This is a genomic window from Geodermatophilus sp. URMC 61, from assembly GCF_052931555.1.
The window spans coordinates 2,228,527-2,285,501 of record NZ_JBRFHZ010000002.1 but is presented as its reverse complement, the minus strand read 5'-3'; the positions used below and the strand labels follow the sequence as shown (position 1 = coordinate 2,285,501).

At 74.6% G+C, this 56,975-nt stretch carries 54 protein-coding genes (2 of these 54 only partly in view); 37 read left to right on the top strand and 17 right to left on the bottom strand.

Annotation, left to right across the window (positions count from 1 at the left end; translation table 11 throughout):
* Positions 1-1,133: the 5' portion of an AGE family epimerase/isomerase gene (locus ACU610_RS10535; RefSeq protein ID WP_446767660.1), read on the bottom strand. 130 nt of this gene lie to the left of the window's left edge; only the first 1,133 of its 1,263 coding nucleotides appear in the window; the start codon lies at positions 1,131-1,133; the stop codon falls past the left edge of the window.
* Positions 1,134-1,372: 239 nt separating this feature from the next.
* Here ACU610_RS10535 and ACU610_RS10530 point away from each other — a divergent pair, with 239 nt between their 5' ends.
* Genes ACU610_RS10530 through ACU610_RS10515 form a run of 4 tightly spaced genes read left to right on the top strand, consistent with a single transcriptional unit; the run spans position 1,373 to position 5,382 of the window.
* A complete protein-coding gene (locus tag ACU610_RS10530) occupies positions 1,373-2,494 on the top strand; it encodes a LacI family DNA-binding transcriptional regulator (RefSeq protein ID WP_446767659.1) in 1,122 nt (373 codons plus the stop codon).
* A 28-nt stretch (positions 2,495-2,522) separates the two neighbouring features.
* Positions 2,523-3,281: an ATP-binding cassette domain-containing protein gene (locus ACU610_RS10525; protein WP_446767658.1), complete on the top strand. Its 759-nt coding sequence runs from the start codon at positions 2,523-2,525 to the stop codon at positions 3,279-3,281.
* A complete protein-coding gene (locus ACU610_RS10520; RefSeq protein WP_446767657.1) occupies positions 3,278-4,384 on the top strand; it encodes an ABC transporter permease in 1,107 nt (368 codons plus the stop codon). Before ACU610_RS10525 ends, ACU610_RS10520 begins: the two co-directional genes overlap by 4 nt.
* Positions 4,381-5,382, top strand: a complete 1,002-nt coding sequence (locus tag ACU610_RS10515) for an ABC transporter substrate-binding protein (RefSeq protein WP_446767656.1) — start codon at positions 4,381-4,383, stop codon at positions 5,380-5,382. Before ACU610_RS10520 ends, ACU610_RS10515 begins: the two co-directional genes overlap by 4 nt.
* Positions 5,383-5,470: 88 nt before the next feature.
* On the opposite strand, the gene ACU610_RS10510 is transcribed toward ACU610_RS10515, so the two are convergent.
* Positions 5,471-6,169, bottom strand: coding sequence for a nucleoside/nucleotide kinase family protein (locus ACU610_RS10510; protein WP_446767655.1), 699 nt, complete (start codon positions 6,167-6,169; stop codon positions 5,471-5,473).
* 204 nt (positions 6,170-6,373) lie between these two features.
* On the opposite strand from ACU610_RS10510, the gene ACU610_RS10505 reads away from it, so the two are divergent.
* From ACU610_RS10505 to ACU610_RS10495, 3 genes are read left to right on the top strand one after another with little or no spacing between them, the layout of a single operon-like run.
* Complete coding sequence (locus ACU610_RS10505) at positions 6,374-7,102, top strand: SDR family oxidoreductase (RefSeq protein WP_446767654.1); 729 nt, start codon at positions 6,374-6,376, stop codon at positions 7,100-7,102.
* A 36-nt stretch (positions 7,103-7,138) separates the two neighbouring features.
* Positions 7,139-8,221: a LacI family DNA-binding transcriptional regulator gene (locus ACU610_RS10500; RefSeq protein WP_446767653.1), complete on the top strand. Its 1,083-nt coding sequence runs from the start codon at positions 7,139-7,141 to the stop codon at positions 8,219-8,221.
* Between the two features lie 49 nt (positions 8,222-8,270).
* Positions 8,271-9,773: a mannitol dehydrogenase family protein gene (locus ACU610_RS10495; RefSeq protein WP_446767652.1), complete on the top strand. Its 1,503-nt coding sequence runs from the start codon at positions 8,271-8,273 to the stop codon at positions 9,771-9,773.
* Positions 9,774-9,781: 8 nt separating this feature from the next.
* Here the strand turns inward: ACU610_RS10495 and ddaH are convergent, their stop codons facing one another.
* Genes ddaH through ACU610_RS10470 form a run of 5 tightly spaced genes read right to left on the bottom strand, consistent with a single transcriptional unit; the run spans position 9,782 to position 15,875 of the window.
* A complete protein-coding gene (gene ddaH, locus ACU610_RS10490; protein ID WP_446767651.1) occupies positions 9,782-10,546 on the bottom strand; it encodes a dimethylargininase in 765 nt (254 codons plus the stop codon).
* A 53-nt stretch (positions 10,547-10,599) separates the two neighbouring features.
* Positions 10,600-11,250, bottom strand: a complete 651-nt coding sequence (locus ACU610_RS10485) for a maleylpyruvate isomerase family mycothiol-dependent enzyme (RefSeq protein ID WP_446767650.1) — start codon at positions 11,248-11,250, stop codon at positions 10,600-10,602.
* Positions 11,251-11,287: 37 nt separating this feature from the next.
* Positions 11,288-12,277 carry an NAD-dependent epimerase/dehydratase family protein gene (locus ACU610_RS10480; protein ID WP_446767649.1) on the bottom strand — a complete coding sequence of 330 codons (990 nt, stop codon included), beginning with the start codon at positions 12,275-12,277 and terminating at the stop codon, positions 11,288-11,290.
* A complete protein-coding gene (locus tag ACU610_RS10475; RefSeq protein WP_446767648.1) occupies positions 12,274-14,853 on the bottom strand; it encodes an alpha/beta fold hydrolase in 2,580 nt (859 codons plus the stop codon). Before ACU610_RS10475 ends, ACU610_RS10480 begins: the two co-directional genes overlap by 4 nt.
* Positions 14,850-15,875 (bottom strand): 3-oxoacyl-ACP synthase III, encoded by a 1,026-nt coding sequence (locus tag ACU610_RS10470; protein ID WP_446767647.1) that lies wholly within the window; start codon positions 15,873-15,875, stop codon positions 14,850-14,852. Before ACU610_RS10470 ends, ACU610_RS10475 begins: the two co-directional genes overlap by 4 nt.
* 205 nt (positions 15,876-16,080) lie before the next feature.
* On the opposite strand from ACU610_RS10470, the gene fabG (ACU610_RS10465) reads away from it, so the two are divergent.
* The 3 genes from fabG (ACU610_RS10465) (at position 16,081) to ACU610_RS10455 (ending at position 18,828) form a co-directional block, all read left to right on the top strand.
* The gene (gene fabG, locus ACU610_RS10465) at positions 16,081-16,785 is read left to right on the top strand and encodes a 3-oxoacyl-[acyl-carrier-protein] reductase (protein ID WP_446767646.1); all 705 of its coding nucleotides are present in this window, start codon (positions 16,081-16,083) and stop codon (positions 16,783-16,785) included.
* Complete coding sequence (gene fabI / locus ACU610_RS10460; protein WP_446767645.1) at positions 16,785-17,558, top strand: enoyl-ACP reductase FabI; 774 nt, start codon at positions 16,785-16,787, stop codon at positions 17,556-17,558. Before fabG (ACU610_RS10465) ends, fabI begins: the two co-directional genes overlap by 1 nt.
* Before the next feature lie 106 nt (positions 17,559-17,664).
* Complete coding sequence (locus tag ACU610_RS10455; protein ID WP_446767644.1) at positions 17,665-18,828, top strand: ferrochelatase; 1,164 nt, start codon at positions 17,665-17,667, stop codon at positions 18,826-18,828.
* Between the two features lie 526 nt (positions 18,829-19,354).
* On the opposite strand, the gene ACU610_RS10450 is transcribed toward ACU610_RS10455, so the two are convergent.
* Entirely contained in the window at positions 19,355-20,092 is a 738-nt protein-coding gene (locus ACU610_RS10450) for a hypothetical protein (protein ID WP_446767643.1), read from the bottom strand.
* A 41-nt stretch (positions 20,093-20,133) separates the two neighbouring features.
* Here ACU610_RS10450 and ACU610_RS10445 point away from each other — a divergent pair, with 41 nt between their 5' ends.
* Complete coding sequence (locus ACU610_RS10445; RefSeq protein ID WP_446767642.1) at positions 20,134-20,622, top strand: NfeD family protein; 489 nt, start codon at positions 20,134-20,136, stop codon at positions 20,620-20,622.
* Between the two features lie 96 nt (positions 20,623-20,718).
* A complete protein-coding gene (locus ACU610_RS10440; RefSeq protein ID WP_446767641.1) occupies positions 20,719-21,921 on the top strand; it encodes an SPFH domain-containing protein in 1,203 nt (400 codons plus the stop codon).
* 120 nt (positions 21,922-22,041) lie between these two features.
* Here ACU610_RS10440 and ACU610_RS10435 read toward each other — a convergent pair whose 3' ends face one another.
* Positions 22,042-23,145 carry an RNA polymerase sigma factor SigF gene (locus tag ACU610_RS10435; RefSeq protein WP_446767640.1) on the bottom strand — a complete coding sequence of 368 codons (1,104 nt, stop codon included), beginning with the start codon at positions 23,143-23,145 and terminating at the stop codon, positions 22,042-22,044.
* On the bottom strand, positions 23,142-23,639 hold the full coding sequence (locus tag ACU610_RS10430) for an ATP-binding protein (RefSeq protein ID WP_446767639.1): 498 nt from the start codon (positions 23,637-23,639) through the stop codon (positions 23,142-23,144). Before ACU610_RS10430 ends, ACU610_RS10435 begins: the two co-directional genes overlap by 4 nt.
* Before the next feature lie 236 nt (positions 23,640-23,875).
* Here ACU610_RS10430 and ACU610_RS10425 point away from each other — a divergent pair, with 236 nt between their 5' ends.
* Both ACU610_RS10425 and ACU610_RS10420 read left to right on the top strand, forming a co-directional pair.
* Entirely contained in the window at positions 23,876-25,732 is a 1,857-nt protein-coding gene (locus ACU610_RS10425) for a SpoIIE family protein phosphatase (protein ID WP_446767638.1), read from the top strand.
* 57 nt (positions 25,733-25,789) lie between these two features.
* On the top strand, positions 25,790-26,809 hold the full coding sequence (locus tag ACU610_RS10420; protein WP_446767637.1) for a DNA topoisomerase IB: 1,020 nt from the start codon (positions 25,790-25,792) through the stop codon (positions 26,807-26,809).
* Between the two features lie 198 nt (positions 26,810-27,007).
* On the opposite strand, the gene ACU610_RS10415 is transcribed toward ACU610_RS10420, so the two are convergent.
* Together ACU610_RS10415 and ACU610_RS10410 are read right to left on the bottom strand one after the other, a co-directional pair.
* Positions 27,008-27,406: an STAS domain-containing protein gene (locus ACU610_RS10415; protein WP_446767636.1), complete on the bottom strand. Its 399-nt coding sequence runs from the start codon at positions 27,404-27,406 to the stop codon at positions 27,008-27,010.
* Between the two features lie 416 nt (positions 27,407-27,822).
* Entirely contained in the window at positions 27,823-28,356 is a 534-nt protein-coding gene (locus ACU610_RS10410; RefSeq protein ID WP_446767635.1) for a hypothetical protein, read from the bottom strand.
* Positions 28,357-28,544: 188 nt separating this feature from the next.
* On the opposite strand from ACU610_RS10410, the gene ACU610_RS10405 reads away from it, so the two are divergent.
* From ACU610_RS10405 to ACU610_RS10370, 8 genes are all read left to right on the top strand, one after another.
* The gene (locus ACU610_RS10405; protein WP_446767634.1) at positions 28,545-29,117 is read left to right on the top strand and encodes a DUF1360 domain-containing protein; all 573 of its coding nucleotides are present in this window, start codon (positions 28,545-28,547) and stop codon (positions 29,115-29,117) included.
* Positions 29,118-29,246: 129 nt separating this feature from the next.
* Positions 29,247-30,275 (top strand): non-homologous end joining protein Ku, encoded by a 1,029-nt coding sequence (gene ku, locus ACU610_RS10400; RefSeq protein ID WP_446767633.1) that lies wholly within the window; start codon positions 29,247-29,249, stop codon positions 30,273-30,275.
* Position 30,276: 1 nt separating this feature from the next.
* A complete protein-coding gene (gene ligD / locus ACU610_RS10395; protein WP_446767632.1) occupies positions 30,277-31,584 on the top strand; it encodes a non-homologous end-joining DNA ligase in 1,308 nt (435 codons plus the stop codon).
* Between the two features lie 102 nt (positions 31,585-31,686).
* Positions 31,687-32,607, top strand: a complete 921-nt coding sequence (gene ligD / locus ACU610_RS10390) for a non-homologous end-joining DNA ligase (RefSeq protein WP_446767631.1) — start codon at positions 31,687-31,689, stop codon at positions 32,605-32,607.
* Positions 32,608-32,638: 31 nt separating this feature from the next.
* The gene (gene purU / locus ACU610_RS10385; protein WP_446767630.1) at positions 32,639-33,532 is read left to right on the top strand and encodes a formyltetrahydrofolate deformylase; all 894 of its coding nucleotides are present in this window, start codon (positions 32,639-32,641) and stop codon (positions 33,530-33,532) included.
* A 178-nt stretch (positions 33,533-33,710) separates the two neighbouring features.
* The gene (locus ACU610_RS10380; RefSeq protein WP_446767629.1) at positions 33,711-34,184 is read left to right on the top strand and encodes a Fur family transcriptional regulator; all 474 of its coding nucleotides are present in this window, start codon (positions 33,711-33,713) and stop codon (positions 34,182-34,184) included.
* Positions 34,181-35,842: a catalase gene (locus ACU610_RS10375; protein WP_446767628.1), complete on the top strand. Its 1,662-nt coding sequence runs from the start codon at positions 34,181-34,183 to the stop codon at positions 35,840-35,842. The genes ACU610_RS10380 and ACU610_RS10375 overlap by 4 nt, the downstream gene beginning before the upstream one ends.
* 289 nt (positions 35,843-36,131) lie before the next feature.
* Complete coding sequence (locus ACU610_RS10370) at positions 36,132-37,451, top strand: MFS transporter (RefSeq protein ID WP_446767627.1); 1,320 nt, start codon at positions 36,132-36,134, stop codon at positions 37,449-37,451.
* A gap of 90 nt (positions 37,452-37,541) precedes the next feature.
* Here the strand turns inward: ACU610_RS10370 and ACU610_RS10365 are convergent, their stop codons facing one another.
* A complete protein-coding gene (locus tag ACU610_RS10365) occupies positions 37,542-38,492 on the bottom strand; it encodes a proteasome assembly chaperone family protein (RefSeq protein ID WP_446767626.1) in 951 nt (316 codons plus the stop codon).
* An 81-nt stretch (positions 38,493-38,573) separates the two neighbouring features.
* Positions 38,574-39,914 carry an AI-2E family transporter gene (locus ACU610_RS10360; protein ID WP_446767625.1) on the bottom strand — a complete coding sequence of 447 codons (1,341 nt, stop codon included), beginning with the start codon at positions 39,912-39,914 and terminating at the stop codon, positions 38,574-38,576.
* Between the two features lie 75 nt (positions 39,915-39,989).
* Between ACU610_RS10360 and ACU610_RS10355 the strand changes: the two genes are divergently transcribed.
* The 13 genes from ACU610_RS10355 (at position 39,990) to ACU610_RS10295 (ending at position 51,143) form a co-directional block, all read left to right on the top strand.
* Positions 39,990-40,457 (top strand): PPOX class F420-dependent oxidoreductase, encoded by a 468-nt coding sequence (locus tag ACU610_RS10355; protein WP_446767624.1) that lies wholly within the window; start codon positions 39,990-39,992, stop codon positions 40,455-40,457.
* 39 nt (positions 40,458-40,496) lie between these two features.
* Positions 40,497-41,060, top strand: a complete 564-nt coding sequence (locus ACU610_RS10350; RefSeq protein ID WP_446767623.1) for a hypothetical protein — start codon at positions 40,497-40,499, stop codon at positions 41,058-41,060.
* 92 nt (positions 41,061-41,152) lie between these two features.
* On the top strand, positions 41,153-41,698 hold the full coding sequence (locus ACU610_RS10345) for a hypothetical protein (protein WP_446767622.1): 546 nt from the start codon (positions 41,153-41,155) through the stop codon (positions 41,696-41,698).
* 49 nt (positions 41,699-41,747) lie between these two features.
* The gene (locus ACU610_RS10340; protein WP_446767621.1) at positions 41,748-42,497 is read left to right on the top strand and encodes a dienelactone hydrolase family protein; all 750 of its coding nucleotides are present in this window, start codon (positions 41,748-41,750) and stop codon (positions 42,495-42,497) included.
* A gap of 45 nt (positions 42,498-42,542) precedes the next feature.
* Positions 42,543-42,953, top strand: a complete 411-nt coding sequence (locus tag ACU610_RS10335) for an ankyrin repeat domain-containing protein (RefSeq protein ID WP_446767620.1) — start codon at positions 42,543-42,545, stop codon at positions 42,951-42,953.
* 141 nt (positions 42,954-43,094) lie between these two features.
* Positions 43,095-44,414 carry an AI-2E family transporter gene (locus tag ACU610_RS10330; RefSeq protein ID WP_446767619.1) on the top strand — a complete coding sequence of 440 codons (1,320 nt, stop codon included), beginning with the start codon at positions 43,095-43,097 and terminating at the stop codon, positions 44,412-44,414.
* Positions 44,415-44,502: 88 nt separating this feature from the next.
* Positions 44,503-44,766, top strand: a complete 264-nt coding sequence (locus tag ACU610_RS10325; protein ID WP_446767618.1) for a hypothetical protein — start codon at positions 44,503-44,505, stop codon at positions 44,764-44,766.
* Between the two features lie 86 nt (positions 44,767-44,852).
* Positions 44,853-45,257, top strand: coding sequence for an AAA family ATPase (locus ACU610_RS10320; RefSeq protein WP_446767617.1), 405 nt, complete (start codon positions 44,853-44,855; stop codon positions 45,255-45,257).
* A gap of 99 nt (positions 45,258-45,356) precedes the next feature.
* The gene (locus ACU610_RS10315) at positions 45,357-45,776 is read left to right on the top strand and encodes a DUF350 domain-containing protein (RefSeq protein ID WP_446767616.1); all 420 of its coding nucleotides are present in this window, start codon (positions 45,357-45,359) and stop codon (positions 45,774-45,776) included.
* 128 nt (positions 45,777-45,904) lie between these two features.
* Complete coding sequence (fabG, locus tag ACU610_RS10310) at positions 45,905-46,675, top strand: 3-oxoacyl-ACP reductase FabG (protein ID WP_446767615.1); 771 nt, start codon at positions 45,905-45,907, stop codon at positions 46,673-46,675.
* Positions 46,676-46,915: 240 nt separating this feature from the next.
* Entirely contained in the window at positions 46,916-47,536 is a 621-nt protein-coding gene (locus tag ACU610_RS10305) for a GDSL-type esterase/lipase family protein (RefSeq protein ID WP_446767614.1), read from the top strand.
* 377 nt (positions 47,537-47,913) lie between these two features.
* Positions 47,914-48,318: a CU044_2847 family protein gene (locus tag ACU610_RS10300; protein ID WP_446767613.1), complete on the top strand. Its 405-nt coding sequence runs from the start codon at positions 47,914-47,916 to the stop codon at positions 48,316-48,318.
* Positions 48,315-51,143, top strand: a complete 2,829-nt coding sequence (locus ACU610_RS10295) for a CHAT domain-containing protein (RefSeq protein WP_446767612.1) — start codon at positions 48,315-48,317, stop codon at positions 51,141-51,143. Before ACU610_RS10300 ends, ACU610_RS10295 begins: the two co-directional genes overlap by 4 nt.
* A gap of 220 nt (positions 51,144-51,363) precedes the next feature.
* On the opposite strand, the gene ACU610_RS10290 is transcribed toward ACU610_RS10295, so the two are convergent.
* The gene (locus tag ACU610_RS10290) at positions 51,364-53,187 is read right to left on the bottom strand and encodes a flavin-containing monooxygenase (protein ID WP_446767611.1); all 1,824 of its coding nucleotides are present in this window, start codon (positions 53,185-53,187) and stop codon (positions 51,364-51,366) included.
* Positions 53,188-53,318: 131 nt separating this feature from the next.
* Here ACU610_RS10290 and ACU610_RS10285 point away from each other — a divergent pair, with 131 nt between their 5' ends.
* Positions 53,319-54,587 carry a GAF domain-containing protein gene (locus tag ACU610_RS10285; protein WP_446767610.1) on the top strand — a complete coding sequence of 423 codons (1,269 nt, stop codon included), beginning with the start codon at positions 53,319-53,321 and terminating at the stop codon, positions 54,585-54,587.
* A gap of 53 nt (positions 54,588-54,640) precedes the next feature.
* Here ACU610_RS10285 and ACU610_RS10280 read toward each other — a convergent pair whose 3' ends face one another.
* Together ACU610_RS10280 and ACU610_RS10275 are read right to left on the bottom strand one after the other, a co-directional pair.
* Positions 54,641-55,042 (bottom strand): cupin domain-containing protein, encoded by a 402-nt coding sequence (locus ACU610_RS10280; RefSeq protein WP_446767609.1) that lies wholly within the window; start codon positions 55,040-55,042, stop codon positions 54,641-54,643.
* 181 nt (positions 55,043-55,223) lie between these two features.
* Positions 55,224-55,856 carry a TetR/AcrR family transcriptional regulator gene (locus tag ACU610_RS10275; protein WP_446767608.1) on the bottom strand — a complete coding sequence of 211 codons (633 nt, stop codon included), beginning with the start codon at positions 55,854-55,856 and terminating at the stop codon, positions 55,224-55,226.
* Positions 55,857-56,008: 152 nt separating this feature from the next.
* On the opposite strand from ACU610_RS10275, the gene ACU610_RS10270 reads away from it, so the two are divergent.
* Positions 56,009-56,975, top strand: partial view of an MFS transporter gene (locus ACU610_RS10270; protein WP_446767607.1) — the 5' portion only. Its footprint extends 365 nt past the window's final position; only the first 967 of its 1,332 coding nucleotides appear in the window; it begins with the start codon at positions 56,009-56,011; its stop codon lies off the right edge, out of view.

Below are 56,975 nucleotides of genomic sequence, written 5' to 3'. Positions count from 1 at the left end.
ACCGGCAGCTCGTGCACCCAGCTGCCCCGGTACCGGTCGGTGTAGCGCGCGACGGCCTCGTCCCAGAAGGTCCGGTACCAGCGCTCGTACTCCGCCTCGCCCGTGCGCCGGTGCAGCGCCGCGGCCGCACCGATCGCCTCGGTGAGCACCCAGTGCAGCCGGGAGGCGACCACCGGGCGGTCCTCCCAGTCGAGCGTGTAGACGAAGCCGGGCTGCCCGTCGGGGGCCCACCCCACCTCGACCGCCGCGGCGAACAGGCTGCGGGCGGCCTCCAGCAGCCAGTCGGGGACCTGCCGCCCGGCGTCCTGCAGGGCCGCCTCCAGGTGCAGCAGCAGGCGCGACCACTCGAGCCAGTGCCCGGGGGTGGAGCCGTACGGGCGGAACTTGTCGTTCTTGCGCTCCGCGTTGTAGTCCGGCAGCGCGCGCCACTCCGCGTCGAAGTGCTCGGGCAGGCGCCAGCCGTTCTCCCGCGTCGCCCGGTGGATCAGCCGCTCGGCGATGCTGAGCGCCCGTTCCAGCCAGCGGGTGTCTCCGGTCACCGCCGCCACGGTCAGGAAGGCCTCGGTCATGTGCATGTTGCTGTTGGCGCCGCGGTAGGGCTCCGGGGTCGTCCAGTCCCGGTCCCAGCTCTCCGCGCACCGGCCCTCGTCCGGCCGCCAGAAGTGCTGCTCGACGACCGCGAGGGCCTCCGCCAGCAGCTCGGCGGCGCCCGGCCGTCCCGCCGCGGTGGCGCTGGCGGCGGCGAGGACGACGAAGGCGTGGTCGTAGGCGGCCTTGCCGGTGCCCTCGGGCTCCCCCGCGGGGGTGAGCGCGGAGTACCAGCCCCCGTGCTCGACGTCCCGGAAGGGACCGGTCAGGGCGGCCAGGCCGTGGTCCACCAGTGGCCCGGCGCCGGGGCGGCCGCGCAGGGCGGCCAGGGCGAAGACGTGGGTCATCCGGGCCGTGATCCACAGGTGCGGGCCCTGGTCCGGGTCGGGCCGGCCGTGGTCGTCGAGCCAGCCGAACCCGGTCGGAGCCGCTCCCGCGCCCTCGGCGAAGTTGAGGAGCCTCTCGCCCTCGGCGTCCAGCCAGGCGCGGTGGGACGCCAGTCGGACCCAGGTGCCGGACACCTCGGTGGACCCGGTCGTCGTCATCGGACTCCTCTTCCGTCAGCGGCTCGTCGGGGCTGACCGGGGGTGGTCAGCGCAGGGACCCTAGCCCCCGGCAACCCAGGTGGCCGGCCGGCCGGATCGGCATTGACATCGTTGACACGGGCGAGTTTAGTGACGCGCGCCATGTCCGGTCGAGCCCTGGAGGGGGGCGCCGTGTCCGTCGGTCCCGGTCGCCGCCGTCCTCAGCGGCCGTCCGGCAGGGGTGTGCGGAGGGGCGCTGCGTGTCCAGGCCGGTGACGCTCCGCGACGTCGCCCGGGTGGCCGACGTCAGCCCGAAGACGGTCTCCCGGGTGGTCAACGGCGACGCACACGTGACCCCCAGCACCCGGGAGCGGGTGCAGCAGGCCATCGACGACCTGGGCTTCGAGCCGAACCTCGTCGCCAGGTCCCTGCGCGTGGGGCGGGCCGACGCCATCGGGCTGGTGGTCGAGAGCCTGGCCGACCCGTTCTTCGCGCGGCTCACCAGTGCCGTCGAGCAGGCGGCGCTCGAACGCGGCCTGGCGGTCATGATCTCCAGCGTCGGCGACCTGCCGGAGCGAGAGGCCGTGGTCGTCCGCAGCCTGCTCGTGCGCCAGGTCGCGGGCCTCATCGTCGTGCCCGTCGCACAGACCTCCGCGCATCTCGAGGAGTCGCGGCAGCGGACCCCGATCGTGTTCGTCGACCGCCGGCCGGACGGGATGGACGGCGACGCCGTCGTCGTCGACGACCTCGGCGCCGCGGAGACGGCCACGCGGCACCTGCTCGACCACGGCCACCGCCGGGTCGCCTTCCTCGGCAGTCAGACCCGGAACCCGACGACGCGCCTGCGGCTCGAGGGCTACCGCCGCGCGTTGGCCGCGCGGGGGCTGCCGGAGGACCCGGCCCTGGTGGCCCTGGGCGCCGGGACGGCGGGGGCCGCGCGCGAGGCCGCGGAGCAGCTCTTCGCCGGTCCGCAGCCGCCCACCGCCGTCTTCGCCTCGAACATGCGGTGCTCCCTGGGGCTCGTGCCCTTCCTGCACAGCAGCGGCCGGACCGACGTGGCCGTCGTCGGCTTCGACGACTTTCCCATGGCCGACTCCCTCGTGCCGGCGGTCACGGTCATCGACCACGAGCCCGAGGCCGTCGGCCGAGCCGCGGCGGAGCAGCTCTTCCGGCGGCTCGCCGAGCCCGACGCCCCCGCCGAGACCGTGGTGGTGCCGGTCCGCCTGGTGCAGCGCGGGTCCGGCGAGCTCCCCCCGCCGGCGGGCCCGCCGGGATCTCGCGCGGCGCACGAGGACGACCCGGGGCGCCGGCCGGACGCCCCGGCACAGCAGGAGCCAGACAGGGAGCGAGAGATGGCACAGGAAGGAAGGGGTCGGTCATGACGTCCCCGCAGAACCGGGAGGACGCCCCGTGACCGCGGCCCTGGAGGCCCGGGGCCTGCGCCGGGAGTTCGGACACGTGCGCGCCCTCGACGGCGCCGACTTCGACGTCGACCTGGGCGAGGTCGTCGCGCTCATCGGGGACAACGGCGCGGGCAAGAGCACGCTGGTCAAGGCGCTGTCGGGCTCCCTGGCGGTGGACTCCGGGGAGATCCTCAGCGACGGCCGGCCGGTCACGCTCGACTCCCCGGCGGCCGCGCGGTCGCTGGGCATCGAGACCGTCTACCAGGACCTCGCGCTGGCTCCGCACCTGGACCCGGTGCAGAACATGTACCTGGGCCGGGAGGTCATGAGGTCCGGCCTGCTGGGCCGGCTGGGCTTCATGGACCACGCCCAGATGCGGACGAGGACCCGCCAGGCGTTCGACGACCTCGGGGCGACGGTGCGCGACTTCAGCGCCCCGGTCGGGTCGATGTCCGGTGGCCAGCGCCAGCAGATCGCGGTGGCGCGCGCGGCCGCCTGGGCCAGCCGGGTGATCTTCCTGGACGAGCCGACGGCGGCGCTGGGTGTGGTGCAGACCCGCAACGTGCTCGACCTCATCCGGCGGGTGCGGGACCGCGGCATCGCCGTGGTCTTCATCAGCCACTCGATGCCGCACGTGATCGAGGTGGCCGACCGCATCCAGGTGCTGCGGCTGGGACGGCGGGTCGCGACCTACGACGCGAAGCAGACCTCGATGGAGGAGCTGGTCGGTGCCATGACCGGGGCGATCAGCCAGGACGCGGCGTGAGCGCGGCCACGGGTCAGCAGCAGGCCGCCGGGCCCGCCCCCGCGGACGAGGAGGCCCCGAAGACACCGCTGCAGCGGCTCCTGGGCGCGCAGGCCTTCCAGATCCTCGCCGTGCTGCTGGTGCTCATCGTGCTGTTCAGCATCGCGGAGCCGGACGCGTTCCTGTCGGTGAACAACTTCCGCAACATCGTCGTCAACGTCTCGATCCTGGCGATCATCGGCGTGGCGATGACGTTCGTGATCATCACCGGCGGCATCGACCTGTCCGTGGGCAGCGTCCTGGTCTTCAGCGGCGTGGTCGCGGCCAAGACGATGGAGGCCCTGGGTGGCCAGGGGGTCGGTGTCTCCCTCGTCGGCGCCCTGGTGGCCTGCGTGTCCGGCGTCCTGTGGGGACTGCTCAACGGCGTGCTCGTCGCCAAGGCCAAGGTGCCGCCGCTGATCGTCACGCTCGGCACCCTGGGCATGGCGCTCGGCGGCGCGCAGATCATCACCGGCGGGATCGACGTCCGCGGCGCGCCCACGGTGCTCACCGACACGATCGGCTTCGGGCGCCTGTTCGGGCAGATCCCGTACCTGTCGCTGATCTCCCTGGTGGTCGTGGTGCTCGGCGCCGTGCTGCTGCACCGGACCCGGTTCGGCCGCTACACCTACGCCGTCGGCTCCAACGACGAGGCCGCCCGGCGGGTCGGCGTCCGGGTGGACCGGCACCTGGTCCTCGTCTACACGCTGGCCGGCTTCTGCGCCGGGCTGGCGGGGATCCTCAACCTCGCCTTCTTCGCGTCGACCACGATCGCCGGCCAGTCCAACACCGCCCTGAACGTCATCGCGGGCGTCGTCATCGGCGGCACGAGCCTCTTCGGCGGCATCGGGACGATCGCCGGCACCGTCGTCGGCCTCTTCATCCCGGCCGTCCTGCAGAACGGCTTCGTGATCATGGGCGTCCAGCCCTTCTGGCAGCAGGTCGTCGTCGGGGCGTTCCTCATCGTCGCCGTCTACGTGGACCAGGTCCGGCGGGCCGCAGCGGCCCGCGGGGCCAGTGCCCGCAGATCGGTGGCCTCTCGGTTCTCCCGCCCAGCCCGGGCACGTCGAAAGGAAGCACAGTGAACAGAAGGACCACAGTCCGGATCTCCGCGGTCTCGGCGCTCGTGCTCGGCCTCGCCGCGTGTGGCGGGGACGACGGCGGCGGCTCGGCGTCCGGTGGGGGCGGCGGTGGCGGTGGCGGTGGCGGTGAGAGCTACGAGGTCGCGTTCGTCCAGGGCGTCGCGGGCGACGAGTTCTACATCACCATGGAGTGCGGCATCCGCGAGGCCGCCGAGGAGCTGGGCGTCGAGGTCACCGTCCAGGGCCCGCAGCAGTTCGACCCGGCCGTGCAGACCCCGATCGTCGACAGCGTCGTGGCCAGCCAGCCCGACGGCCTGCTCATCGCCCCCACGGACGTGAGCGGCATGTACCGGCCGATCCGGGCCGCTGCGGACGCCGGCATCACCGTCGGGCTCGTGGACACGACCCTCGAGGACCCGTCGATGGCGGTCACCCAGGTGGCCTCGGACAACGAGGGCGGCGGCGCGGCGGCCTTCGAGGCCATCAAGCAGGCCAACCCCGACGGCGGCACCGTCCTCGTCGTCGGCCACGAGCCGGGCATCAGCACCAACGAGGCCCGCATCAAGGGCTTCCTCGACGCGCTGGCCCAGGACCCCAAGTTCACGGCCCTGCCGACGCAGTACGCGCAGAACGACCCCGCCGAGGGGGCCCGGATCGTCACCTCGACGCTCCAGGCCACCCCGGACCTGATCGGCATCTTCGGCACGAACCTGTTCGCGGCCGAGGGTGCGGCGACCGGTCTGCGCCAGGCCGGTGCCGAGGAGCAGGTGACCGTCGTCGGCTTCGACGCCGGCCCGGCCCAGGTCGAGGCGCTGCAGTCGGGGACCGTGCAGGCCCTCGTCGCCCAGCAGCCCGCGGAGATCGGCCGTCAGGGTCTCGAGCAGGTCGTCGCCGCGCTCAACGGCGAGCAGCCGCAGGCCGAGATCCAGACCGGCTTCACGATCATCACGCAGGACAACCTCGACGAGAACCAGGACGCGGTGTACCGGTCCAGCTGCTGACCCACCGACCCACGGCGCCCCGCTCCCGGCCCGGGAGCGGGGCGCCGTGCGCGTTCCTGGGGTCCGTCGGGGACGGAGCAGGCGGGGCTCAGCCCGGCAGCTCCTCCTCGGCCGAGAGCTCGGGGACGTCGAGGTGCACCACGAGGTCGGCGTGCTCCCTGGAGGCCTCGACGACCTCTCCGTTGGGCACGTCGACGGTCTGCACCCAGTCCTCGGCGGCCCGGCGCTCGTGGCCGTGCGACAGGCGGCGACGGAGGAGTCGTCGTGCGCGCACCTCCGGCAGCACGTCGAGGTACCAGATCTCGTCCAGGCACGGCCGGACCGCGTCCCACCCGTGGCCCTGCACGAGCAGGTAGTTGCCCTCCGTGAGGACGAGAGGGGTGTCCGGGGGCACCGGGACGGCGCTGCCGATGGCCTCCTCGAGGTCGCGGTCGAAGACGGGGCCGTACACCGTGCGGTCGGGCGGCGTCCGCAGCCGCTGCAGCAGGGCGACGTAGCCGTCGACGTCGAAGGTGTCCGGTGCGCCCTTGCGGTCCCGGCGGCCCAGCCGCAGCAGCTCCTGGTTGGCGTAGTGGAAGCCGTCCATCCCCACCAGCGCGACCCGCTCGCCGAGTGCGGCGACCAGCGCCGCGCAGACGGTCGACTTGCCCGCCCCCGGTCCGCCGGTGATCCCGAGCAGCCGCCGCCCACCGGACGCCAGGGCCGCGGCCCGGTCCACCAACTGCTGCACCGTCTCACGGACGACGGGTGGCGCGCCCGCTCCGGCGGTGCCGGCTGCCTCCTGCACCGGCGACGTCCCCCTCCCTGGGTCGCACGTCCGTGGCGTCGCCACGGGCCCCGGCAGGGGCGCGACCCGGACAGCGTGACACCGGTGTCAAGGCGGCTGCATGACACCGATGACATCGACGTCGTCCCTGTGGTTGCATCGGTGCCGGCGCCGCTCCGCCCGGAGGGAGGCGACCGCATCGAACTCCAGGGGAGAAGCGCTGAGATGACCGACTTCGAGGGCCGCACCGTCCTGGTCACCGGAGCCAGTGGGGGCATCGGTGGGGCGACGGTCCGCCGCCTGGCCGCCGCGGGGGCCGACGTGATCGCCAGCGGTCGGTCCGTCGAGGCGCTCGAGCAGCTGTCGGCCGACACCGGGGCGCGCCCGCTGCCGTTCGACCTGACGTCGGAGGAGAGCATCCGGGCGGCGCTGGAGGGCCTGGACCTCTGGGGCGTGGTCAACTGCGGCGGCTTCGGCGGGGAGATCGCCACGCCGATGGACACCGACATCGCCGTCTTCGACAAGGTCATCAGCATCAACGCCCGCGGCGCGCTGCTCGTCACCAAGTACGCGTCCGCATCGATGATCCGGCTGGGTCGTGGTGGCGCCATCGTCAACGTGTCCAGCCAGGCGAGCCTCGTCGCCCTCAACGGGCACATCTCCTACGGCTCCTCCAAGGCGGCGCTGGACAACATCACCCGCGTCTCGGCCCTCGAGCTCGGCAGGTACGGGATCCGCGTCAACAGCGTGAACCCGACCGTGGTGATGACCGAGATGTCGGCGTTCTACTGGGGGCGCCCGGAGATCGAGGGGCCCTTCCTCGAGCAGATGCCGCTCGGCCGGTGGGCCACGGAGGACGAGATCGCCGCGCCGATCGTCTTCCTGCTCAGCGACGACGCCTCGATGATCAGCGGCGTCTCGCTGCCCGTCGACGGCGGCTACACGTGCCGCTGAGCGTCCTCGGCGTCCGCTGAGCCGACCGTGGCGACGATGCGGGACGTGGCCGCCCGGGCCGGGGTGAGCGCCAAGACCGTCTCCCGCGTGGTCAACAACGACCCCCACGTGCTGCCGGAGACGCGGACCAGGGTCACCGAGGCGCTGCGCGAGCTGCAGTACGTGCCGAACGCGCTGGCCCGCACCTTCCGTGCGGGTGGCGCGCCGGTCCTGGGCGTGGCGGTGCCGGACATCGCCGACCCCTTCTTCGCCCTCGTCGCCAAGGCGGTCGAGGACGTCGCGGCGGCGCACGACATGTCGGTCGTGGTGAGCAGCCTCGGCTACGACCCCGAGCGGGAGCGGGGAGCGCTGGAGTCGCTCCTGCGCCGGCCGCTCAGCGGGCTGGTCGTCGCGCCGACCTCGCCCGACCAGGGCCACCTCGGCCGGTGGACCTCGCGCCTGCCCGTCGTCTTCGTCGACCGCCCGCCGCGGGGCCTGGCGGCCGACACGATCACCGAGGACGACCACGAGGGCGCGCGGATGGCCACGGCGCACCTGGTCGCGCACGGCCACCGCGAGATCGCCTTCGTCGGGGACAGCCCGCAGGTGCCCACGACCGCTGCCCGCCTCGCGGGTCACCGGGCGGCGCTGGCGGAGGCCGGCCTCGTCGTGCGGGACGAGCTCGTCGCCTTCCGCGACTCCGACGACGCCGCGCCGGGGCGGGTGGTGCCGCGCCTCGCCAGGGCGTCCCCGCCGCCGACCGCCCTGCTCAGCGCCGACGCGCGCACGACGATGGCGCTGGTCCCGGAGCTGGCCGGGACCACCTGGGCCGTCGTCGCCTTCGGGGACTTCCCGATGGCCAACATGCTCTCGCCGGCGCTCACGGTGGTGGACCAGGACCCCGCCGCCCTGGGCCGGCTGGCCGCCGAGCGCGTCGTCGAGCGCCTCGGCGCACCGGAGGGCGCCCCGCCCCGGCGCACCGTCCTGTCCGTCCGGCTCGTCGAGCGCCAGTCGTGCCGGGCCGAGGCCCACGCGGCGGGCCTGTTCCCCTTCTCGGCGCCGGAGCTGGACACGAGCGTCTCCCGGTTCGAGCCGGCGGCGGGAACGGCCTCGCGTCCCGGCCGCCGCTCCTCCGCCTGACCCTCGTCCCCGGTCGCCGCACCACCGCACCCAGGAGGGAACACCGACCGTGACCGCCACACCGCTGCGGGAGACGACCCTGACCGCGCTGCCGGAACGGGTCCAGCGACCGGGCTACGACCGTGCCGCGGCCAGGAGCGGCGTCGTCCACCTGGGCGTCGGCGGCTTCCACCGCTCGCACCAGGCCGTCTACTTCGACCGGCTGCTCGCCCGAGGCCACGGGGACTGGGGCATCACCGGCGTCGGGGTCCTCGCCGCCGACCGCGTGCTCCACGAGGCGCTGCGTGCCCAGGACGGGCTCTACACCCTGGTGCTCAAGCACCCGACCGGGTCGATCGAGCCGGCCGTCGTGGGCTCGCTGCTGCGCCTGCTGCTGGTGGACGACGACCCGGAGACCGTCGTGGCCGCCATGGCGGCGCCGTCGACCCACCTGGTCACCATGACCATCACCGAGGGCGGCTACAGCACCGAGAAGTCCACCGGGCGGTTCCGGCCGGACGACGCCCTGCGCGCCGACCTCGCGGCCGAGCGTCCGCGCACCGCGTTCGGTCTGCTCACCGCGGCGCTGCGCCGGCGTCGCGACGCGGGGACGCCGCCCTTCACGGTGGTCTCCTGCGACAACGTCGAGCACAACGGAGCGCTCGCGCGACAGACCCTGGTCGAGTTCGCCCGCCTGCAGGACGCACGGACGGGGGACGACCTCGCCGGCTGGATCGCCGGGCACGTCGCGTTCCCCAGCTCCATGGTCGACCGGATCACGCCGGTCACGACCGACGACGACCGCTCCCGGCTGGCCGACGAGACCGGCATCGGGGACCGGTGGCCGGTCGTGGCCGAGCCCTACCTGCAGTGGGTGCTGGAGGACTCCTTCAGCGACACCCGGCCGCCCCTCGAGGAGGTGGGGGTCCAGCTGGTCGAGGACGTGCGCCCGTACGAGCTGGTGAAGCTGCGGCTGCTCAACGCCGGCCACCAGGTGATGTCCTACCTGGGCCACCTCGCCGGCCACCGCCGGGTCGACGAGGTCATGGCCGACCCGCTGTTCGTCGAGCTGGTCGACCGGTACGTGCGCGAGGAGGCCACCCCCACGCTGCCCCCGGTCCCCGGCACGGACCTCGCCGGCTACCGGCGCGTCCTCCTCGACCGCTTCGCCAACCCGGCGGTCAGCGACACCCTGGCCCGGAACTGCGCCGAGGGCTCCGAGCGCATCGCCACGTTCGTCCTCCCCGTGGTGCGCGACCAGCTGCGCCTCGGCGGACCGATCGACGTCGCGGCCCTGGCGGTGGCCGGCTGGGCCCGCTACGCCACGGGAGAGGACGAGGGGGGAGGGCGCATCGAGGTGGTGGACGCCCGCCTCGACCGGATGGCTCCGCTGCTGCGGCGCCGGCGGGAGAACCCTGCGGCCGTCCTGGAGCTCGGGGACGTCTTCGGGGACCTCGGCGACGACGAGCGCTTCCGGCGGGCGTACCTGCACGCGGCCGGGCTGCTGGACCGGTGGGGCGCCCGCGGTGCGGTCGCGCACGTCGTCGGTCCGTCGTCCGACCGCCCGCGCTGAGCCCGGGGTCAGCCGCGCAGGCGCACGGACAGGCAGGTCACGCAGCCCTCGAGCTTCTCGAACTCGGTCAGGTCCACGGCGACCACGCGCAGGCCGCGTTCCTCGAGCACGTGCCGGGTGGCCGGCGCGCTCGTGGACATCAGCACCGTGGCGCGGTCGAGCAGGACGACGTGCGAGCCCTCCGCCTCGGGGACGGCGAGGAACGCGGGCCAGACGGCGGGGTCGTCGACCAGGGGCTCGAACCCGACCACCGTGCCGTCCGGCAGCGCGGTGACGCCGGACTTCAGGTGCAGGACGCGGGTGACCGGGACGCCCACCACCTGCGCGCCCAGGGGAGCGAGCAGCGCGGCGAGCTGCGCCAGACCGGCCTCGTCGGTGCGCCCGCCGAGGCCGACCCAGACGGTGCCGTCGTGCTTCAGGACGTCGCCGCCGTCGAGCGTCCCGGGCGCCTCGATCCGGGCGATCCGGTAGCCGAGCGCCGCCAGGGTCTCCTCGGTGCCCGCGGTCTCGGGCCTGCGCTCGTCCGCGCCCGGTCGGGAGACGACCGCCAGGTCGCCGTAGACCACGACCGTGTCCTCCACGAACACCGCGTCGGGGCAGTCGTCGGCGGGCGGGACCTCGACCGTCTCCCAGCCCTCGGCCCGCAGCGCGTCGACGTAGCCCTGCCACTGGCGCAGCGCCAGCCCCCCGTCGACGGGTGTGCGGGGGACGTGGGTGACCAGGCCGTCGGCCAGCCGGGGGCCGGGATGGCGGACCAGGGCGCGCTTCTGCATGCGGGGGATCGTGGCAGGGCGGCGACGGGGCCGACCCCGCGCCGGGGCGGCCCTCAGCCCAGGCGCGCGTCCACGACCGCGACACCGGGTCCCTCCAGCGCGGCGAGGCCGGCCCGTCGTCCCGCCGCCACGAGCAGCAGGTCGACGTCGGGACCGCGCAGCTCGGCGCCGTCGCCGAGGGTCCACCCGGTGTCGGTCGACACCAGCCGCACCCCCGCCAGCCGCTGCGGGCCGCCCATGAACCGGTTCGGAGCGACGTAGGCCAGGCAGTCCGCCACGACGTCCGGAGGCGACACGTGACGCCGACCCAGGGGTCGCGCGATGTCCTGACCGTGCACGACCAGGTCCATGAGCGGGTCCCTCGGCGTGCTGCCGGGGAACCGCCGTGTGGATCCGGCGCTCTCGCGCAGCTGGGCGACCAGCTCCTCGGGGCGGTGGGCCGCCGACCGCTCCGCCGCGAGGTCGATCTCCATCCGGTCGAAGCTGCCCCGCGCGCGCACCGCCGCCCGCAGCAGCCGCGGCACGGTCAGCCGGGTCGTGACCGTGAGGTGGGCGACGACGTCGCGCACCGTCCAGGCCGCGCACAGCGACGGCGCCGCCCACTCGTCGGCGGTCAGGTCGGCGACGAGGTCGGCGACGCGGTGCCGCTCGGCGGCCACCGCCGCGTCGACCTCGGCACGGGACAGGCCGGTCGGGGTGCTCATGGGGGTCCCGACTCCGGCCGCCGCGTGAACTCGTCGGTCAGGACAGGACGGAGGAGGCGTCGTGTTCGAGGTACCAGGTGCGCAGACGGGCGAACCCCTCGTCGAGGCCCACGGCGGGCCGCCAGCCCAGAGCGGCCCGCGTCCGCCGCTGGTCGAACCAGTGGGCGGTCGCCAGCTGCTCGGCGAGGAAGCGGGTGAGCGGCGGGACCGACCGCCGGCGCGTTCCCGCCCAGACGGCCTCCGCGGCGGCGCCGGCGACCCAGGCCGCGCCGAACGGCACCCGGCCGCGCGGCCCCGGGACCCCGGCCGCCCGGCACAGCCGGTCGAGCACCTCGGCGACCGGGCGGGGCTCCCCGTTCGAGACGACCAGCGCCTCGCCGTGCACCGGTCCGCACGCGTCCACGGCCGCGATCAGGGCCGCTGCGGCGTTGTCGACGTAGGTGGTGTCGATGAGCGCCGCGCCCGACCCGATCACCGGCAGCCGCCCGGCCCGCGCCCGCTCGACGATGCGGCCGACGAGCTGGGTGTCGCCCGGGCCCCACACCAGGTGGGGGCGGACGGCCAGCACGGCCAGCGCGGGGGAGTCCGCGGCCAGCGCGTCGAGCTCGGCCACGGCCTTGGAGCGGGAGTAGCGGCCGCGGGCCCGCGCGGGGTCGGCGGGTCCGGCACCGACCCCGACGAGGGCCGTCCCGGCGTGTGCCACCGACGGGGACGAGACGTGCACCAGCCGGCCGACGCCCGCGGCCCGGCACGCGCCGAGGACGGCCCGGGTGCCCTGGATGTTGGCGTGCGCGTACTGGGCCCACGGACCGGTGACGTCGACCTTCGCGGCCAGGTGCAGCACGGCGTCTTGCCCGCGGACGGCCCGCGCGACGACGTCCGGGTCCGCGACGTCCCCCAGCACCTCCGCGCACGGCAGGCCGGCGGGACGACGCTGCAGCACCGTCACCTCGTCCCCACGCCGGAGCAGCCCGGTGGCCGTGGCCCGGCCGAGCATCCCGCTCGCCCCGGTGACCAGCACCCTCACGGTCGGCGGGGGGCTCGTGCGCCGGCCAGCGCCCGCGCGGCCCCGCGGGCGACCTCGCCCCGGTCCACCTTCGACTGGTGCCGCACGTCCACCGGCAGCCGGGAGGTGGTCAGCACCGCGGCCACGTCGACGCCCGCGGCCGCCCGGACGGCGTCGGCGAGCTCCGACCCGGCCAGGGTCGGTCGCGCCGGCCGGCCACCGAGCTGGGGCCGACGTCCGGACGGCACGACGACCACCACGACGACCTGTGCCCCGGCGGGTCCCACGCCGACGGCCGCGGCGGCCGACACGCCGTCGACCGCCTCCACCCGCTGCTCGATCCCGACGGGCGTCACCGGCCCGGCGGCCGTGGGGACCACGTGCTGGAGCCGCCCCTCGATCCAGAGCCGCCCCTGCGCGTCCAGGTGCCCGACGTCCCCGGTGCGGTGCCAGCCGGGGTTCCGGGACGTCGACCGCTCCAGCGCCCAGAGGGCGTCGTAGCGGTCCTTGACGTGCGCGGCCCGCACGCAGACCTCACCCGGGACGTCCGGGCGGTCGGTCGGCTCGCCGTCGGCCCGCCCGTCGGGGGACAGCGGGCTGACCCGCACGTCGACGCCGGGCAGGGGCCGGCCCACGCACACCCCGTCGCCCGTGCCGGCGTCCTCGATGCCGGCGAGCGAGACGTCGGTGACCGGCAGGACCTCGGTCATCCCGTACGGCGTGTGCGGGTCGGCCGAGGGGAGCACCGCCTGCAGCGACCGCAGCAGGGACGCCGGGACCGGCGCGCCGGCGGACATGAGCAGCCGGACCCGGGCCAGGGCCGTGCGCTGTCGCGGCGAGAGGTCCGCCGCCGTGGCCACCACGCGCCGCAGCGCCGCCGGGGAGGCGAAGACCACGGTCGCGTGGACGGCGGCCGCGGCGTCGCCCAGCGCCGCGGCGGTCAGCGAGCCCGGCGCCGTCACGTCGACGTCCGGCACCGCGGACCCGATGCCCAGCGCCGGCCCGAGGATCGCGAACGGCGCGAACGCCGCCACGAACCGGTCGTCGGCGGTGAGGCCGTAGGTGGACCGCACGAGCTCGAGCTGGGCGGCCGCCTGGCGGTGCGTGTAGACGACGCCCTTGGCCGGCCCGGTCGCCCCGGAGGTGAACAGGACGGCGCAGTCGCCGTCCAGCGGCGGTTCGGCGGGCGCCGGTGCCGACCGGCCGAGGGCCTCCAGGTCGGCGAGCGTGGCGGCGGCGCCCAGGCCGCGCAGCGCCGTCCGTCCCACGGGACCCACGGCGGTGCGGGCGCCGGGCAGACCCATGAGGCGGGCCGCGGCCAGACCGGCCCGGCTGCCGACGACGTGGTCGACCCCGGCGCTGCGCAACGCCCGGCGCATCCCGGCCAGCCCGAGGCCCTTGTCCGCGACGACGACCACGCCCCCGGCCCGCCACACCGCGTAGACGGTCGCGGTCAGGTCGGCCGAGGGCTCCACCAGCAGGGCGACGCGGGAGCCCGGGCGGACGCCGGACGCCGCGAACCCGGCGGCGAGGCGGGCCACCCGCCGGGACAGCTGCGACCAGCCGACCGTCGCGCCGCCGACCTCGACGACCGCGGGGGAGTCGTCGTCCGCCCGCTCGTCCAGGGCCGACCACAGCCGGCGGCCGGCCGCCGGGACCGCCGGCCGCGCGGGGGTGCGGACGTCGGTGTCGAGGTCGACCACCCACTGCGCCACGGCCTGGGCGTACTGCGGTGCGTCCTCCGGGAGCAGGTGGGAGGCGCCCTCGTACCGGTGCAGCCGGGCCTGCGGCAGGCGGCCGCGCAGGTCGGCCAGGTACCGCTCGCCGAACACCGGGTCGCGGGGGCCCCACAGCAGCAGCGCCGGGACGTCGAGCGTGCGGATGCCCCCGGCGATCGCCTCCTGCACCGGGCGGGACGGGTGTCCGGGGGAGAACGGGATGTCGGCGACGAAGTCACCGACCGACCGTCGCCGCGCCGGCGAGCGGTAGGGCTCCGCGAAGGCGCGCCGGACGTCGGCGGGCAGCGCCGGCCGGGACAGCGCCGTCGTGGCCCAGACGAACACCGGGGTGCCCACGGTGACCGCGGCGCGCACCCCCGGCGCGGACGCCAGCCGGATCAGGGCCGGCCCGAGGTCGCCCTCGGGCATGGCGACGGCCGTGTTGGCCAGGACGACGCCCTGCAGCTGGTCCCGGTGCTCGAGCGCCCAGCCCAGGGAGATGACCCCGCCCCAGTCGTGGCCGACCGTGACGACCGGGCCGGTGACGCCCAGGACCGCGGTGAGGTCGCCGAGGTCGGCCACCCGCTGGCGCAGGAACCGCGGTCGGTCCAGCCGGTCGGACCACCCCATGCCGAGCTGGTCGGGGGCGACGACCCGCCAGCCGGGTGGGGCGGCGGCCAGCAGCCGGCGCCACAGGTAGGACCAGGTGGGGTTGCCGTGGACGCACAGCAGCGTGCCGACCGGCTCGCGGACGGCGTTGTCGAGGACGTGCCAGCAGTGCTCGGCGCCGTCGGCGTCGGGAACGGTGACGAGCCGGGACCAGGCCGGGTCCAGTCCCGGGAGCGCCGGCAGGGCGGGCGTCGGGTCGGCCGCCCTCACCAGGCGATCTCGAGGCAGGAGGCGTTGAGGCCCGAGCCGATCCCCATGAGCAGCACGCGGTCGCCACTGACGAGTGAGTCCTGCTGGCCGGCCAGCGTGAAGGGGACCGACGCCGGGCCGAGGTTGCCCCGGGTCGGGAACGTCGTCGGCACGAGGGAGGGGTCGATCGAGAACCGGTCGCACATGGCCTTGGTGTGCACCTTGGAGACCTGGTGGACGATGTACCGGCTCATGCCGCGGGCCCAGTCGAACTCACCGGCGGCGTCCGCCCAGAGCTCGTCGGACAGGCCGAGCCCGGCGTCGAGCAGGCCCTTGAGGTCGGTCCGCATCTCGTCGTTGTCGCCCACGCAGAGCTCGTGGTGCTCGCTGCCCGCCCGGCTCGCGGACCCGACCAGGCGGTGCCCCTCCGGGTGCCGGTCGGCGCGCCCGAGGACCATGGCGACCGCGCCCGAGCCCAGGGTCAGGGTCGCGAACTGCGCCAGCACGTCCTTGGACACGGTGTCCGGGCGGTTGAGCCGCTCGAGGGTGCGCTCCTGCACCGGCCGGGAGTCCTCGCCGTTGACGATCAGGGCGTGGTCGACCATGCCGGAGTCGATCATGGCGGCCGCCAACTCCATGCCGTTGACGAAGCCGAGGCAGGCGTTCGTCACGTCGAAGTTCTGGCAGGAGCGCGGCAGGCCGAGCGCGTGGTGCACCGCGACCGCCGTCGAGGGCTCCAGGTACCGGCGGCTCACCGAGGTGTTGACCATCAGGCCGATGGACGACGGGTCGACGCCGCTCTCGCTGATCGCCTTGGCGCCGGCCATGGCGGCCCCGTCGACGAACGTCACGCCGTCGGCCCACCAGCGGCGCTCCCGGATGCCGGCGAGGCGCTCGAGCAGTCCGCGCCGCAGCCCCACCCGCTGGTAGGTCTCCCCGAGCGCGTCGTCAAAGGCGTCGGAGCCGACCACCCGGGTGGCGTCCTCCGTCTGGACGGTCAGGACCGCGGTGTTGGTGAACCTGCGTGTGGCGTTGCTGCTCATCTGTGGGATCCAGTCCTCGGAAGGGCCGACTCCCTGGTCGCGGCCGCCCTCGTTCGTTGCGCACTACCCGTGCCGTACGACGCTATTCCACCAGGTGTACGGCCCCCGGGCGTCGGCCGGCCGCCTGTCCGTGACCGGGTGTGACGTGCACTCACCCACTAGGTTCAGACCCCGGACGTCAGGACCGGCTCAGGGGGTGTGGCACGTGGCGAGATCGGTGCTCGTGACCGGCGGGAACCGCGGTATCGGGCTGGCGATCGCCCGCGCGTTCGCCGAGCAGGGCGACTCGGTGGCGGTGACCCACCGGGGCAGCGGCGCCCCCGAGGGCCTGTTCGGCGTGCAGTGCGACGTCACCGACGCCGAGGCCGTCGACCGGGCCTTCACCGAGGTCGAGGAGCACCAGGGGCCGGTCGAGGTGCTGGTGAGCAACGCCGGCATCACCCGCGACGGGCTGCTCATGCGGATGAAGGAGGAGGACTTCACCGACGTCCTCGACGCCAACCTCACCGCCGCCTACCGGGTGTCCAAGCGGGCCGCGGCGAGGATGGTGCGCGCCCGCTCCGGCCGGATGGTGTTCGTGTCCTCCGTGGTGGGGCTGCTGGGCTCGGCGGGGCAGACGAACTACGCGGCGAGCAAGGCCGGCCTGGTCGGGCTCGCCCGCTCGATCGCCCGCGAGCTGGGCAGCCGGGGCATCACCGCGAACGTGGTAGCCCCCGGCTTCGTCGAGACCGACATGACGGCGCAGCTGCCGGAGAAGCGGCAGCAGGAGATCCTCGGGCAGGTGCCGCTGGGGCGGTACGCCTCGGCGGAGGAGATCGCCGGCGTGGTGCGCTTCCTGGCGAGCGACGCGGCCGGCTACATCACCGGGGCGGTCGTCCCGGTCGACGGCGGACTGGGAATGGGGCACTGATGAGCGGCATCCTCGAGGGCAAGAAGATCCTGGTCACCGGGGTCCTCACCGAGGCCTCGATCGCCTACGCCACCGCGCGCATCGCGCAGGAGCAGGGCGCCACCGTCGTCCTGTCGAACTTCGGCCGGGCGCTGTCGCTGTGCCAGCGGATCGCCAAGCGGCTGCCGCAGGAGGCGCCGGTCGTCGAGCTGGACGTGACGAACACCGAGCACCTCGCGACGCTGGCCGACCGGCTGCGCGAGCACGTCGGCGACACCCTCGACGGCGTCGTCCACTCCATCGGCTTCGCGCCGCAGGAGGCGATGGGGGAGGGCTTCCCCGAGGTGGCGTGGGAGCACGCGGCGACGGCGTTCCAGGTGTCGACCTGGTCGATGGCCTCGCTCACCCAGGCCTGCCGGCCGCTGTTCGGGGAGCGAGCGTCGGTCGTCGGCCTGACCTTCGACGCCACCGTCGCCTGGCCGGTCTACGGCTGGATGGGCGCGGCCAAGGCGGCGCTGGAGTCCACCTCCCGCTACCTCGCCCGCGAGCTGGGCCCCGAGGGCGTGCGGGTCAACCTCGTGGCCGCCGGCCCGCTGCGCAGCATGGCGATGAAGTCGATCCCGGGCAGCGCCCAGTTCGAGGAGGCGTGGGAGGCGCGCGCCCCGCTCGGCTGGTCGGTGACCGACACCGAGCCGGCCGGCAAGGCCGTCGTCGCGCTCCTGTCGGACTGGTTCCCGGCCACCACCGGCGAGATCGTCCACGTCGACGGGGGCTTCCACGCCGTCGGGGTGTGACCTCCACCGCGGGCGTATGAAGGAGCGCGGGAGCCGCATCCCGGCGGCGCCCGCGAGGCGTCGCACCGGGGCGCATCCGTCGGCGCCCGCAGGGAGAAGGAGAACCGTGCCGCTCGCCACCGACGTCGACATCACCCCCGCCGGCCAGCGTCCCGACGAGGACCCGTCGCTCGCCGTCCGCAACAACGGCGGGACGCCGCCGTCCGCCGAGCCCGCGCCGTCCGGACGGCGGGAGGCGCTGCTCGTGCTCGGCTTCGGCGGCCCGGAGGGGCCCGACGACGTCATGCCGTTCCTCGAGAACGTCACCCGCGGTCGGGGCATCCCGCGCGAGCGGCTGCTCGACGTCGCCGATCACTACATGCACTTCGGCGGGGTCAGCCCGATCAACGCGCAGAACCGGGCGCTCACCGCGGCCATCGAGGCCGAGTTCGCCGCCGCCGGTCTGGACCTGCCGGTCTACTGGGGCAACCGCAACTGGTCGCCGTACGTCGAGCACGTCTGGCAGCAGATGGCCGACGACGGCATCGAGCACGTCTACGTCTTCCCGACGTCGGGGTTCGCCTCCTGGTCGGGCTGCCGGCAGTACCACGAGGACGTCGCCCGGGCCCGCTCGGTGTTCACCGGCGCCGCCCCCGGTGGCGGGCCGACCGCGGAGAAGCTGCCGCACTACGGCGACCACCCCGGCTTCGTGCGGGCCAACGCCGAGGCGCTCGCGGCCGCGCTCGCGTCGCTCCCGGAGGACCTCCGGGACACCGCGCGCCTGGTGGCGACGGCGCACAGCATCCCCGACAGCATGGCCGCGGTGGCCGGGCCGGACGGCGGGGCCTACCAGGTCGAGCTGCTGCGCTCGGCGCGGCTGGTGGTCGACGCCGTGGCGCCCGGCCGCGACTTCGACCTGGTGTGGCAGTCGCGCAGCGGCCCGCCGTCGGTGCCGTGGCTCGAGCCCGACGTCAACGACCACCTGCAGGCGCTGGCCGGAGCGGGGGAGAAGGCCGTCGTCGTCTTCCCGATCGGCTTCGTCAGCGACCACGTCGAGGTCGTCTGGGACCTGGACAACGAGGCGAGGGAGACCGCCGAGGAGCTCGGCATGGCCTTCGGCCGCGCGGGGACGGCCGGCACCCACCCGGCGTTCGTGGCGATGGTGCGCGAGCTGGTCGAGGAGCGCCGGTCGGGCACGCCTCCCCGGCTGGGCACCGACTGCCCGGCGCACTGCTGTTTCGTCCGTCGGCCCACCGGCCGCCACCGCGGCCCGGAGCCGTCCCCCGCCTGAGCCGAGCCGCTGCGTCCCGGGTGCCGCTCAGGGGGCGGTGGGCAGCGGCTCGGTCGACCCCGCCTCGAGCGCTTCCCGGACGTGCTCCAGGCCGGCGCGGACCAGGCGCCCGTAGCCGTCGTCCGCGAGCTCGGGATCGACGCCTCCGCCCGTGTCAGGTGCTGCCGCGCGCCGGGCGCGTCGCCGAGCCGGCGGAGGCAGTCGGCGAGGTTGAGGTGCAGCGACGGCAGCAGCCCGCGCACCCGGAGTGCCGCGTCGTACCGCTGTGCGCGCTCGTCGGTGAGGTCGCCGGCTGCCGCCAGGGCCCGCTCGTCCCAGCGCAGCTCCGCGCGGACGTCGTCCTGCAGGTCGGCGAGGAAGTGGGCGAGGGTCACCCGGTGCAGCGGGTCGCCGTCGGGCCCCACCCGCTCCCACACCTCCGTCAGCCGCCGGCGGGCCTCGATGCGCGCACCGCCGCGGCCGAGCTCAACGGCGGCGACGATCTCCGCCATGGTCGCGTCGGGGGCGCTCATCGATCAGCGGTGAGTCACCGCGGGACGGTGTTGTAGGCGGCGGTGACCGCCTCGCGGACGGCGTCCCCGAGCGGGCGCAGCGCGTCGTCCCGGGCCGCGGCCTGCCGGTGGGTGACCGCGCCGCCGGGGGCGTCGGTGAGCGCCAGGTCGAGCACCTTCGCCAGCCGCTGGGCCCGCGCCAGCAGCGACATCGCGACCGGGTCGGTCCCCGGCGGCACCCCCGGCACGTGTGCGGCCTCCGCCAGCCCGGCCAGGAGCGCCGGCACCTCGGGGTGCCACCGGGCCAGGTCGAGCTCGGCGAGCGTGCGGGCCGCGTTCCCGACGGCGAGGTCGAGCGCGCCGGACACCGCGCGCAGCGACCCCTCGACCGGCGGCGGCACCGGCGGGGCGCCGGTCAGGTCGAACGCCGTCCACTGCACCGCCTCCGGGCCCAGCGGCTCGGGCACCAGAGCGACCCGCTCGCCGACGGCGGCCTGCCCGGCCTCCACGGCCAGCTCGGCCAGCCCGGGGAGGCGCGGCAGCCCCCGGACGTCGCCGGGGACCGGCAGCACCAGCCGGACGCGGCGCTCGCCGGCGCCGCGCAGCGCGCTCAGCGCCCAGCCGAGGGGCACGGCCCCGTCGGTGCCGGGCAGTCCGGAGACCCGGTGCGCGGTGTCGCCGACCAGGGCGTCGAGGGCGTCGTCGTAGGAGGTGCGGCCGGTCAGCCAGGCGGTGGCCCAGACCGCGAACCGGCCCGCGGGGAAGTCGTGCACCCGGCGAGGTTATGCCGGGCCGCGGCCGAGATGACGATCCGGTGGAGATCCGTCACAGCGCCGTCCGGATCTGGGAGAGTGAGGCCGTGGAGGCCTGGGTGTTGTGGCTCATCGCGTCGGGCCTGTTCGCGGCCGGCGAGCTGGCCAGCGGCGACCTCTTCCTGCTGATGCTGGCCGGCGGGGCGCTCGGTGGCGTCGGCGTCGCGCTGCTCGGCGGTCCGGTGGTGCTGCAGCTGGCCGCCTTCGTGGTCGTCGCGGCCCTCCTGCTGGCGCTGGTCCGCCCGCTGGCCAAGCGGCACCTGTCCGAGCGCACGCCCGAGCAGCTGGACGGCGTCGCCGCGCTGGTCGGCCGCACCGCGAAGGTCACCCGAGCCGTCGACGGGCACGGTGGTCGGATCCGACTGGGCGCCGACGAGTGGACCGCCCGCAGCCAGTACGGCGGCGAGCGGTTCCCGGTGGGGGCGACGGTGCGGATCCTGCAGGTGGACGGCGCCACCGCCGTCGTCGGCGACGCCCTCGAACTGGAGTGAGCCCCTCCCGTGGGTGACCCGCGCGTCGCAGCGTGACCGGGACGTGCCCGCGAGAGGGCAAGATCAGCGGTGGAACCCGGAGAAGGGAGCGTTCCCGTGACGCCTGCACTGATCGCCCTGATCGTGATCGCCCTGCTGGTGGTGGTCGTCGTCGCCAAGAGCGTGACGATCGTGCCGCAGGCGCAGGCCAAGGTCGTCGAGCGGCTGGGCCGCTACAGCCGCACGCTGTCGCCGGGCCTGTCGCTGCTGGTCCCCTTCATCGACCGCGTGCGGGCCACGATCGACCTGCGCGAGCAGGTGGTCTCCTTCCCGCCGCAGCCGGTGATCACGTCGGACAACCTGCAGGTCGGCATCGACACCGTCGTCTACTTCCAGGTGACCGACCCGCGGTTGGCCACGTACGGCATCGCCAACTACATCCAGGGCATGGAGCAGCTCACCACCACGACGCTGCGCAACGTCGTCGGCGGGCTCAACCTCGAGGGCGCGCTGACCGGCCGCGACGGCATCAACAGCCAGCTGCGCGAGGTCCTCGACGGCACCACCGGCCCGTGGGGGCTGCGGGTGGCGCGGGTGGAGATCAAGGCGATCGACCCGCCGCCGTCCATCCGCGACTCGATGGAGAAGCAGATGCGCGCCGACCGCGACAAGCGGGCGATCATCCTGCAGGCGGAGGGCGCCCGGCAGTCGGCGATCACCACGGCCGAGGGGCAGAAGGCCTCGGCGATCCTGTCCGCGGAGGGCAAGAAGCAGGCCGCGATCCTCGAGGCGGAGGCCGAGCGGCAGAGCCGGATCCTGCGGGCCGAGGGTGAGCGCGCGGCGCTGTTCCTGCAGGCGCAGGGCCAGGCGAAGTCGATCGAGACGGTGTTCCAGGCCATCCACGACGGCAAGCCCGACCAGGGCCTGCTGGCCTACCAGTACCTGCAGACGCTGCCGCAGATCGCGCAGGGCGACGCGAACAAGATGTGGATCGTCCCCAGCGAGTTCAGCAAGGCCCTGGAGGGCCTGGCCAAGCTGGGCGGGGCAGACGGCGACGGGCGGTCCTGGATGGACGTCGACGCATCGGCGAACGGCGCCGGCCGCCCGACCGCCGAGCTGGACACGTCCGGCTGGTTCGAGTCGGCGCTGCCCCGCGCCGCCGACCAGCCCGAGGCGAAGATCGAGCTGACGAGCATCGCCGACACCGCGCCCGCGGTGCCGTCGCCGGCGATGCCGGACACGGCGTCCCTCGCCCGCGCCGCCGAGCACGAGGCCGGTCGGCCGACACCGGGCCCGGACGACGCCCCACCGCGTTCCTGACACGTCCACAGGCATAGGAGGCAATGCACACGTCCCAGGGCGTCGGGGCGTGTGCATTGCCTCCTATGCCCACGCAGACCTCCGGGGCGCCGCGAGCCTGCGAGCGGTCGGGCAGGGGCCTCAGTCCTTGAGCAGGCCCTCGCGGAGCTTGGCCAGGGTTTGGCTGAGCAGCCGGGACACGTGCATCTGCGAGATGCCGATGTCGGCGGCGATCTGCGACTGGGTCATGTTGCCGAAGAACCGCAGGATCAGGATCCGCCGCTCCCGCGCCGGGATGGTGGCCAGCAGCGGCTGCAGCGACTCGCGGTACTCCACGCCCTCCAGCGCGGCGTCCTCCTCGCCGAGCGTGGCGGCGAGGGTGGGGGAGTCGTCCTCACCGGAGAGCCGCTCGTCCAGGGAGCTGCTGCGGTAGGCGTTCGCGACGGCGAGGCCCTCGAGCACCTCCGCCCGCGGGATGCCCAGGTGCTCGGCCAGCTCCGACGGGGTCGGCGCGCGGCCGTTCTTCTGCGCCAGCTCGCCGACCGCCGCGTTCAGCGACAGGTGCAGCTCCTGCAGCCGACGCGGCACCCGCACCGACCAGCCCTGGTCGCGGAAGTGCCGCTTGATCTCACCGGTGATGGTCGGCACGGCGAAGGAGAGGAACTCCACCCCGCGGCTCGGGTCGAACCGGTCGATGGCCGCGATCAGGCCCAGCGTGCCGACCTGCAGCAGGTCGTCGAAGGGCTCGCCGCGGTTGCTGAACCGGCGGGCGAAGTGCCGGACCAGAGGCAGGTGCTCCTCGACGAGGATCTCGCGCAGCCGCTCACGGCGCGGATCGTCCTTGTCCAGGGTGGCCAGCTCGGCGAACAGCGGCGCGGTGCGCTCGGCCCGCCGCCGGTTCTCCGAGATGGGCGCGGAGCCGGACGACCCCGCCTCACCGGACGCGGTGTCGTCGACCTCGTCCTCGCCGGCCTCCTCGTCGGAGGAGACATCCTCGGCCTCGGTGGCGTCGTCGTCCTCGGACTCCGCGTCGTCGTCCACCGTGTCCTCGTCCACCGTGTCGTCGTCCGTCGCGTCGCCCGCGACCGGGCCGGGCACGACCTCGGTGCGCGGGTCGGGCACCACGACGGGCTGCTCCTCGGACGCGACCTCTCCCTCCGTGCCGCGGCGGCCGGTCGGGAACTCGTCGTCGCGCAGGGTGTCCTCCTCGAGGGTCCGGGGCTCCGGGGCTGGCGCCCCGCTCACCGCGCGACCGAGACGTTCTTGCCCGCGTCCCCGAGCAGCTGGTCCGGGTGCTGCCCCGGCAGGTACTTGGCCATGGAGATGACGGCGACCGGCGAGGTGGTGCCGTCGCCGGCCGGCACGGTGGCCTGGGTGGCGGGGCCGGCCTCGACCTCGTCGACCAGGGTGTGCAGCACCGCCCAGCCGAAGCCGTCACGGGGGACGTCGGTGCCCTCGGTGGTCGGCACCCAGGCGTCGATGTGCAGGCCCCGCCGGGTGGTCTCGAAGACGACGGTCAGCCGGCGGTCGTCGGAGACGATCGCCGAGAGCGTCGCGCAGGCCTCGTCGACGGCCAGCCGGAGGTCCTCCACCGCGTCGAGGTCGTAGTCCATCCGCATCGCCAGGTCACCGGCCATGGCCCGCACGGCGGGCAGCTGGGTGGGGGTGGTGGGCAGTCGCAGTTCCAGTCGCTCGGCGCGCCGCCCGTCCTGCGTGAGGGCACCCCTCGAGTCCACCATCCGTCGTCCGCTCCTCATCCTCGCATCGCGACCGCGCGCCGGGAGCCCTGCAGACCCCGGTCCGCGCCGGTTCGCACCCCATCCTGCCCGACCGGCCGTGGCAGCCTGCCCGGCGCCGTCGGGCGGTGCGCCTGACGGGGAGTGCTACCCCGCCGCGGGCGCCGGCCAAACCCCAGGTCACACCGCCGGGACGCCGCGGTTGCAGGCCCCTGTGGGCTGCGGTTCGCTGACCCGAGATGAACACCAGTCAGGAGAGCCCGCCGTCCGGGCCCGCTCCCGTCGACGACGCCGGCGGTGCCGCGCTCGTCGCGGCGCTGGAGGCATCCTCCACCGCCATCTGGTGCCTCGCCGGACCCGGGCTGCAGCCGGTCTGGGCCAACGCCCGCGCCCGCGGCATGGGCACGGCCCCTGGTGACCTCGCCGCGGTCGCCGGCCGCCGCGTCGCCGAGCTGGCCGGCGAGGTCGCCCACAGCGGGCACGCCGAGACCCTTCACGGCGCTCCCGACCCCGACGGCCGGGCCGCCACGGTCGTCCTGCAGCCGCTGGAGGTGCACGGGCAGCCCGGCGTGCTCGTGCTGGTCGAGGACGAACGGACCGCCTGCGGGCGTGCCGCCACCGTGATGGCCGAGGGGGACGTCGTCGACCAGGTGCAGCACTCGCTGCTGCCTCCGGCGCTCCCGCTGCTCCCCGACGTGCGCCTGTCGGGCAGCTACCACCGGGCCAGCTCGCTGCACGCCGCCGGCGGGGACTGGTACGACGCCGTGCCGCTCGGGCGTGGCCGGCTGGCCCTGGTGGTCGGCGACGCCGTCGGCCACGGCGTGCCCGCGGCCGGGGCGATGAGCCGGCTGCGCGGGGCCATGCGCTCGCTAGCGCTGCGCGACCCCTCGCCCGCAGCGGTCGTGGCGGCGCTCGACGCCTTCGCCGGGCAGATGGACGACGTCGAGGGTGCATCGGTCTTCTACGGGGTGCTGGAGGCGGCCACCGGGCGGCTGACCTATGCCGCGGCCGGGCACCCGGCTCCGCTGCTGGTCCGGGCCGACGGCGGCACGGAGTTCCTCCGGCTGGACCCCCGGCCGCCGTTGGGCACCCTGCCGGGCGCGCCCAGCGTCGCGGCCACCGCACAGCTGCCGCAGGGCTCCACCCTCGTGCTGTTCTCCGACGGCGCCGTGGCCGCCTCCCGAGCGCTGTCCGCGGAGGGCCTGGACCGGCTGGCCGAGGTGTCGTGCGCCGCGCTCACCGCGCCGGGCGCGCTGGAGGGCGACGCACCGGCCGAGTTGGCCGCGGCGATCGTCGAGGGGCTCCTCGACTCCGAGGAGCACCCCGACGACATCGCCGTCCTGGTCGCCCACCGCCGGGCGGAGACGACGGAGCCGCTGGACCTGGACCTGCCCGCCGTCCCGGCGGCGTTGCCGATGGTCCGCCGGCACCTGGGCGGCTGGCTGGCGAGGCTGGGCATGGGGGAGCAGGACCGGGTCGGCGTGATGGTCGCGGTGGGCGAGGCCACCGCCAACGCGGCCGAGCACGCCTACCGCGGGGTGGAGCCGGGGCGGATGCAGGTGACCGCGGCCGTCGACGTGGACGGGCTGCTCACCGTCACCGTGCGCGACCAGGGCCGGTGGCGCCCACCGGACCGCGACCCCGGCGACCGCGGCCGCGGGCTGCTGATCATGCGGCAGCTCGTCGACGGCGTGGTGCTGCAGGGCGAGAACGGCACGACGGTGACGCTGAGCATGCGGCTGCGCCGCACTCCGGAGGAGGACGAGGACCGGCACGGCGGCACGACCTCGGCGGAGGTCGTCGTCGACCGCAGCGCCGAGTGCCCCGTGGTCCGGGTCTCGGATGCGGTCGACATGGTCGGCGCCGAGCAGATGCGCATCCGGCTGCTGGAGGCCAGCCACGGCGGTACCGGCCGGGTCGAGCTGGACCTCACGGCGGTCACCCTGTTCAGCAGCGCGGCGGTGCGCGTGGTCCTCGCGATGGCCCGGATCGCCGGCGAGGAGGGCTGGCGGCTGGTCGTGCACGCACCGGAGGGCGGGGTCACCCGGCACATCCTCGAGATCAGCGGACTGGCCGGGCTGGTCGAGCTGCGCTGAGCAGAGCCCGTCGACGCTCCGCGTTTGCGGAATGCCCGCGGTGCCCATCCCCCTGGCGTGAGACTCCGCCGCAGCGACGTGCACGGCCCCGGATGGCGGCGCCGGCGCGCCGGCCGCGGCTTCGCCTACTACGACGAGGACGGGGCGCTCATCAAGGACGAGCGCCTGGACCGGCTGCGCTCGCTGGCCATCCCGCCGGCCTGGAAGGACGTCTGGATCTGCCCCTGGCCCAACGGGCACATCCAGGCCACCGGGGTGGACGCCGCCGGCCGCCGGCAGTACCGCTACCACGACCAGTGGCGGACGCGGCGGGACGCCGAGAAGCACGAGCGGGTGCTGGAGATCGCCCACCAGCTGCCCGACGTGCGCGACGCCGTCGTCGACGCGATCCACGGCGAGGGGCTGACGCGGGAGCGCGTGCTCGCCACCGCCGTCCGGCTGCTGGACCTCGGGGCCTTCCGCGTGGGCAGCGAGCAGTACGCCGAGGACAACGGCACCTACGGGCTGGCCACGCTGCGCAGGGACCACGTGCGGGTCCGCGGCGAGCGGGTCTTCTTCTCCTACACCGCCAAGGGCGGCATCGAACGGGAGCTCGAGCTCACCGACAAGCCCACGGCCGACGTCGTCCGCGAACTGCTCAAGCGCCCGGAGCCGGGGGAGGAGCTGCTCGGCTACTGGGTGGACGACCCGGCCGGCAGCGGCCGTGCGTGGCACGACGTGACCAGCACCGAGGTGAACGCCTACCTCAAGGAGATCAGCGACGCGGAGATCACGGCCAAGGACTTCCGCACGTGGAACGCCACGGTGCTGATGGCGGCCACGCTGGCCGAGACGCCGGCACCGGCCACCAAGACCGCGCGCAAGCGGGTGCTCAAGGAGGCCTACGAGCGGGTTTCGGAGACGCTGGGCAACACACCGGCGGTGTGCAAGGCGAGCTACGTCGATCCACGGGTGGTCGACCGGTTCGAGGACGGCGACACGGTGGCGCGCGCGCTGCAGGACGCGGCGGAGGCACCGGACGACCGGACGGCGCAGAAGGTGCTCGAGCAGGCCGTCTGCCAGTTGCTCAGCGCCTGAGGAAGGACCCGTTCTCCCGCCCTTCGTGCAAGGACCCCTGCTCCCCGCCACTCGCGAGCTCGCGGCGGGACCCTGCAGGGGGCCGGGCGCGGAGTCATGCCATGGGTACCGCTCGACGACGAGAGGCCCCGCCGTGGCGGGGCCTCTCGTCAGGTCGTGCGGAGTGGGGACCCCCTGGGGTCCCCACCGGTCAGGAGGTCAGCGGGCGCTGCCGTCGACGATCGTGAACAGGTCGATCAGGCCGGTGACCTCGAGCGGGCGGGTGACCGCGCGGGTGGTGGCGATCAGGCGGAGGTCGACGTCGCGGGAGCGGGCCGACTTCTGCGTCTCGACGAGGACGGCCAGGCCGGCGGAGCCCAGGAACTGGACGCCCGACAGGTCGATGACCAGGGCCTTGGGTTGCTGCTCGAGCTGGGTGTCGAGCGACGACCGGAGCACGGGGGCGGTGAACGTGTCCACTTCGCCGACGACCGTCACCGTGACCGCGCCGTCCTCACTCGTGGAGGTCGAGAGCGTGATCACGTCGTCGAAGGGTGCCTCCGTGCCCTCGGTCGACACGTCGGGCTGCCCCTCGGCAGGCAGGTCGGATGTGGTCACGGGCTGAGCTCCTCTCAACGGCAGTACCCGGCGGCACGACCGCCCGGTCAATCTACCGCTGTGCGGCCCCCCGGATGTCGTGGCCCCCGGACACGCACGTCGTCGTTCGTGTCCGTACCGGGGAATCGCCCGGCGCGGCCGCGGCTGCCTGCTCAACCGCACCATCAACGTAGACATCCGAGGTCGAACGCGCCAACCCGCCCCCGGCGACCGCCGCCAACTCGTGACGCCATCACCCGTCCGAGGGCAGATGGCGTCACGAGTTGGCCGCTGAGGGCCCGTCGAGCACGAACGGGACCGCATGAGCCGGGGACGGCACCCGGCCGGAGTGGACCGGTCGCGGGTCCGGGGGACCTCTCGACCGGGGCACGGGGAAGAGCTCGGAGTGGCTCCCTGCAGGGTCCCGGGGTCCTTCGTCAGTCCACCACGTGGATGGCGGCCTCCTCCGGGCCCTCGCCGCCGACCACCGGGTCGAGGCTGGCCTCGACGTCGTCGGCGGTGCGGTTGGTGCCGGAGTCGGAGTCCGGGGTGGTGTCGTAGTCCTGCTCGAGCTGGCCGAGGCCGCGGGCGGGGTCCTCGGCGGGGCGCACGTCCGGGACGTCCTCGGAGATCTCCTCCTCGAGTCGCCCGGACAGCGACTTCCCCTCGGACTGCTCGAACGCCGTCGTGCCGAAGCCGACGGTCTGGTGGCTCTCCCGGTCGCCCGGCTCCGGGGCGAACTGCGGGTCCTCGGACCGCTGCATGGTCGGGAAGTCGTCCTGGGAGACGTCCGGGACACCGTTGTCCTCGGGGAACACGTCCCGGGCGGTCTGGCCCTCGGGACCGGTGGCCCCGGTGTCGCCGCGGACGTCGTCGCGCGTCCCGGTGAGCCCGCGCTCGTCGTCGGGGAACTCCGCGTCGTTGAGGGCGGAGTGGATGGCTCCGCGGTCGCTCTGGTCGGGCTCGGTCATGGGGTTGCCTCCGTTCTGCGTGCGTCCGCCCTGCACACGCTCGTCCGTCCGTGGACGGGGACCGGTCGGGCGACCGGCGTCGTGATCTCGCCCTACCCGTGGGACCCCACCCCATGCGTGGGCCGGCTCCCGGACAGCGGTCGGGCGCGTTCCGCATGGCGCTCCCGGGAGTGGGTAGCGCGCCTGCCATGGCCATCACAGACGAGGTGCAGCGGTTCGGGGCTCCCGTCCGCCGCTGGGCCCGCCACCAGAAGCGCGAGTACACGCAGGGGGAGCCGCGCCCGCTGGGTGGTGACCTCGGTGCCATGGGCGTCTACCTCGGCCTGGTGTCGGCCGCCGCTGCCGCCGTCCGGGCCTCGGGCCGGGAGCTGCCCGACCGCATCCCGCCGGGCGACGCGGCGCTGCTGGCGGTGGCCACCTTCCGGCTGGCCCGGCGGATCGCGAAGGACCCGGTGACCAGCCCGCTCCGGGCGCCGTTCACGACCTACCAGGGGCCGTCGGGCCACGCGGAGGTCGCCGAGGAGGTCCGGGAGCACGGCGGGGTCAAGCACGCCATCGGCGAGCTGCTCACCTGCCCGTTCTGCCTGGCGCAGTGGGTCGCCACCGGCCTCGTCTTCGGCTACGTGACCGCACCGAAGGCCACCCGGTTGGCCGCGCTGACCATGACCCTGGTGGCCGGTTCGGACGTCCTGCAGTTCGTCTACGACTCGATCCAGAACGGTGCGCTGGACCCCGGGGGCGAGGAGGCCGGCGTCCAGTGATCCCCTCCTCCGAGGGAGGCGGCGGCCCTCGACCTGCCGGAGGGGCGGCGGCGGTCCTATCCTGGTGATCTTGACCGCCTGCCTTCCCCGCCCGCGGTCGCGGACCCGATCTCTCGACAGGAGCACGGCATGCGGTCGATCTGGCGCGGGGCGGTGTCGTTCGGCCTGGTCAGCATCGGCGTGAGGCTGTACACGGCCACCGAGGACCACGACATCCGGTTCAACCAGGTGCACGCCGTCGACGGCGGGCGCATCAAGTACCGACGGGTGTGCTCGATCGACGGCGAGGAGGTCGAGTACTCCGAGATCGCCAAGGGCTACGAGCTGCCCGACGGCCAGCTCGTGGTGCTCACCGACGAGGACTTCGAGGAGCTGCCGCTGGCCAGCCGGCGGGAGATCGAGGTCCTGCAGTTCGTCGACCAGGACGAGATCGACCCGATCCAGTACGAGAAGACGTACTACCTGGAGCCCGATCCCTCGGCGACCCGCCCGTACGTGCTGCTGCGCGACGCCCTCGAGAACGCCGGCCGGGTCGCCATCACCAAGATCGCCATCCGGTCGCGGGAGTCGCTCGCGGCGCTGCGCGTGAAGGACGGCGTGATGGTGCTGCACACCATGCGCTGGCCCGACGAGATCCGCCGTCCCGACTTCGCGTTCCTCGACGAGGACGTCGCCGTCCGGCCGCAGGAGCTGCAGATGGCCGAGGCCCTGATCGGGTCGATGACCGCGGAGTTCGACCCGACCGAGTTCACCGACGACTACCGCGAGGCGATGGCCGAGCTGCTCGAGGCCAAGCAGAGCGGCGGCGAGGTGCAGCCGCTGCCCGAGACCGCCGACTCCGGCGCTGCCGTCGTCGACCTGATGAGCGCACTGCGCCGCAGCGTCGAGGCCGCGCGGGGCGGTGCGGCCGCCGAGGAGCCCCCCGTCCGCAGGGCGCCTGCCAAGAAGGCCACCGCCGCCAAGAAGGTGGCGGCCCCGGCCGACGACGAGGCCCCGGCCCGTCGGACGCGGGCCCGGCAGACCACCGCGGCGAAGAAGAGCACGGCGGCGACGAAGGCCACCGCGGCGACGAAGGCCACCGCGGCGAAGAAGGCCACCGCGGCGACGAAGGCCACCGCGGAGAAGGCGCCGGCCAAGCGGGCCCGCCGCACCGCCTGAGGTGACGGCCCGGGGGAGTGCCCGGCGTACGCCGCCGGCCGGGGACCCGTTCGCTGTCGCCGAGAGCGCGTCCGGCCTCGTGCTGCGGCTCGAGCGGAACGGGGTCCCGTGGTGCTGGGCGCTGCCGGAGGGGCCGCCGACCGGGCGCGGATCCGCGCTGCCCGCCGTCCCCACGACGGACGGCGGGGCCCCCGGAGCGCGGCCCTGGGACTCCGGCCGCTACGCCGCCGAGGAGTGGCGCGACGACCGCGTGGTCGTCGCCCTCGCCGGACGGCGGCTGCGCGGCCGGCACGTGTTCTTCCGCGAGCCCGACGGCGGCTGGCGGGTCCGCGCCCTCGACGCCGCGGCGGAGGGCGCGCCGCTGGTCCCGATGCTCGCGACCCCGGGCGAGCTGCCCCCGCCGGCGCAGGACGACGCGTGGGGCTACGAGTTCAAGTGGGACGGCGTCCGCGCGATCTCGATCGTCCGGGCCGGGACACTGGCCCTCTGGGCACGCAGCGGCACCGACGTCACCGCCCGTTATCCCGAACTGAGCCGACTACCCGAGGCCCTGGCCGGGCACGACGCCATCGTCGACGGTGAGGTCGTCGCCCTCGACGGGCGCGGCCGGCCGGACTTCGGCGCGCTGCAGGGGCGGATGCACCGCACCGGCCCGGAGGTCCGCCGGATGGCCGCGGCCGCGCCGGTGACCTACCTGGTCTTCGACCTGCTGGAGGAGGACGGCGAGAGCCTGCTCGGGTTGCCGTACGCGCGGCGCCGCGAGCGGCTGGAGGCGCTCGGCGTCGCTGGTGAGCGGTGGGTGCCCACACCGTGGTTCCACGGCGGCGGGGCCGCGGTGCTGGCCGCCAGCCGGGACAACGGCCTCGAGGGCATCGTCGCCAAGCGGCTGCACTCGCCGTACCGCCCCGGGCTGCGCGGGCCGGACTGGCGCAAGGTCAAGAACGTGCGGACCCAGGCGGTCGTCGTCGGCGGATGGCGGCCCGGGCAGGGCCGGCGGGCCGGGGGAGTGGGCTCGCTGCTGGTGGGCGTCCACGACGACTCCGGGCGGCTGGTCTACGCCGGGCACGTCGGGACCGGCTTCACCGCCGCGGCGCTGAAGGAGCTCGAGCCGCTGTTCACCCCGGCCGGCGCACCGCCCTTCGCCGACGCGCTGCCGCGTGCGGTCACCCGCGATGCGCACTGGGTGGTGCCGGAGCTGGTCGGTGAGGTGGCGTTCGCCGCGTGGACCGTCGACGGCCGGATGCGCCATCCCTCCTGGCGCGGCCTGCGCGACGACCTGGTCCCGGAGGACGTGGTCGAGGAGTGGTGACCCCCCGGCGGGTACTGGTGTGCTCGTGAGCGAGCTCGCGACCTCATGCACGAGCAGAGCAGCCTGGCGGACGCCACCGACGAGCGCCGGCGAGGAGGTCGCGTGAGCCGGCAGCTGGTGCGCGTCGACGGGCGGCAGCTGCACGTCTCCAACCTCGAGAAGGTCCTCTTCCCCGAGGTCTCCTTCACCAAGGCCCAGGTCATCGACTACTACGTGCGGATCGCGCCGGTGCTGCTGCCGCACCTCTCCGGCCGGCCGGTGACCTTCACCCGCTGGCCCGACGGCGTCGAGGGGCAGGCGTTCTTCGAGAAGAACAGCGCCCGGCACGCCCCCGACTGGGTGCGGAAGGTGACCGTGCCCAGCCCCGGCAGCTCGCGCGGCCGGGAGACCCTCGACATGGTCGTCCTCGAGACCGTCGCCGACCTGGCGTGGGCGGCCAACCTGGCCGCGCTGGAGCTGCACGTGCCGCAGTGGCAGGTGGGCAGCCGGCTGCAGCCGGCGCTGCCGGACCTGCTGGTGCTCGACCTCGACCCGGGCCCGGACGCCGGGATCCTCGAGTGCTGCGAGGTCGCCGACCGGCTGCGCCAGCGGCTGGTCGACGACGGCCTGGACCCGGTGGTCAAGACGTCGGGCTCCAAGGGCATGCAGGTGTACGCGCCGATCCGGGTGAGCGACCGCGAGCACCCCAGCCGGTACGCCCGCGCGCTGGCCCAGGAGCTCTCCGCCGAGACGCCGGACCGGGTCGTGTGGCGCATGGAGAAGGTGCTCCGGCCGGGCAAGGTGCTCATCGACTGGAGCCAGAACAACCCGGCCAAGACGACGGTCGCGCCGTACTCGCTGCGCGCCCGGCCCGACGCCCCGGTGTCGACCCCGATCGGCTGGGACGAGGTCGAGGCGGTGCTCGACGGCGCCGACCCCGGCTCGCTGCGCTTCCGCACCGAGGACGTGCTGGCCCGCGTCGAGGACTACGGCGACCTCTTCGACATCGCCGGGGCCCAGCGCGCCGTCCTGCCCCCGGCGTAGGCCGCTGCGTGGCCTGGCATCCTCGCTTCCCGTGTCCGCTGAACTGCCCTCTCCCGGCCCCCGCGACGACCGGCTGGACGACGTCGGGCGGCTCGTCGTCCGCTGTCCCGACCGGCCGGGGATCGTCGCCGTCCTGAGCGGGCTGATGGCCGACGTCGGGGCGAACATCATCGACTCGCAGCAGCACTCGTCGGACCCCGTGGGCGGCACCTTCACGCTGCGCCTGGAGTTCTTCCTCGCCGACCTGGCCGCGCGGCGTCAGCAGCTCGAGGCGGCCCTGGCGCTGCTCGCGCCGAAGTGGCAGTTCACCTGGCGGCTGACCGAGGCGGCGCACCGCCCGCGGCTGGCGGTGTTCGTCTCGAAGACCGACCACGTGCTGCAGGAGCTGCTCTACCGGGTGCGCGCCGGTGACCTGCGCGCCGAGATCGCCGCCGTCGTCTCTAACCACCCCGACCTGGAGCCGGTCGCCCGGGCGGCCGGCGTCCCGTTCCACCACGTCCCGGTGACGCCGGAGACGAAGCCGGAGGCCGAGGCTCGGGCGCTGGAGCTCATCGGGGACGTGGACCTCGTGGTGCTCGCGCGCTACATGCAGATCGTCTCGGCGGACTTCTGCAGCCGGTTCCCGGAGCGGCTGATCAACATCCACCACAGCTTCCTGCCGGCCTTCGTCGGGGCGAACCCGTACCGGGCGGCGCACGACCGCGGCGTGAAACTGATCGGGGCCACCGCGCACTACGTGACGCCCGAGCTCGACGCCGGGCCGATCATCGAGCAGGAGGTCGCCCGCGTGGACCACCGGGCGACGGTCGAGGACATGCGCCGCATCGGCCGCTACGTCGAGCGCCAGGTGCTGGCCCAGGCGGTCACCTGGCACGTGGAGGACCGGGTCATCGTGGACGGCGAGAAGACGATCGTCTTCGCCTGACAGAGGCCCCCTGCCCCCCGCCACTCGCGGGCTGGCCTTGTTCGGAGGCTCGACCCGCGCCTGCGAGGGTCGAGGGGGCGAGGCATTCCACCTGCAGGAGGGCCGCCGGGACGGGGCCGCGGCCGTCGGTGTGTTGCTTTCTTGACTGAATCAAGAAAAACGTGTTGGGTGGGTCGCGATGGAGACGACCTGGCAGGAGCAGCTCCACGCGGTGGGGTTGCGCGTCACGCGGCCCCGCCTGTCGGTGCTGCAGGTGCTCGCCGAGCGTCCGCACGCGGACGTCGACACCATCGTCACCGCCGCCCGCACCGTGCACCCCACGTTGTCGCCCCAGGCGGTCTACGGGGTACTCGAAGCGCTGGTCGCCACCGGGCTCGCCCGTCGGATCGAGCCGGCCGGCGCTCCCGCGCTCTTCGAGCTGCGGGTCGGTGACAACCACCACCACCTGGTCTGCCGCTCGTGCGGTGCGGTCGCCGACGTCGACTGCACCGTGGGTGCGGCTCCGTGCCTGACGCCCTCGGACACGGCGGGTTTCGTCGTGGACGAGGCGGAGGTCGTCTTCTGGGGACTCTGCCGGGACTGCCGGGTGGGGACCCCCTCGGGGACAACGACGGTCCCCGAGCACCACGATCGAGGAGGAGTGAAGCAATGACCGACGTCGCGTCGCAGGGCCCCGCGCCGAGCGAGGCCGACCGTCCGGTCCTGACGAATCGTCAGGGCCACCCGGTCTACGACAACCAGAACCAGCGGACGGTGGGTGCCCGTGGCCCGGCCACGCTGGAGAACTACCAGTTCCTCGAGAAGATCAGCCACTTCGACCGGGAGCGCATCCCGGAGCGCGTGGTGCACGCGCGCGGCGTGACCGCGTACGGGTACTTCGAGGCCGACGGCACCGTCGGCGACGAGCCGATCAGCAGGTACACCCGGGCCAAGCTGTTCCAGGAGAAGGGCAAGCGCACCGACGTGGCGCTGCGCTTCTCCACCGTGGCCGGTGGCCGGGACTCGTCGGAGTCCGCGCGCGACCCGCGCGGTTTCGCCGTGAAGTTCTACACCGAGGACGGCAACTGGGACCTCGTCGGCAACAACCTGGGCGTCTTCTTCATCCGGGACGCCATCAAGTTCCCGGACTTCATCCACTCGCAGAAGCCGGACCCGGTCACCTTCGAGGCCAGCGTCGCCGAGCGCGCCTTCGACTTCTTCAGCCAGACCCCCGAGGCCATGCACATGGTCACGCTGGTCTTCAGCCCGCGCGGCACGCCGGCCAGCTACCGGTTCATGCAGGGCTTCGGCGTGAACACCTACAAGTGGGTCAACGACCGCGGCGAGACCGTCCTGGTCAAGTACCACTGGCTGCCCAAGCAGGGCGTGAAGTCCTGGACCGGCGCCGACGCCGCCGCGGTGCAGGCGCAGACCCTCGGTGCCCACACCAAGGACCTCTACGACGCGATCGCGGCCGGCGACTTCCCGTCGTGGGACCTGCACGTCCAGATCATGAGCGACGACGAGCACCCCGAGCTGGACTTCGACCCGCTCGACGACACCAAGGTGTGGCCGGAGGAGGTCTTCCCCCTCCGCAAGGTCGGGACGATGACCCTCGACCGGATGCCGGAGGACTTCTTCGCCGAGAACGAGCAGATCGCCTTCGGCACCGGTGTGCTGGTCGACGGTCTGGACTTCTCTGACGACAAGATGCTGGTCGGCCGGACCTTCTCCTACTCCGACACCCAGCGCTACCGGGTGGGCCCGAACTACCTGCAGCTGCCGGTGAACCGGCCGAAGGCGCGGGTCGCCACGAACCAGCAGGGCGGCCAGATGTCCTACGGACGGGACGACGTGGGCACCAACCCGCACGTCAACTACGAGCCGTCGATCCTGGGCGGCCTGCGCGAGGCGCAGTACCCGACGCACGACGAGCAGGGCCCGGTCATCACCGGCCGGCTCACCCGCAAGCGGATCCCGCGGACCAACGACTACGCGCAGGCCGGCGAGCGCTACCTGCTGTCGGAGCAGTGGGAGAAGGACGACCTGGTGAAGAACCTGGTCGACGCCCTCTCGCAGTGCCGCCGCGAGATCCAGGAGCGGATGGTCTGGCACTTCTTCATGTGCGAGGACGAGCTGGGCCAGCGGGTCGGCGACGGCCTGGGCATCACCGCGGACGACGTCCGTGGCCTGCCCCCGCTGCAGACGCAGACCCTCTCCGAGGAGGAGCAGCAGCGCGCCGCCAACCTCGGCAAGAACGGTCCGCGTGACGTCACCGGCCACCAGATGACGCACTGCGTGCCCAACGAGCACGTCGTCGTCGCCGGCTGACTCCAGCACCAGCACTCCGCGGCGGGCCGCGACCGGGACTCCCCGGTCGCGGCCCGTCGTCGTCGCTGTGCCACCTGTCGGCCCACCGCCCGACACCGCGGGCACGTCCCGTCCCGACCGGCTGAGCCCATCCCGGGCCTCGTCGCGGAGGCCGCCGGCCCCTCCTCCTCGACCCGACCCCCGCCGGGGACCGTGGTGCGCTTCCGCTGGCCGGGAGCCAGGGCTGGGATTGCGTGGCCCGGCTCACCTACCGTCTCCCCGGGTCCGCAGCCTCGCGCCAGGAGGAGACATGAGCAGCACACCGACGAGCCCCGGCCGGACGGCGGGACGCCCGGGCGCCGCGGGCCGCGCGGCCGGCTGGGTCGCCCCGCTGTGCTGGATCGCCGTCCTGCTCGACGGCTTCGACCTCGTCGTCGTCGGCACGGTCATCCCCACGCTGCGGACGCCGGAGGAGTGGGCGCTCTCCGGCAGCGGCGCGACCGCGGTCATCACCATCGGGCTGGTCGGCATGATGGTCGGCGCCCTGACCGTCGGCACGCTCACCGACCTGGTCGGCCGCCGCAAGGCGCTCATCGGGGCCGTGGCCTCGTTCTCGCTGTTCACGCTGCTGTGCGCGTTCGCCCCCAACGCCGCGGTCTTCGGCCTGCTGCGCTTCCTGGCCGGCCTTGGCCTCGGCGGCTGCCTGCCGACGGCGATCGCGATGGTCAACGAGTTCACCCGCGCCGGCCGGAGCGGCCGGGCCACCACCACCATCATGACCGGCTACCACGTGGGCGCGGTCGCCACCGCTGCGCTCGCCATCGTCGTGGTCGACTCGATCGGCTGGCGCTGGATGTTCGTCATCGGCGCCCTGCCGGCGCTGGTCCTGGTCCCGCTGATGCTGCGCCACCTGCCCGAGTCGGCCGCCTACCTGCTCGCCCACGGCCGGCGCGCCGAGGCCGAGGAGGTCGCCCACCGGTACGGGCTGGCGCTGGAGGCCCCGCGGGCGCACGCCGCCCCGCACGCGGGAGAGGAGACCGCCACGGGGGCCGGTGCCACGGTGCGCACGCTGTTCACGACCGGCTGGCTGCGCAACACCCTGGCGATCGGCGTGACCTCGTTCATGGGCCTGCTGCTGGTCTACGGCCTCAACAACTGGCTGCCGACGATCATGCGCGAGGCGGGCTACGACCTCGGCGACTCGCTGGCCTTCCTGCTCGTCCTCAACGTCGGTGCGATCGTCGGGCTGCTGGTCGCCGGCGCCGTCGCCGACCGCATCGGCATCCGCACGGCCGCCACCGCCTGGTTCGCCTCCGGCGCGCTGTTCCTCGCGCTGCTGTCGGTGCGGCTGCCGACCGCGGGCCTGTACGCGATGTGCTTCCTCACCGGGTGCTTCGTCTTCAGCGCCCAGGTGCTGGTCTACGCCTTCGTCAGCGCGAACCACCCGCCGCAGGTGCGCGCCACCGCGCTGGGCTGGTCGGCCGGCGCCGGGCGGATCGGCGCCATCGTGGGCCCGGTCGTCACCGGTGCGCTGGTGACCGCCGGCGTCGCGTTCCCCTGGGGCTTCTACGTGTTCGCGGTCGTCGGCGTGCTCGGCGCCCTCGGCATCAGCGTCACCCGCACCGTCTGACCGTCGTCCCGACTCACGAGATCTGCACAGTGGTGCCCTCCAGCACGCTGGAGGGCACCACTGTGCAGATCTCGCACGTGGGGGACGGGCTCAGTCGCCCCGGCGACGCTCCTGATCGGCGAGGAACCGCTCGAGTTCCGCGCCGATCTCCTCGCCGCTGGGCACCTCACCGAACTCGCTGAGCAGGTCGCTGCCGCTGTGCGCCGCGGTGAAGCGGTCGAACTGCTCCTCGAGGGCGGCGACGACGGCGGTGTTCTCCGGCGACCGGGCGATCTGCGCGTCGACCTCGGTGCGGTGCGCCTCGGCGGCCTCCTGCAGCGACTCGGTGGGCAGGTGCAGCCCGCTCAGCCGGGACAGGTGCTCCAGCAGCGTCAGCGAGGCCGCGGGGAAGGTCGCCTGCGCCAGGTAGTGCGGCACGTGCGCGGCCACCCCGTAGGCGTCGACGCCGGCCTCGCCCATCCGCAGCTCCAGCAACGCGGCGACGCTGCCGGGGATCCGCACCTCCCCCCAGTACACCGGGTACTCGGCGATGAGCGAGCGCCGCGTCGCGTGGGCGGTGACGGTGACCGGCCGGGTGTGCGGCACCGGCATCGGGATCGCCTGCAGGGACACGACCGAGGTGACGCTGAGCCGCTCGACCAGGACGCCCACCGCGGCCACGAACCGCTCCCAGGCGAAGTCGGGCTCCGCGCCGTGCAGCAGCAGGAACGGCTCGCCGGCGTCGTCCTCGAGTGCGTAGAGCAGCAACTCCGGGGCGGCGAAGGACTCGTAGCGGTCGCCGTGGAACGTGACCCGCGGCCGGTGCGCCCGGTAGTCGACCAGGCTGTCGACGTCGAACCGCGCGATGACCTGGTGCGGCAGCGCGCTGAGCAGGTGGGCACCGGCCAGCGCGCCGGCCGAGGCCGCGTCGAACTCGCCGGCGAGGTCGTGCACGAGCACCAGCCCGCGTCGCGCGCCGGCCTCGGGAACCGCCGCCTCACGGGCCAGCAACGGCTCGGCCTCGGGGAGCAGCTCGACGAGCTCCTCCGGTCGCTGCGCCACGGTGGTGCCTCCTCGCGATTCGGGCCTGCCGCCTACAGCTCTCCCCGTGCCGGCCGCATTCCCGGGTGTCCCCCGGAGGGGTCAGGCCGGCGGCCGGGTCGGGGCCTCGTCGTCGGCGGCCGGGGTGTCCGCCGTGCCCTGCCCCGGGGCCGCGACGCGCTCCCGGACGACCGTGGCGCCGGTCTCGTCGCCGGTGACCTGTACCCGGGTGCCGTCGTCGGCGACCTCCGGCGTCCGGCCGTCGAGCTCGTCGCGGACGTAGCGGTAGATGACGGCGATCAGCGCCGCCACGGGCACGCCCAGGAACGTGCCGAGGATGCCGTACAGGCTGCCGCCGGCGGTGACCGCCAGGATGACCACGGCCGCGTGCAGGTTGAGCCCGCGCCCCTGGAGGATCGGCTGCAGCACGTTGCCCTCGATCTGCTGCACCACCAGCACGATGACCAGCACGATCAGCGCCGTCTGCCAGCCGTTGCTGACCAGGGCGATGAGCACCGCGAAGGCGCCGGCGACGAAGGCACCGATGATCGGGATGAACGCGCCGAAGAAGGTCAGGAGGGCGAGCGGCAGCACCAGCGGGACGCCGAGGATCCACAGGCCCAGGCCGATGAAGAAGGCGTCGATGAAGCCGACGAGGGCCTGCTGGCGGATGAACTCCGAGAGGGTGCTCCACGTCTTGTACGACAGCGCGGCGACGTGCGGGGCCACCTTCGGGCCGGTCTGCGCGGCCAGCCACGGCAGCCAGCGCGGGCCGTCCTTGATGAAGAAGAACGCCAGGACCAGGGCCAGGACGAGGTTGAGCAGGCCGCTGCCGACCGCGCCGACGCCGGTCAGCGCGTAACCGGCGATGTTCTGGGCGTTCCCCTGGACGGTGTCGATCACCTGGTCGACGGCCTGGCCGATCTGGTCCTCGCCGAGGTTCAGCGGCGGGCCGGTCACCCACTGCTGCACGTCCTGCAGCCCGGCGGTGGCGGCGTCGGCCAGCTCGCCGGTCTGGGCGGCGACCTGCGGGACGATCCAGGAGAACAACCCGACGACCACCGCGAAGAAGAGCAGCAGCACCACGAGGGCGGCCAGCGCGGGTGGGAAGTGCAGCCGGCGCAGCAGCCGGGTGGGCGGCCAGAGCACGGTCGCGAACAGCAGGCCGAGGATGACCGGCAGCAGGACCGGCCACAGCCGGCCGAGCACCCAGCCGACGACCACCAACCCGGCCGCGATGAGCAGCAGCTGGGCCGAGGCGACGGCCAGCGCCCGCACGCCCTTCCGCAGCCGCGGTCCGCGGTCGGGGCTCGGGGCGGGGCTCGCGGTGACCGCGGCCGTGGGCACCGCGGCGTAGCTGGGCGTTCGCGCGGTGGCCGTGGCGTCGTCCCCGGCGCCGGGGGCGGACGACGCGTCCGGGCGGCCGGGCAGTCGGGACCTCATGCGGTCGATCACAGCAGGCCACTACCCCGGGCAGGGCCGGGACGATCATGTGGTGGTGGTCGTAACGTCCTGGCCATGCCGAGAACCGCGACCGCCGAGCGCGTCGACCGTGCCGCCCTCGAGGAGTTCCTCCGCCCCCGCCACAAGGCGGTGCTGGTCACCCGGCGCGGCGGAGGGGGTGTGCAGCTGTCCCCGGTCGCCTGCGGCCTGGACCAGGAGGGGCGGGTCGTGGTCTCGACCTATCCGCAGCGGGCCAAGGCGGCCAACGCGCGGCGCGACCCCGCCGTCTCCCTGTGCGTGCTCTCCGACGACTTCGACGGCCCCTGGGTGCAGGTCGACGGCCGGGCCGAGGTGCTCGACCTGCCGGAGGCGCTCGAGCCGCTGGTCGACTACTACCGCGCGATCAGCGGCGAGCACCCGGACTGGGACGAGTACCGGGCGGCGATGCAACGGCAGGGCAAGTCGCTGCTGCGGGTGACCATCGAGCGCTGGGGGCCGATCGCCACGGGCGGGTTCCCGCCGGAGGTCGTCGACAAGCTCTGAGGCTTGCTCCGGGGGTGGGAGAGCCGTCAGGTTCGCGCGATGCCGTACGTGCTGACCGTCGACCGGCAGGCCGGTCGCCAGGGCTGGGACCGCGGTGCCGACGTCCCGACGGCGCTGCCCTTCGAGCGGACGGCGGGCGACGAGTTCCAGGGGGTGCTGGCCGACCCTGCGGTCGTCGTCGACGTCGTCCTCCGGCTGGTCCGCGAGGGCGGCTGGAGCATCGGGGTCGGGGCCGGCGCGGTGCAGACGCCGCTGCCCCACAGCCCCCGCGTCGGCGCGGGACCCGCGTACCTGTGCGCCCGCCGGGCGGTCGACGCCGCCAGGCAGCGCAGCGTCCGGCTGGCCGTGCGCGGCGCCGTCCCGCCGGACGCCGCGGATGCGCAGGCCGTGCTCAGCGCGCTCGCCGTCGTCGTCCAGCGGCGCAGCGCGCAGGCCTGGGAAGCGATCGAGCTGGTCGGTGCCGGGCGCACCCAGGCCGACGCCGCCGCGTCCCTGGGGATCTCCCGCCAGGCGGTGGGCCAGCGGCTGGCCGCCGGCCTGTGGGAGCTCGAGCGCGAGCTGCGGCCCACCGCCGCGCGGCTGCTCACCCGGGCGGCCGGGTGAGCGGCGCCGATCCGTCCGGCCGCCGCGCGCGGTGATCACCGCGCGGCGAGAATGAGGTCCACACCTCCGCCCTCCGATCCCCGGGAGCACCCGTGTCCGAGTCGACCGCGCCAGGCGGGATCCGCAACGCCGACCTGCTCGGCGTCTACACCAACGACCACCTGGCCTCGGCCACCGGCGGCATTGAGCTGGTCAGCCGCATGCTCGGCCGCTGGCGGGGGACCCCCTACGAGCCGCGGCTCGAGGAGCTGCTCGACGAGCTGCGCGAGGAGCGGTCGGCGCTGGAGGGCCAGATGCGTGCCCTGGGCCTGCCGGTCCGGCAGTACAAGCAGGCCGCCGTGTGGCTCGGCGAGAAGGTCTCCCGCGCCAAGCTCAACGGGCACCTGCTGTCCCGCTCGCCGCTGTCGGACCTCGTCGAGTTCGAGTTCATCGCCACCGCGGTGCTGGCCAAGCGGGCCGGGTTCGAGACCCTGCGCGCCGCCGCGGAGGGTGAACCGCGCATCGACGAGGCCCTGTTCGAGCGGCTCATCGCGCAGGCCGACAAGCAGCACCACTGGCTGGCCGACGTCCGCCGCGAGGTGGCCGCCGGCGTCTTCGGTGGCCACCCGGGCCCGGCCGACGCCGCCGCCGACACCTGAGCGGGCAACCACCCTGCAGCCCGCCCTCCCCCCAGGTAGAACCGGGCACGTGTGCCACGCCACCGACAGCCGCCCGCCCGCCCCGCCGAGGAGCGGCGACGTCGCCGAGCGCGGCACACTGACCCTCACCTCGACCGACGGCACCGAGGTCGCCGCCGCGTACGCCGCGCCGGCCGGCGAGGTCCGGGTCGGGGTCGTCCTGCTGCCCGACATCCGCGGCCTGCACCCGTACTACGTGGCGCTGGCCGAGCGGTTCGCCGAGGCCGGGCTGCCGGCGCTGGCCCTCGACTGGTTCGGGCGGACGGCGGCGCTGCCGCAGACCGGCACCCGCGGGCCGGACTTCGACTGGCGGACGCACATCCCGCAGGTGACCGCGGCCGGCGTGGACGCCGACGTCACCGCGGCGGTCGCCTACCTGCGCGAGCGCACCCGCCCCGGCCTCCCGGTCGTCACCGTGGGGTTCTGCTTCGGCGGCAGCCACTCCTGGCGGCTGGCCGGGAACGCCGACGTGGATCTGGCCGGCAGCGTCGGCTTCTACGGCAAGCCGGAGCTGACCGGCGAGGCGCCCGCCGTCCGCCCGACGCTGATGGTCATCGCCGGCGCCGACGCCGCCACCCCGGTCGAGGACCAGCTGGCCCTGGCCGAGCGGCTGCGGGCCGCTGGCGCGCAGGTGGAGACCGCCGTCTACGACGGTGCCCCGCACTCCTTCTTCGACCGCGCGTACGGCGACTGGGCGGAGGCCTGTGCCGACGTGTGGCGCCGGGTGCTGGCGCTCACCGACCGCGTCGCCGTCGGCTGAGCGCCGCGGCGTCCCCGATGGCGGCCGACCTCCTACCCTCGACGCGTGAGTGAGCAGCAGAGCGGCGGGATCGACCCGGGGGTCGTCGAGCTGGCGGCGCGGGTCTTCGACCTCGCGCGCGGCGGGGTCACCGAGGAGCTGGCCGCCTACGTCGACGCCGGGGTGCCGGCGAACCTGACCAACGACAAGGGCGACACGCTGCTCATCCTGGCCGCCTACCACGGCCATCCGGAGACGGTCGCCGCGCTGCTCGAGCGCGGCGCCGATCCCGGCCGGGTGAACGACCGGGGCCAGACGGCGCTGGCCGCGGCGGTGTTCAAGCAGTCGGAGGAGACCGTGCGCACCCTGCTCGCGGCCGGTGCCGACCCGGACGCCGGCGGTCCGACGGCCCGCGAGACGGCGGCGTTCTTCGACCTGCCGGCGATGACCGCGCTGCTGGACGGTGCGCGTCCCTGAGCCGGCCGGCCGCGCGTGCCAGGGTGACGGCCCGGGCGGCGCGGCGATCTGCGGAGGAGGGCACATGGACGGGATCCACCCAGAGCCGTCGGGCGGCGGGAGCTCCGCCGCGCCCGCCGGCGCGGGCTGAGGCGACCGACGGTGACCACGCACAGGGGTGTCCCGGAGGCCGCGGTCCCGCAGGTCACCGGGGCCACGGCCGTGCCGCCGGCCGCCGCCGCGGAGGCCCAGGACGCCGCCGTCCAGGCCCGAGCCGCGGCCGACGCCGCCGCGGTGACCGGGACCGAGGCCCTCCTGCTGCCCGAGGACGCGCTCGGGCCACCGACCGGTGGCATGCCGCGCTGGATGGTGCTGCTGATCGGCGCCGCCACCGCGACCATCGCGATCGCCGGCGTGCGGTCGATCGCGTGGCTGGTCGGCCCGGTGCTGCTCGCCCTCGTCGTCGTCATCGCCCTCATGCCGGTGCAGCGCTTCCTGCAGCGGCACGGCTGGCCGCGGTGGGCCAGTGCCACGGTGCTGCTGCTGCTCGTCTGGACCGTCCTGCTGGCCTTCGTCGCCCTGTTGGTGGTGTCGATCGCCCAGTTCGCGGCGCTGCTGCCCGACTACGCCGGGGCGGCCGAGGCGCTGATCGCCTCGGTGGTCAGCGACCTCAACGACCGGGGCATCGTCTCCGGCCAGCTCTCCGACCTCGTCGCGCGGCTGGACTACAGCCAGCTGGTCGGCGTGGCCACCGGCGTCCTGGCGCGCGCCACCGACACGGCCTCGACGCTGGTCCTGCTGCTGGCGGCCCTGGTGTTCCTCTCGATCGAGGCGGGCGGATTCGGTCGCAGGCTGGCACTCGTCGCCGCCGAGCGTCCGCACCTGCCGATCGCCTTGGGCCTGTTCGCGCGCGGCACCCGCAGCTACCTCTGGGTGAGCACGGTGTTCGGCGGGATCGTGGCGATCGGCGACGGGATCGCGCTGGCGATCATCGGCATCCCGCTGCCGGTGGTGTGGGGGCTGCTGTCCTTCGTCACGAACTACGTGCCCAACATCGGGTTCGTCCTCGGCCTGGTGCCCCCGGCGATCCTGGGCCTGCTCGACGGCGGCTGGACGGAGTTCTGGGTCGTGGTCGCGGTCTACGCGCTGCTCAACTTCGTCGTCCAGACGCTCATCCAGCCCCGGTTCGTCGGCGACTCGGTGGGGCTGTCGATGACGGTCACCTTCGTGGCGCTGCTGTTCTGGGGCTGGGTGCTCGGCGCGCTGGGCGCGCTGCTCGCCATCCCGCTCACCCTGCTGCTCAAGGCGCTGCTGGTGGACGTCGACCCCCGTGGTCACTGGCTCGACGCGCTGCTGCGCGAGGAACCCCGGGCGCCCCGGACCAGCCGTGCCCGACAGCGCGCGAACGCCCGCCGCGCGGCACTCGCCTCGGTCCGCGCGCTGCACGTCCCGCGGCCGCACCGGCGCTCGCCGGAGGACTGAACCCGCAGGTCAGCCCGGAATGTCGGACCCCTGGAGGACGTTGTCACCATGTCGGGCGCCCCGCCCGGCACGACGTCTGGAGGACGCGATGAAGGGCGACCGTGTCGAGGTGGTGATCGACGCCGGCGGGAGCACCCGCACCTACGAGATCGAGGCCACCCGCGCCGGGCGGCGGGTGGACGTGACCCACGGCCGCGGGCTGGTGGAGGTCACCGAGAGCACCCGGGGTGGCACCCCGGTCCGCACCGCCCGGTTCATGGCCGGCCGGGTCCTGGCGCTGGTCGAGCACCCGGCGCCCCGGACGGCGCTGGACGACGACGCCGACGTGAGGCCGCTGCGCCAGACCGCGTGATGGAGGACCTCCCTGCCCCCCACCCCTCGCGCGCTCGGGGCGGGTCCCCGCAGGGAGGCCGACGGTGCTCGCCTGAGCTGGTCGTCATGGCCGGCGTCCAGGGCAGTGGCAAGTCGACGTGGGTGCGCGAGCACCTCGCCACCACCCACGCCGTCGTCAGCAAGGACCACTGGCCCAACGCCCGCCGCCGCGAGGCCCGGCAGCGGCGGGTGGTGGCCGAGTTGCTCGCCGAGGGCCGCAGCGTGGTCGTCGACAACACCAACCCCGCACCCGAGGACCGGGCACCGCTGGTCGCGGCGGCCCGGGCGGCCGGCGTGGGGGTCCGCGCGGTCTGGCTGGACACCCCAGTGCCGGTCTGCGCCACGCGCAACGACGCCCGGGAGGGGCGGGCCCGGGTGCCGCCGGCCGGCCTGTACGGGACGGCGGCCCGGTTCGTCCCGCCGTCGACGGCCGAGGGCTTCGACCGGGTGGACGTCGTCCGCCCTGGCTGAGGCGGTGGGCGCGTCGGACGCTCCGGGCGCGGACCCCGGGGCGCCGGTGCGGTAGACACGTCCGGCGTCCGCCCGTCCCGCGTCCCCCGGAGGTCCCTCGTGCTGGCCAGCATCGGTTACGCCGTCGCCTACACCGGGGTCGGCATCGTGCTGCTGACCCTCGGCTTCCTCGTGCTCGACCTGCTCACCCCGGGCAAGCTGGGCCGGCACATCCACGAGGAGCGGTCGGTCAACGCCGGCATCGTGCTCGCCGCCGGGTTCCTCGCCCAGGGACTCGTCATCTTCAGCGCCATCTGGACCAACGCGACGAGCGGGTTCGGCGATGCGCTGCTCTACACCGTCGTCTTCGGCCTGCTCGGCGTGGTGCTGCAGGCGATCGCCTTCCTCGTGCTCGACCTGCTCACCCCGGGCAAGCTCGGCCAGCACGTGACCGAGGTCACCTTCCACCCCGCGAGCCTCGTGCTCGCCGCGGTCCAGCTCGCCGTGTCCGGCATCGTGGTCGCCAGCATCTGGCCCTGAGCAGGCCACTTCCCACCATGCCCTCCCGCCGCGGGACACGCGGGGCTACCCACCGGTAGCCGGGCCATCCGGATCCGTACCGTGTGCTCCAGCGCACCGGACGGCGCAGGGATCGGAGAGGACAACAGATGAGCGAGTCGAACAGCACCGCCACCCGCGTGGCGATCGTCACCGGGGCCGCACGTGGCATCGGTGCGGCCGTCGCCAAGCGGCTGGCGCAGGACGGGTTCGCCGTGGGCGTGCTCGACCTGGACGAGGCCGCGGGCAAGGAGACGGTGGAGGCCATCGAGGCGACCGGTGGTCGTGCGCTGGCGGTCGGCGCGGACGTCAGCGACGCCGAGCAGGTGGAGGCCGCGGTCAGCCGCGTCGCCGCCGAGCTGGGCGCCCCGACGGTGCTGGTCAACAACGCCGGCGTCATCCGCGACAACATGCTGTTCAAAATGACCGAGGCCGACTGGGACACGGTCATGAACGTGCACCTGCGCGGTGCCTTTCTGATGACCCGCGCGGTGCAGAAGCACATGATCGACGCCAAGTGGGGCCGGATCGTCAACCTGTCCAGCACCTCGGCGCTGGGCAACCGCGGCCAGGCCAACTACTCGACCGCCAAGGCCGGTCTGCAGGGCTTCACCAAGACCCTGGCGATCGAGCTCGGCAAGTTCGGCGTCACCGCCAACGCCATCGCCCCCGGCTTCATCCAGACCGAGATGACCAAGGCGACCGCGGACCGGATGGGCGTCGCGTTCGAGGACTTCATCGCCTACGCCGCCAAGGAGATCCCGGTGCAGCGCGTCGGCCAGCCCGAGGACATCGCGCACCTCGCGTCGTTCTTCGTCAGCGAGGGTGCGGGCTTCGTCAACGGCCAGGTCGTCTACGCCGCCGGCGGCCCGAAGGCCTGACAGAGGACCACCCTCCCCCCACGCCTCGCAGGCTCGGCGCGGAGCCCTGGAGGGTGGCCGTTCCAGCACGTCACCAGGCTCAGGGCGGGAACCGGGACGGGGCCGTGGCGGGCCCTGCAGGCGCCAGCGAGGCCCCGGACAGGGCTGTCACGACGGGGCCCGGCCGGACAGTCCGGCCGGGCCCCGTCGCGTTCGCGGGATGGGCATGGCGGTGGGTGCGCCGGTGTTGTACCAACCGTGATGCGCACGTCCCTCCGGCTCGCCCTCCTCGGTGACTCCCTCGCGTACGGCTCCGGCGCCGCCGGCCCCGGTGACGCCCTCGGCCCCCGGTTGGCCGCCGCCCTGACCGATGCCGGCTACGACGTCGACCTGTCCGTGCTCGCCGTCCCCGGGGCGGTGTCGCGGGACCTGGCCGCGCAGGTCCGCCGGGCGGGGGCGCTGGACGTCGACCTCGCCGTGGTGGTCGTCGGCGCCAACGATCTGGCGCGGCTGGTGCCGCCGGCGCAGGCCGCGGCGGCCCTGGCGAGCGCGCTGGCCGGGCTGCGCGCGGCCGGCACCGACGTGATCGTCGTGCCGGCGCCGGACATGTCCACCGTGCCGTGGGTGCCCCCGGCGCTGCGACCGCTGGTGCAGGCGGCCTCGCGGCAGCTGCAGCGCGCGCAGGCCGCTGTAGCCCACGCGAACGGCGCGATGGTCGCCGCCGTCTCCGACGCCGTGTCCGCCGCCTTCGGCACCGACCCGGCGCTGTTCTCCGCCGACCGCTTCCACCCGTCGTCGGCCGGTTACGCGCACATCGCCGAGGCGCTGGTGTCGCACGTCGTCGCCGCCGCCCACGCCCGCCGGGACGGCGCCGCCGCCTGATCCGCGGTGGACCGACCCGCCGGGACGACGCCGCCGCCTGATCCGCGGTGGACCGACCCGCCGGGACGGCGCCGCCGCCTGATCCGCGGTGGACCGACCCGGCCGGGGCTCGCGGCCCCGGCCGGGTCGTGCCGCTCTCCCCACCCACCCCCTGGACGATCACCGGGACTGCCCCGGCGTCGCTCGTGCGTCATCCCGGACGGACGTGGTCCGGACGGGGACGTGTCGCTCGTCGTCGTGCGCGGGCCCGGCGTCGCCGCGGTGCACCCGCGCGTACGCCGCCACGGTCCAACCCTGCGGGGGCGTATCACGAGCGCCCCTCCGGCCTCCTCAGTACCGACGACGACGGCGTCCCCGGGGTGGATGGGTGATCGGCTATGGCGAAGCGGCTCGTGGCGTTCCCGCTGGAGGACGGCGGCACCGTACTGGTGCAGGTCGAGGAGGGGACCGCGGCCGGCGGTCACGGCGGCGGTGAGGTCACCCGGGGGTGGGGGGACCGGGACGAGCGGGTGGTCCTGCAGGCGCAGCAGAGCTTCGAGCAGGCCGTCGGCCGCGTGCAGCCGGCCGTGCAGGCGCTCGTGCGCCGACTGCGATCGGTCGCGGAGAGCCCCGAGGAGATCAAGGTCGACTTCGGCCTCGAGCTCAGCGCCGAGGTGGGGGCCTTCGTGGCCGGTGCCAGCTCCACGGGCAACTTCACGGTGTCGATGACGTGGCGGCCCGGCCCGGCCCCCGATGCGGTGGGGTCCGGCCGTGATGACCCGGTGAACAGGGCACCCGGATGACCGAACGCACCTACCTGGACTTCGACGTGCTGGTCGAGCCCGCGGCGGCGACCGGCTACCGCGCCCGGGTGCTGAACTCCCCGGTGGGGGAGACCCGCCCGGTGCCGGTCACGATCCCCTTCTCCGAGCTCGAGCTGGAGAACTTCCTGCTCCGCATCGGCCGGCCGCGCCGGCACCTGGTCCGCGGCGAGGACGCGCCGGAGGCCATCGCGGTCCGCCAGTTCGGCAGCCGGCTGTTCGACGCCGTCTTCCACGACCAGGTGGGCAACGCCCTGACGGCCAGCCGCGACCGAGCCGAGAGCCAGGACGCCGGGCTGCGCGTGCGGCTGCGGTTGACCGACTCGCCCGAGCTGGCCGACCTGCCGTGGGAGTACCTCTACGACAAGGACGCCCGCCGGTTCCTGGCTTTGTCGGAGTGGACCCCGCTGGTGCGCTACCTCGACCTCCCCGGCCGCGTCCGCCTGCTGGCGGTGCACCCGCCGCTGCGGGTCCTGGTGCTCGTCGCCGGCCCCACCGATTTCCCGCCCCTGGACGTGGACGCCGAGTGGGCCCGGCTGCAGGAGGCCCTCCAGGGCCTGCAGGACGCCGGGCGGGTCCGCCTGGAACGGGCCCCGAACGGGACCATGGCCGAGCTGCAACGTCAGCTCCGGCGGGGCGAGCACCACGTCTTCCACTACATCGGCCACGGGCGCTACGACCCCGAGCTCGGGGACGGGGTGCTGGCCATGGAGGGCCCGACCGGGCGGGCCCAGCCCATCAGCGGTTCGGACCTCGGCGCCCTGCTTCACGACCACCGCACCCTGCGCCTCGCCCTGCTCAACTCCTGCGAGGGGGCTCGCGGCGGCCGCACCGACCCCTACTCGGGGACCGCGCAGAGCCTGGTCTACCAGGGCATCCCGGCCGTGGTCGCCATGCAGTTCGAGATCACCGACCGGGCCGCCATCGTCTTCACCCGGGGCTTCTACGAGGCCGTCGCCGACGGCTATCCGCTCGACGCGGCGATGGCCGAGGCCCGGAAGGCCATCCGGCTCCAGCCCAACCAGGTCGAGTGGGGGACCCCGGTGCTGTACCTGCGGGCTCCCGACGGTCGCATCTTCGACGTCGCCCCTCGGCCGGGGACCAGCGGAGGGGAAGCGGCCGCCCCGACGGTCGACCCCGATCCCGGTGGGGTGGCTCCGGAGGTCGCCACCGGCCCAGGGCGGGACTCCCAGCAGCCGCCCGGCACCGTGCAAGGGGTCGTCGGAGCGCGAGTGCAGCACCAGGGTCCGACGGCGACAGAGGCCCCGGCTCGGGACAGCGGTGCACCCGTCGCCGGCAGGCCGGAGCACGGCCCGGACGACGGTGACGCGACGACGCCTGCACGCACGCCGCAGAAGCGGCGCCGGTCCGGCCACGAGGACGGCACCACATCAGGCGGTCCCCGGCCGCCCACGCCCAGGGAGCCGGGACGCGCACGCGAGGGCGCAGCACCGCGCGCCCGCGCCGAGGCGAGGCCATCCGCTCCGGAGCGTCCGGCTGCCGTCGCACCGGCAGCAGCCCAGACGTCGACACGGGCCCGGCCGGCCCCGGGGACTCCTGCGGCCCCGACCGCCGTTTCTCTGGCCGGGATCCGCATACCCGTCCGGGCAGCCGCGTCCCCTTCGCCCCCACCCCCGTCGACCTCGCCTGCGCCCCCGATGCCGTGGATGGAGGCGGCCGTGCCGGCGACGGCTCCCCAGCCGTCACGGCGGTCCTGGCGGGGAGTCCTCGCCGCTGTGGTCCTGGTCGCCGTGCTGGTCGGTACGGCGGTCCTCCTGGCGATGGACCGGGAGCGGACCGGCGGGCAGGACGATCGGATCGGGCCGACCGCGTCCGACACCGCGCCCCCGGGGCCCGCCGAACGCACCGGCCCCGGTCAGCCGCCCGTGTCCCCGAGCGTGCCCGTCCCCTCCATCGGATCGGTCGTCGCGGCGGGCGACACCCCGGGGTACGTGGTCGCCTCGCCCAGCGGGCGTCAGCTCTACGTCGCCAACTCGGACGCCGGCACGGTCACCGTGGTCGACACCGAGCGCGACCAGGTGACCGAGCAGATCCCCGTGCCGATCGGCTCGCCCCGGTTCCTGGCCTTCTCGCCGAACGGCCGCGCGGTCTACGTCAGCCTGTACGACGAGGACAGCGGTGACGGGGCGGTCGGCGTCCTCGACACGAGGACGCTCACGATGGCCCCGCCCATCCCGATGGACGGCGAGCCGTGGGCGCCGGCGGTGACTCCCGACGGGGCACGGGTCTACGTACCGGACGGCGGCTCCGACACCGTCGCAGTCATCGACACGGCGACGTTCCGGCTGCTGAGCCGGATCCCGGTGCCTCCCGTCCCGCACTCCATCGAGTTCACCCCGGACGGCACCCGGGGCTACATCGCGGACCGCGACTCCGGTGTGGTCGCGGTCATCGACCCCACGACGGACACGGTCCTCCGCGAGGTGCCGGTGGCGGCAGGTCCGCACAGCGTGGCGGTGAACCCGGACCGACCGCTGGTCGCCAGCGCCGACTTCGACGCCGATGTCGTCACGATGATCGACACGACCACCGATGCGGTCGTGGCCACGGTCCCGGTCGGGGACGGTCCGCAGGACGTCACCTGGGCGGCAGACGGCCGCTTCGCCTACGTCGCCAACGTGCGCAGTGGCACCGTCACGGTCATCAGCGCCGACAGCTCCCGGGTCACGGCGACGCTCCCGACCGGTGTCCAGCCGACCTCGGTCGCCGTGCTGCCCGACGGGTCCCGCGGCTACGTCACCCACGTGGGGGACGACAGCCTCAGGGTGCTCTACCTCGACGGGTGAGCCGACCGGCCGGTTGCAGCGGTCCCCGAGCTCACGGCCGCGGCACCGCAGCGCAGGCGCCCGGTGACCGTGATCGCCGAGCCCCTCGCCGGCGGGACGGCGCCGCCGCCTGAGCACGCGGCCGATCCGGAGACGATCACGGGGTTGTCGCCCGGCGACACGCTGACCGGGCGCGCGTCGGGGAGCGACAACCCCATGATCAACTCGGGGAGAGGGGTGCTCAGGAGGTGTGGTGCACCTCCTGCAGGCGGTAGACCGGGGTGGGGATCCCCTCGCTACGGGCCTTGAGCTGCAGCGCCAGGTACAGCGAGTAGTGCCGGGACTGGTGCAGGTTGCCGCCGTGGAACCACAGCGCCTCCTGCTGGGTGGGCTTCCACATGTTGCGCTGCTCGCCCTCCCACGGCCCCGGGTCCTTGGTGGTGTCCGAGCCCAGGCCCCACACCTTGCCCACCTTGTCGGCGACCTCCTGGGAGATGAGGTCGGCCGCCCAGCCGTTCATCGACCCGTAGCCGGTGGCGTAGACGACGAGGTCGGCGGGCAGCTCGGTGCCGTCCTCGAGGACGACGGCGTCCTCGGTGAGGTGGTCGACCTGGCCGTGCGCCAGCTTCACCTCACCGTCGGCCACGAGGTCGGCCGCGCCCACGTCGATGTAGTAGCCCGAGCCGCGGCGCAGGTACTTCATGAACAGGCCGGAGCCGTCGTCGCCCCAGTCCAGCCAGAAGCCCGCGTCCTGCATCCGCCGGTAGAAGTCGGCGTCGCGCTCCCTCATCTGCTCGTACAGCGGGATCTGGAACTCGTGCATGATCCGGTAGGGGATCGAGGCGAAGGTCAGGTCCGCCTTCTCGGTGGTCACGCCCGCCGCCAGCGCCCGCTCGGAGTAGAGGTCGCCGAGGCCGATCTCCATGAGGCTGTCGCTCTTCACGATGTGCGTCGAGGTGCGCTGCACCATCGTCACGTCGGCGCCGATCTCCCACAGCGCGCCGCAGATGTCGAACGCTGAGTTGTTGCTGCCGACGACGACGACCTTCTTGCCCTTGTACTCGTCCGGCCCGGGGTGGGCCGAGGAGTGGTGCTGCTCGCCGCGGAAGACGTCCTGCCCGCGCAGCCGGGGGACGTTCGGCTTGCCGGACATGCCGGTGGCCAGCACCAGTTGCTTCGGGCGCAGGGTGAGCGGCTGACCGTCGCGCTCGACCTCCACGGTCCACTCGCCGGTCGACTCGTCGAAGCTCGCCGAGCGCGCCACGGTGCTGCCCCAGTAGGGCACCTCCATGACCGTGACGTAGGACTCGAGCCAGTCGCCGATCTTGTCCTTGGGCGCGAACACCGGCCAGTTGTCCGGGAACTTCAGGTAGGGCAGGTGGTCGTACCAGACCGGGTCGTGCAGACACAGCGACTTGTAGCGGCTGCGCCACTGGTCGCCGGGGCGCGCGTGCTTGTCGATCACCAGGGCCGGGACACCGAGCTGCCGCAGGCGGGCGCCCAGGGCGATGCCGCCCTGCCCGCCCCCGACGACCAGCACGTGGGGCTGGGTGGTGTACCCGAGTTCGGCCTCCTCCTGCTCCCGGCGCTCCAGCCAGGTGGTGCGCTCCCGGTTCGCGCCGTGCTCGGCGCCCATCGGCCGGCGCCGGCCGAGCGGCTCCTCGTGCCCCTTGAGCTCGTACAGCGTGGTCAGCAGCGTGAACGCCTTGGCGCCCTCCTCCTGCAGCCGCAGCAGCCCGCGCCCCCGGCCGACCGCGGTCTCGAACTCGATCCACGCCGTGATGGTCCCGTCGGCCTCGGTCGGCTCCTCGGTGGTCCGGAAGCCGCTCGGGTCGGTGCCGTCGAGGGTGGCGGTGAGCAGGTCGCGGACGCCCTCGGGCCCCTCGACCGTGGTGATGTTCCAGGTGAAGGCGATGAGGTCGCGCCAGAAGCTCGTCGCGGCGAAGAGGTCGGCCGCGCGGTCGACGTCCTGGGCGGTCAGCGCGTCCTCGAACGCGGCCAGCCAGGTGTCGGTGCGCTCGGCGGGGGTGCCGGTGCCGCTCGGTCGTTCCACTGTCTGGGTCACGGGGTGCGCCTCCTGCGTCGTCGCGGGCGGGGTCGCCGCCCAGCAGACCCGCCCGGGCACACGGAGGGGAGGCGTTGCAGGGAGTTGCACGGCATATGGTCGTGCGGCAGGTCACAGTCGAGGAGCTGCCCATGACCGTCGTCCAGAGCGCCCTCCCGCCGGGAGCCGACCCGCGCGTGCACACCCGGCTGCTCGCGCGCGTGCGTGCCGCGGCCCTGGCCGGGGGTACCCCGCCCGCCGCGCCCCGCCCGGTGATCGGCGCGTCGTGGCGCCGGCTGCGCGGCAGCGGGCTGGACCCCTCCCGCACACCGGACGTCGTCCCACTGGACGGCGCCGAGCTGGAGCGCCGCCGCGCCGAGAGCGGCCTGGCGCCGCTGCTGCCGCTGCTGCGCGAGCGCCTGCTCCCGGTGGCCCGCGACGCCGGGCAGGTGCTGGTCGTCGTGGACGCCGGGTGCCGGGTGCTGTGGCGAGAGGGTGGCGCCGGGGTGCGCCGGCGGGCCGACCGGCTGGGCTTCGTCGAGGGATCCTGCTGGGACGAGGACGTCGTCGGCACCAACGCCATCGGCACCAGCGTGGTGGTCCGTGCCCCGCTGCAGGTGCACGCCGCCGAGCACTACGCCGAGGGCCACCAGCCCTGGACCTGCGCCGCCGCCCCGCTGCGCGACCCGGTCACCGGCCGGGTGCTCGGGGTGGTCGACCTCTCCGGCCCCGCCTCGACGGTGCACCCGAGCACGATCGCCCTGGTGGACGCCGTCGCCGCGCTGGCCGGCCAGGAGCTCCGGCAGGCCCACTCCCGGCACGTCGAGCGGCTGCGGACGCTGGCCGCGCCGATCCTCGCCCGCCTGACCGGCCCGGCGCTGGTGGTGGGCGTCGACGGCTGCACCGCTGCCGCGACCGGTCTGGCCGCGCCCGACCGGGTGGCGCTGCCCGAGGAGGTGCACGCCGGCCCGGTGTGGGTGCCGGCGCTGGGCCGGTGCACCGTCGAGCCGCTGCCCGGCGGCTGGCTGCTGCGCCCGTCCGGCCCGGGGGACGACGACCGGCCCGCCGGGCTGGTGCTCGACCTCGCCGGCCCCCGCCCGCAGGTGCAGGTGACCGGGGCGAGCGGCAGCTGGACGGCCGGGCTGAGCCTGCGGCACGCCGAGATCCTGCTCGCCCTCACCCGGCACCCGGCGGGCCGCTCGGCCGCCGCGCTCGCTGCGGACCTCTTCGGCGACCCGACCCGGACGGTCACCGTGCGCGCCGAGGTCTCCCGGCTGCGCCGCACGCTGGGCTCGGTGTTGCTGACCCAGCCCTACCGGGTCGACGAGGACGTCGCCGTGGAGGTCCGGCTGCCCACGCCGGCCGCCCGGCTGCTCCCGGCGTCCACCGCGCCGCTGGTGGAGCGGCTGCGGCGCGGCTGACGGTCAGCAGGCCGGACGGGGGTGGGGGTGCCGGCGCACCCCCACCCGGCTGCTCACTCGGTCGGCGGCTCGTCCTGGCCGGACTCCTCGGCCGCGTCGGCCTCCTCCTTGGTCCGGTGCACCGCGCCGTCGGCGTGCTCCGGCGGGCCGTACACGGTGTAGAGGACCAGCGGGTTCGGCCCGGTGTTGACGAAGTTGTGCTTCGTGCCGGCGGGGACGACGACGAGGTCGCCCTGCGCCACCTGCTTCTTGTTGCCCGAGATGCGTGCCTCGCCGGTGCCGCTGACGAAGGTGAGGATCTGGTCGATGTCCTCGTGCACCTCCTCGCCGATCTCACCGCCCGGCGGGATGGTCATGATGACCAGCTGGGTGTTCTTGCCGGTCCACAGCACGCGGCGGAAGTCGTCGTACTTCTCCGCCTCGGTCGCGATGGTGTAGTGGATGACGGACGCCATCGAGGGGCTCCTCTCCTCGGTCGGGCACGGGTCGGTGCGGCCGCGGCCCGGTCGGGCCCGGCGGACGACGTCCCTCCTGCCCCCGGTCCGCGCCGGTCATTCCTGAAGGACCCCGTCCTCCTCACCGCTCGCAGGCTCGCGGCGAGCCTCTGGACGGGGCCTGCCGGGACGGGGTCCTCTCTCAGGTCCGGCGTTCGAGCAGGCCGACCAGGACGGCCGCGGCCACGTCGGCGTCCTCGGTGAGCCGGGCGGCCTGGCCGCGCTCGACGCGGGCCAGCATGAGTTCGTGGATGCCGCCGACCGCGGCGAGCACCAGCTCCGGTCCGACCGGGCGGACCTCGTCGGGGAAGCGGGCGACCAGGTCGTCGGCGGTCTCGCACAGCAGGGTCACGTAGCGGTCGAGGACGTCGCGGCGCAGCGCCAGCCCGCTGCGGCCGGCGGCCTGCACCTCCACCAGCACCGCCCAGGCCACCTCCGGGCCGGAGGCGAGGGCGGAGAGCAGCGTCGAGACCGTGGCGTGCAGCCGGTCGCGCCACGGCAGCCCCGCCGCGGCGACCTCCCGCTGGCTGCGGCGCAGCTCGTCGAGGACCTCGTCCGTGGCCCGGGAGACCAGCTCGAGGAGGCAGTCCTCCTTGTCCCGGAAGTGGGCGTAGAGGACGGTCTTCGACACCCGGGCCACCCGGGCGATGTCGGCGACGGTCGTGGCGCGGTAGCCCTTCTCGGCCATGCAGGTGGCCAGGGCACCGAGGATCCGGCCTCGGCGCTGGGCGTCGTCCACGGTGGGGTCGCCGCCGAGCTCGACGAGACCCACCACGCGCGGGACTGTATCGGCCCGGGCCGGTGCCGGACCCGCGCCGACGCCACGCGGCGGGCGGGCGGCGTGTCCGCACCGGGCACACCGACACGGTGACAGACCTCACCGGCGGATCGGGAAGAGACGGCGGCGCTCGCAGCGTCGTCCCTGGGGTGACCACCGCGACCACCTCCCGACCGACGGCCCGTGCCTACGCGATGTGGCTGATCGCGCTGGCCGCGTACACCGTCGCGGTCTTCCACCGGGCCTCCCTCGGTGTGGCCGGGGTGGAGGCCCAGGAGCGCTTCTCCGCCGGCGCCTCGGCCATCTCGCTGTTCCTCGTGCTGCAGCTGGTCGTCTACGCCGCGATGCAGGTCCCGGTGGGGGTGGCGCTGGACCGCTTCGGCTCGCGCCGGCTGATCCTGGCCGGCGCGCTGACCATGGCCGCCGGTCAGGCGACCCTGGCGGTGGCCGGCGACGTGCCGACGGCGATCGCGGCGCGGGTGCTCGTCGGCGCCGGTGACGCCATGACCTTCGTCAGCGTGCTGCGGGTGGTCGGGCTCTGGTTCCCCGGCCGGACCATCCCGCTGATCACCCAGCTCACCGGCATCCTCGGCCAGTTCGGGCAGATCGTCGCGGCCTACCCGCTGGTCGCGCTGCTGCACTCGACGTCCTGGGAGAGCACCTTCCTCGGCGCGGCAGCGGTGAGCGTGCTCGTCGCCGTCCTCGTGGTCGTGGCGCTGCGCGACGCTCCGCCCGGCACCGCCCTGGCCGCTCCCGCCGGGCTCGCGGAGGTGCGGCGCAGCCTGGCGCTGACCTGGCGGGAGCCGGGGACCCGCATCGGCCTCTACACCCACCTGGTCACCCAGTTCTCCGGCACCGTCTTCGCGCTCCTGTGGGGCTACCCGTTCCTGGTGCTCGGCGAGGGCCTGAGCCCCGGGACCGCCGCCGGGCTGCTCACCCTGCTCGTGGTCGTGGGCATCATCGTCGGCCCGCTGTTCGGCCGGCTGTGCGGCCGCTGGCCGCTGCGCCGCTCCTCGCTGGTGTTCGGCATCCTGGCCGCGACCGCCGCGATGTGGACCGTCGTGCTGTTGTGGCCCGGTCGCGCGCCGCTCCCGCTCCTGGTGCTGCTGGTGGTCG

Bases quoted from the DNA above. Each gene is read 5' to 3' on its own strand.
- ACU610_RS10505 (WP_446767654.1), top strand. From the start codon at position 6,374: ATGACCGACTTCGAGGGCCGCACCGTCCTGGTCACCGGAGCCAGTGGG.
- ACU610_RS10500 (WP_446767653.1), top strand. From the start codon at position 7,139: ATGCGGGACGTGGCCGCCCGGGCCGGGGTGAGCGCCAAGACCGTCTCC.
- ddaH (WP_446767651.1), bottom strand. From the start codon at position 10,546: ATGCAGAAGCGCGCCCTGGTCCGCCATCCCGGCCCCCGGCTGGCCGAC.
- ACU610_RS10485 (WP_446767650.1), bottom strand. From the start codon at position 11,250: ATGAGCACCCCGACCGGCCTGTCCCGTGCCGAGGTCGACGCGGCGGTG.
- ACU610_RS10470 (WP_446767647.1), bottom strand. From the start codon at position 15,875: ATGAGCAGCAACGCCACACGCAGGTTCACCAACACCGCGGTCCTGACC.
- fabI (WP_446767645.1), top strand. From the start codon at position 16,785: ATGAGCGGCATCCTCGAGGGCAAGAAGATCCTGGTCACCGGGGTCCTC.
- ACU610_RS10430 (WP_446767639.1), bottom strand. From the start codon at position 23,639: ATGGTGGACTCGAGGGGTGCCCTCACGCAGGACGGGCGGCGCGCCGAG.
- ACU610_RS10425 (WP_446767638.1), top strand. From the start codon at position 23,876: ATGAACACCAGTCAGGAGAGCCCGCCGTCCGGGCCCGCTCCCGTCGAC.
- ACU610_RS10410 (WP_446767635.1), bottom strand. From the start codon at position 28,356: ATGACCGAGCCCGACCAGAGCGACCGCGGAGCCATCCACTCCGCCCTC.
- ACU610_RS10405 (WP_446767634.1), top strand. From the start codon at position 28,545: ATGGCCATCACAGACGAGGTGCAGCGGTTCGGGGCTCCCGTCCGCCGC.
- ku (WP_446767633.1), top strand. From the start codon at position 29,247: ATGCGGTCGATCTGGCGCGGGGCGGTGTCGTTCGGCCTGGTCAGCATC.
- ACU610_RS10380 (WP_446767629.1), top strand. From the start codon at position 33,711: ATGGAGACGACCTGGCAGGAGCAGCTCCACGCGGTGGGGTTGCGCGTC.
- ACU610_RS10375 (WP_446767628.1), top strand. From the start codon at position 34,181: ATGACCGACGTCGCGTCGCAGGGCCCCGCGCCGAGCGAGGCCGACCGT.
- ACU610_RS10370 (WP_446767627.1), top strand. From the start codon at position 36,132: ATGAGCAGCACACCGACGAGCCCCGGCCGGACGGCGGGACGCCCGGGC.
- ACU610_RS10360 (WP_446767625.1), bottom strand. From the start codon at position 39,914: ATGAGGTCCCGACTGCCCGGCCGCCCGGACGCGTCGTCCGCCCCCGGC.
- ACU610_RS10355 (WP_446767624.1), top strand. From the start codon at position 39,990: ATGCCGAGAACCGCGACCGCCGAGCGCGTCGACCGTGCCGCCCTCGAG.
- ACU610_RS10350 (WP_446767623.1), top strand. From the start codon at position 40,497: ATGCCGTACGTGCTGACCGTCGACCGGCAGGCCGGTCGCCAGGGCTGG.
- ACU610_RS10325 (WP_446767618.1), top strand. From the start codon at position 44,503: ATGAAGGGCGACCGTGTCGAGGTGGTGATCGACGCCGGCGGGAGCACC.
- ACU610_RS10320 (WP_446767617.1), top strand. From the start codon at position 44,853: ATGGCCGGCGTCCAGGGCAGTGGCAAGTCGACGTGGGTGCGCGAGCAC.
- fabG (WP_446767615.1), top strand. From the start codon at position 45,905: ATGAGCGAGTCGAACAGCACCGCCACCCGCGTGGCGATCGTCACCGGG.
- ACU610_RS10305 (WP_446767614.1), top strand. From the start codon at position 46,916: ATGCGCACGTCCCTCCGGCTCGCCCTCCTCGGTGACTCCCTCGCGTAC.
- ACU610_RS10300 (WP_446767613.1), top strand. From the start codon at position 47,914: ATGGCGAAGCGGCTCGTGGCGTTCCCGCTGGAGGACGGCGGCACCGTA.
- ACU610_RS10295 (WP_446767612.1), top strand. From the start codon at position 48,315: ATGACCGAACGCACCTACCTGGACTTCGACGTGCTGGTCGAGCCCGCG.
- ACU610_RS10285 (WP_446767610.1), top strand. From the start codon at position 53,319: ATGACCGTCGTCCAGAGCGCCCTCCCGCCGGGAGCCGACCCGCGCGTG.
- ACU610_RS10280 (WP_446767609.1), bottom strand. From the start codon at position 55,042: ATGGCGTCCGTCATCCACTACACCATCGCGACCGAGGCGGAGAAGTAC.